Source organism: Vibrio ostreicida (assembly GCF_013074385.2).
Lineage (GTDB): Bacteria > Pseudomonadota > Gammaproteobacteria > Enterobacterales > Vibrionaceae > Vibrio > Vibrio ostreicida.
In genome coordinates, this window is the sequence record NZ_JABEYA020000001.1 from 1 (window position 1) to 57,671 (window position 57,671).

46 protein-coding genes and 1 pseudogene (1 of these 47 running past the window's edge) are annotated in these 57,671 nt (G+C 44.7%); 30 read left to right on the forward strand and 17 right to left on the reverse strand.

Features of this window, described 5'->3' with window-relative positions:
• Positions 1–125: 125 nt before the first annotated feature.
• Entirely contained in the window at positions 126–680 is a 555-nt protein-coding gene (locus HLM86_RS00005) for a gamma-glutamylcyclotransferase family protein (RefSeq protein ID WP_076585902.1), read from the reverse strand.
• A 122-nt stretch (positions 681–802) separates the two neighbouring features.
• Positions 803–2,698, reverse strand: coding sequence for a fructose-specific PTS transporter subunit EIIC (locus tag HLM86_RS00010; RefSeq protein ID WP_170882225.1), 1,896 nt, complete (start codon positions 2,696–2,698; stop codon positions 803–805).
• Positions 2,699–3,045: 347 nt separating this feature from the next.
• Here HLM86_RS00010 and HLM86_RS00015 point away from each other — a divergent pair, with 347 nt between their 5' ends.
• The gene (locus tag HLM86_RS00015) at positions 3,046–3,888 is read left to right on the forward strand and encodes a helix-turn-helix transcriptional regulator (protein WP_170882224.1); all 843 of its coding nucleotides are present in this window, start codon (positions 3,046–3,048) and stop codon (positions 3,886–3,888) included.
• Here HLM86_RS00015 and HLM86_RS00020 read toward each other — a convergent pair.
• The gene (locus HLM86_RS00020) at positions 3,885–4,661 is read right to left on the reverse strand and encodes a PTS sugar transporter subunit IIA (RefSeq protein ID WP_170882223.1); all 777 of its coding nucleotides are present in this window, start codon (positions 4,659–4,661) and stop codon (positions 3,885–3,887) included. The genes HLM86_RS00015 and HLM86_RS00020 overlap by 4 nt on opposite strands.
• Positions 4,658–4,960: a PTS fructose transporter subunit IIB gene (locus tag HLM86_RS00025; RefSeq protein ID WP_170882222.1), complete on the reverse strand. Its 303-nt coding sequence runs from the start codon at positions 4,958–4,960 to the stop codon at positions 4,658–4,660. The genes HLM86_RS00020 and HLM86_RS00025 overlap by 4 nt, the downstream gene beginning before the upstream one ends.
• Before the next feature lie 227 nt (positions 4,961–5,187).
• Here HLM86_RS00025 and HLM86_RS00030 point away from each other — a divergent pair.
• Positions 5,188–6,373: pseudogene (locus tag HLM86_RS00030) on the forward strand (NnrS family protein).
• A 100-nt stretch (positions 6,374–6,473) separates the two neighbouring features.
• Here the strand turns inward: HLM86_RS00030 and dapD are convergent.
• Positions 6,474–7,505, reverse strand: coding sequence for a 2,3,4,5-tetrahydropyridine-2,6-dicarboxylate N-succinyltransferase (gene dapD, locus HLM86_RS00035; RefSeq protein ID WP_076585894.1), 1,032 nt, complete (start codon positions 7,503–7,505; stop codon positions 6,474–6,476).
• Between the two features lie 333 nt (positions 7,506–7,838).
• Positions 7,839–8,447: a peroxiredoxin gene (locus HLM86_RS00040; protein WP_004747907.1), complete on the reverse strand. Its 609-nt coding sequence runs from the start codon at positions 8,445–8,447 to the stop codon at positions 7,839–7,841.
• A gap of 197 nt (positions 8,448–8,644) precedes the next feature.
• Here HLM86_RS00040 and HLM86_RS00045 point away from each other — a divergent pair, with 197 nt between their 5' ends.
• The 11 genes from HLM86_RS00045 to HLM86_RS00095 all read left to right on the forward strand — a co-directional run bounded on the left by HLM86_RS00045 (position 8,645) and on the right by HLM86_RS00095 (position 21,425).
• Positions 8,645–9,550, forward strand: a complete 906-nt coding sequence (locus HLM86_RS00045) for a hydrogen peroxide-inducible genes activator (RefSeq protein WP_170882221.1) — start codon at positions 8,645–8,647, stop codon at positions 9,548–9,550.
• A gap of 560 nt (positions 9,551–10,110) precedes the next feature.
• A complete protein-coding gene (aceB, locus tag HLM86_RS00050; protein WP_170882220.1) occupies positions 10,111–11,754 on the forward strand; it encodes a malate synthase A in 1,644 nt (547 codons plus the stop codon).
• A gap of 127 nt (positions 11,755–11,881) precedes the next feature.
• Complete coding sequence (gene aceA / locus HLM86_RS00055; protein WP_170882219.1) at positions 11,882–13,195, forward strand: isocitrate lyase; 1,314 nt, start codon at positions 11,882–11,884, stop codon at positions 13,193–13,195.
• Positions 13,196–13,991: 796 nt separating this feature from the next.
• Complete coding sequence (locus tag HLM86_RS00060) at positions 13,992–15,074, forward strand: phosphoribosyltransferase domain-containing protein (protein ID WP_076585886.1); 1,083 nt, start codon at positions 13,992–13,994, stop codon at positions 15,072–15,074.
• The gene (locus tag HLM86_RS00065) at positions 15,071–15,820 is read left to right on the forward strand and encodes an HAD family hydrolase (protein ID WP_076585884.1); all 750 of its coding nucleotides are present in this window, start codon (positions 15,071–15,073) and stop codon (positions 15,818–15,820) included. The genes HLM86_RS00060 and HLM86_RS00065 overlap by 4 nt, the downstream gene beginning before the upstream one ends.
• Positions 15,821–15,826: 6 nt before the next feature.
• Complete coding sequence (locus tag HLM86_RS00070) at positions 15,827–16,927, forward strand: cysteine protease StiP family protein (RefSeq protein WP_170882218.1); 1,101 nt, start codon at positions 15,827–15,829, stop codon at positions 16,925–16,927.
• Entirely contained in the window at positions 16,924–17,808 is an 885-nt protein-coding gene (locus HLM86_RS00075; protein ID WP_076585881.1) for an HpcH/HpaI aldolase/citrate lyase family protein, read from the forward strand. The genes HLM86_RS00070 and HLM86_RS00075 overlap by 4 nt, the downstream gene beginning before the upstream one ends.
• 118 nt (positions 17,809–17,926) lie before the next feature.
• Complete coding sequence (locus tag HLM86_RS00080) at positions 17,927–19,072, forward strand: hypothetical protein (RefSeq protein ID WP_170882216.1); 1,146 nt, start codon at positions 17,927–17,929, stop codon at positions 19,070–19,072.
• Between the two features lie 39 nt (positions 19,073–19,111).
• The gene (locus tag HLM86_RS00085) at positions 19,112–20,272 is read left to right on the forward strand and encodes a toxic anion resistance protein (RefSeq protein WP_170882215.1); all 1,161 of its coding nucleotides are present in this window, start codon (positions 19,112–19,114) and stop codon (positions 20,270–20,272) included.
• Positions 20,272–20,838, forward strand: coding sequence for a TerD family protein (locus HLM86_RS00090; RefSeq protein ID WP_076585875.1), 567 nt, complete (start codon positions 20,272–20,274; stop codon positions 20,836–20,838). Before HLM86_RS00085 ends, HLM86_RS00090 begins: the two co-directional genes overlap by 1 nt.
• Before the next feature lie 11 nt (positions 20,839–20,849).
• The gene (locus HLM86_RS00095; protein WP_076585873.1) at positions 20,850–21,425 is read left to right on the forward strand and encodes a TerD family protein; all 576 of its coding nucleotides are present in this window, start codon (positions 20,850–20,852) and stop codon (positions 21,423–21,425) included.
• A gap of 78 nt (positions 21,426–21,503) precedes the next feature.
• Here HLM86_RS00095 and HLM86_RS00100 read toward each other — a convergent pair whose 3' ends face one another.
• The gene (locus HLM86_RS00100) at positions 21,504–21,947 is read right to left on the reverse strand and encodes a CBS domain-containing protein (protein WP_170882214.1); all 444 of its coding nucleotides are present in this window, start codon (positions 21,945–21,947) and stop codon (positions 21,504–21,506) included.
• A 293-nt stretch (positions 21,948–22,240) separates the two neighbouring features.
• Here HLM86_RS00100 and queA point away from each other — a divergent pair, with 293 nt between their 5' ends.
• The 5 genes from queA to secF all read left to right on the forward strand — a co-directional run bounded on the left by queA (position 22,241) and on the right by secF (position 27,908).
• Positions 22,241–23,293, forward strand: a complete 1,053-nt coding sequence (gene queA, locus HLM86_RS00105) for a tRNA preQ1(34) S-adenosylmethionine ribosyltransferase-isomerase QueA (protein ID WP_076586001.1) — start codon at positions 22,241–22,243, stop codon at positions 23,291–23,293.
• Between the two features lie 147 nt (positions 23,294–23,440).
• Complete coding sequence (tgt, locus tag HLM86_RS00110) at positions 23,441–24,574, forward strand: tRNA guanosine(34) transglycosylase Tgt (RefSeq protein ID WP_076585869.1); 1,134 nt, start codon at positions 23,441–23,443, stop codon at positions 24,572–24,574.
• Between the two features lie 167 nt (positions 24,575–24,741).
• Complete coding sequence (gene yajC, locus HLM86_RS00115) at positions 24,742–25,068, forward strand: preprotein translocase subunit YajC (protein WP_076585867.1); 327 nt, start codon at positions 24,742–24,744, stop codon at positions 25,066–25,068.
• Positions 25,069–25,089: 21 nt separating this feature from the next.
• Positions 25,090–26,946: a protein translocase subunit SecD gene (secD, locus tag HLM86_RS00120; protein WP_076585865.1), complete on the forward strand. Its 1,857-nt coding sequence runs from the start codon at positions 25,090–25,092 to the stop codon at positions 26,944–26,946.
• Positions 26,947–26,960: 14 nt separating this feature from the next.
• Positions 26,961–27,908, forward strand: a complete 948-nt coding sequence (gene secF, locus HLM86_RS00125) for a protein translocase subunit SecF (protein ID WP_076585863.1) — start codon at positions 26,961–26,963, stop codon at positions 27,906–27,908.
• Positions 27,909–27,984: 76 nt separating this feature from the next.
• Here the strand turns inward: secF and HLM86_RS00130 are convergent, their stop codons facing one another.
• Positions 27,985–28,923: an ABC transporter substrate-binding protein gene (locus HLM86_RS00130; protein WP_076585861.1), complete on the reverse strand. Its 939-nt coding sequence runs from the start codon at positions 28,921–28,923 to the stop codon at positions 27,985–27,987.
• Positions 28,924–29,216: 293 nt separating this feature from the next.
• On the opposite strand from HLM86_RS00130, the gene mepA reads away from it, so the two are divergent.
• Positions 29,217–30,077 (forward strand): penicillin-insensitive murein endopeptidase, encoded by an 861-nt coding sequence (mepA, locus tag HLM86_RS00135; RefSeq protein ID WP_170882245.1) that lies wholly within the window; start codon positions 29,217–29,219, stop codon positions 30,075–30,077.
• Between the two features lie 58 nt (positions 30,078–30,135).
• Here the strand turns inward: mepA and HLM86_RS00140 are convergent, their stop codons facing one another.
• From HLM86_RS00140 to rdgC, 3 genes are all read right to left on the reverse strand, one after another.
• On the reverse strand, positions 30,136–30,390 hold the full coding sequence (locus HLM86_RS00140) for a YfhL family 4Fe-4S dicluster ferredoxin (protein WP_076585857.1): 255 nt from the start codon (positions 30,388–30,390) through the stop codon (positions 30,136–30,138).
• Positions 30,391–30,410: 20 nt separating this feature from the next.
• Positions 30,411–31,811, reverse strand: coding sequence for a prephenate-dependent tRNA uridine(34) hydroxylase TrhP (gene trhP / locus HLM86_RS00145; RefSeq protein ID WP_076585855.1), 1,401 nt, complete (start codon positions 31,809–31,811; stop codon positions 30,411–30,413).
• Positions 31,812–32,031: 220 nt separating this feature from the next.
• Positions 32,032–32,946 (reverse strand): recombination-associated protein RdgC, encoded by a 915-nt coding sequence (rdgC, locus tag HLM86_RS00150; RefSeq protein WP_076585853.1) that lies wholly within the window; start codon positions 32,944–32,946, stop codon positions 32,032–32,034.
• A gap of 227 nt (positions 32,947–33,173) precedes the next feature.
• Between rdgC and phoB the strand changes: the two genes are divergently transcribed.
• From phoB to HLM86_RS00165, 3 genes are read left to right on the forward strand one after another with little or no spacing between them, the layout of a single operon-like run.
• A complete protein-coding gene (gene phoB / locus HLM86_RS00155; RefSeq protein WP_076585851.1) occupies positions 33,174–33,863 on the forward strand; it encodes a phosphate regulon transcriptional regulator PhoB in 690 nt (229 codons plus the stop codon).
• Positions 33,864–33,887: 24 nt separating this feature from the next.
• Entirely contained in the window at positions 33,888–35,186 is a 1,299-nt protein-coding gene (phoR, locus tag HLM86_RS00160; RefSeq protein WP_076585849.1) for a phosphate regulon sensor histidine kinase PhoR, read from the forward strand.
• Entirely contained in the window at positions 35,183–36,139 is a 957-nt protein-coding gene (locus HLM86_RS00165; RefSeq protein WP_217702052.1) for a PstS family phosphate ABC transporter substrate-binding protein, read from the forward strand. Before phoR ends, HLM86_RS00165 begins: the two co-directional genes overlap by 4 nt.
• A gap of 72 nt (positions 36,140–36,211) precedes the next feature.
• Here HLM86_RS00165 and ppx read toward each other — a convergent pair whose 3' ends face one another.
• A complete protein-coding gene (gene ppx / locus HLM86_RS00170; protein ID WP_076585846.1) occupies positions 36,212–37,711 on the reverse strand; it encodes an exopolyphosphatase in 1,500 nt (499 codons plus the stop codon).
• The gene (gene ppk1 / locus HLM86_RS00175) at positions 37,686–39,797 is read right to left on the reverse strand and encodes a polyphosphate kinase 1 (RefSeq protein WP_076585844.1); all 2,112 of its coding nucleotides are present in this window, start codon (positions 39,795–39,797) and stop codon (positions 37,686–37,688) included. The genes ppx and ppk1 overlap by 26 nt, the downstream gene beginning before the upstream one ends.
• A 195-nt stretch (positions 39,798–39,992) precedes the next feature.
• Here ppk1 and HLM86_RS00180 point away from each other — a divergent pair, with 195 nt between their 5' ends.
• Genes HLM86_RS00180 through phoU form a run of 4 tightly spaced genes read left to right on the forward strand, consistent with a single transcriptional unit; the run spans position 39,993 to position 45,412 of the window.
• A complete protein-coding gene (locus tag HLM86_RS00180; RefSeq protein ID WP_170882213.1) occupies positions 39,993–42,182 on the forward strand; it encodes an ABC transporter permease subunit in 2,190 nt (729 codons plus the stop codon).
• 26 nt (positions 42,183–42,208) lie between these two features.
• Complete coding sequence (gene pstA / locus HLM86_RS00185; protein ID WP_076585840.1) at positions 42,209–43,870, forward strand: phosphate ABC transporter permease PstA; 1,662 nt, start codon at positions 42,209–42,211, stop codon at positions 43,868–43,870.
• Positions 43,871–43,873: 3 nt separating this feature from the next.
• Positions 43,874–44,692 carry a phosphate ABC transporter ATP-binding protein PstB gene (gene pstB, locus HLM86_RS00190; RefSeq protein WP_076585838.1) on the forward strand — a complete coding sequence of 273 codons (819 nt, stop codon included), beginning with the start codon at positions 43,874–43,876 and terminating at the stop codon, positions 44,690–44,692.
• A 21-nt stretch (positions 44,693–44,713) separates the two neighbouring features.
• Positions 44,714–45,412, forward strand: a complete 699-nt coding sequence (phoU, locus tag HLM86_RS00195) for a phosphate signaling complex protein PhoU (RefSeq protein ID WP_076585836.1) — start codon at positions 44,714–44,716, stop codon at positions 45,410–45,412.
• A gap of 46 nt (positions 45,413–45,458) precedes the next feature.
• Here phoU and ppk2 read toward each other — a convergent pair whose 3' ends face one another.
• The 4 genes from ppk2 to HLM86_RS00215 all read right to left on the reverse strand — a co-directional run bounded on the left by ppk2 (position 45,459) and on the right by HLM86_RS00215 (position 48,595).
• A complete protein-coding gene (ppk2, locus tag HLM86_RS00200; protein WP_076585834.1) occupies positions 45,459–46,241 on the reverse strand; it encodes a polyphosphate kinase 2 in 783 nt (260 codons plus the stop codon).
• Between the two features lie 57 nt (positions 46,242–46,298).
• A complete protein-coding gene (locus HLM86_RS00205; protein ID WP_076585832.1) occupies positions 46,299–47,045 on the reverse strand; it encodes a copper homeostasis protein CutC in 747 nt (248 codons plus the stop codon).
• A 156-nt stretch (positions 47,046–47,201) separates the two neighbouring features.
• Complete coding sequence (locus HLM86_RS00210; RefSeq protein ID WP_076585830.1) at positions 47,202–47,507, reverse strand: YebG family protein; 306 nt, start codon at positions 47,505–47,507, stop codon at positions 47,202–47,204.
• Between the two features lie 191 nt (positions 47,508–47,698).
• Positions 47,699–48,595: a LysR substrate-binding domain-containing protein gene (locus HLM86_RS00215; RefSeq protein ID WP_076585828.1), complete on the reverse strand. Its 897-nt coding sequence runs from the start codon at positions 48,593–48,595 to the stop codon at positions 47,699–47,701.
• 103 nt (positions 48,596–48,698) lie between these two features.
• On the opposite strand from HLM86_RS00215, the gene HLM86_RS00220 reads away from it, so the two are divergent.
• The 4 genes from HLM86_RS00220 to recD form a co-directional block, all read left to right on the forward strand.
• On the forward strand, positions 48,699–49,667 hold the full coding sequence (locus tag HLM86_RS00220; protein WP_170882212.1) for a TDT family transporter: 969 nt from the start codon (positions 48,699–48,701) through the stop codon (positions 49,665–49,667).
• A gap of 94 nt (positions 49,668–49,761) precedes the next feature.
• On the forward strand, positions 49,762–53,226 hold the full coding sequence (gene recC, locus HLM86_RS00225; protein WP_076585826.1) for an exodeoxyribonuclease V subunit gamma: 3,465 nt from the start codon (positions 49,762–49,764) through the stop codon (positions 53,224–53,226).
• A gap of 125 nt (positions 53,227–53,351) precedes the next feature.
• Positions 53,352–56,972, forward strand: coding sequence for an exodeoxyribonuclease V subunit beta (gene recB / locus HLM86_RS00230; RefSeq protein WP_170882211.1), 3,621 nt, complete (start codon positions 53,352–53,354; stop codon positions 56,970–56,972).
• Between the two features lie 2 nt (positions 56,973–56,974).
• A protein-coding gene (gene recD, locus HLM86_RS00235; RefSeq protein ID WP_170882244.1) for an exodeoxyribonuclease V subunit alpha crosses the window boundary here: on the forward strand, positions 56,975–57,671 show its 5' end (the start). Its footprint extends 1,406 nt past the window's final position; the window shows 697 of its 2,103 coding nt (coding positions 1–697); it begins with the start codon at positions 56,975–56,977; the stop codon falls past the right edge of the window.

A 57,671-nucleotide genomic window follows, 5' to 3' on the forward strand; every position in this document is an offset into this window, starting at 1 on the left:
ATGAGCGAGAGCTTAATCCTAGAACCAAGACGGCAAAGATCCTTCCCTAGAGTCGTAAAGAAAAAGCCAAGTAGATACCCTAGAAAGAACAATGCCGCTCATCTTAAGTGAACGGCATTAGCGCATTACGCTCCCTTTATTAGTTTATCAATCACCGGATAGTGATGTGCTTCTACACCAGCAAGGTTGCCATACTTAGGTGCATGTCGATCGTCTTCTCGTGGGAAGTGCCAGCCGATGGTGTGCTCAATAAATTGTTTGGCAAACGGTTCGGAAATTTCCAGACACCCTACTAATACAGTATCGACATAGGTTTGCATGATAGGGCTCAGGTGACATGGCGGCTCTGGGTTGTCTTTGATATACACCCAAATCTGATCATTGGCACGAAACGGGTTATCGCAATCAAGCTGTGAATGAGGCACTTCCACTCTATGGTAGCCTCGCTCGCGAACATCAAACTCACTTAGCTCATTTTCGCTGATTTCGAGTAGAACTCCATTGACTAAGCCCTCGCCTTTATTCACAACCAGCGGCGAGAGGATATAACTGTCGTCCACTTTCCCCCAGTAGCGTTTGAAGCCATTAATTATGGCAGGCAAAGCTTGCACAGTTTTTCCTGTCAGTTGTCTCGATGCGGAGTTCATTAAACTGCCGTAGCCAAAGATGTAAATTGCCATGTATTTTCCCTCTGTGTTCAACAAACAACCTAAAGGTTTTTACCACAAAAGAAAAGACCCCGTAAAAACGGGGTCTGAATAGCGCGCAAAATAGGGGGAGCGCGCTTAAGGTGCTTAAATGATTAAGCGGTTGCTAGCTGCGCTTTCGCTTTACGCATCTTCTTAAGTGAAATACAGGTTAGGGCGGTCACGACTGTACCTGCCGCCATACAAAGCAGTGCCATCAGTGGTAGGTTCATTGCGCCAAGCAAGGCGACAACCGGACCACCGTGCGCGACGCTGTTGGTGACACCAAATGAGAAGGCCATTACCGCCGCCACCATAGAGCCAAGCACGTTAGCAGGAATCACAGACATGGGATCTTGCGCGGCAAATGGTATTGCGCCTTCTGAGATACCGACCAAGCCCATAGCACCAGCCGCTTTACCCGCTTCGAGTTCTGATTCTTCAAATAGATTGAATTTACGACCAAGGAAAGTGGCGAGACCCATACCAAGAGGTGCTACAGGAATTGCACACGCCATAGCGCCCATAAATTGCGTCTGACCACTGGCTATCATGCCGACAGAGAACAAGAACGCGACTTTGTTAAACGGCCCGCCCATATCAAAACCAGCCATGCCACCTAAGACAATACCCAACAGAATCACACTGCCAGTACTCATGCTGACTAACATCGCATTTAGGCTATCCATCAAGCTTGCAATGGGTGCACCAATGACGAAGATAAACAGGCTAGAGATAAACAAAGAGCCGAGGATTGGTGCAATCATAATAGGCACCAATGGCTGAATAAATTTATGGTAGTTGATGCTCGTCAGCCATTTGACAAAATAGCCCACCAGCAGGCCAGCAACGATGGCGCCGATAAAACCTGTGCCAGCTTCCGCACCATAGAAAGAACCATTGTTCGCAATCCAGCCACCGATTAATCCTGGTGCGAGACCAGGACGATCAGCAATCGCATAGGCGATGTAGCCTGCCAAGATAGGGATCATCAAGGTAAACGACACCACACCGACATCCAGTACTTTTTGCCACATGCTGCCTTCAGGAATCGCCATTCCTGCAGGCGTTGGCTCGCCACCAATGGCCAGCGCGAGCGCGATCAATAGGCCACCTGTGACCACAAATGGAATCATGTGTGAAACGCCGTTCATCAGGTAGCGGTATAAGTCGCTACGTGCATTTGAAGAGGCTGTCTTAGTGGTTTGGCTTTCATCGCCTGCTGTATAGAGTGGCGCTTGTAGCGCTTTTTCTATCAAGCCTTTAGCATCGCTGATAGGGGCTTTGACGCCGGTCGTGATGACCTTTTTTCCCGCGAAGCGATTCATATCAACCTGTTTATCACAGGCGACAATGATCGCGTCAGCTTGGGCTATCTCTTCTGAACTTGGCGCGTTTTTGACCCCGATAGATCCATTGGTTTCGACCTTGATTTGATAGCCAAGTTCAGCGGCGCCTTTTTCTAAGGCTTCGGCGGCTAGGTAAGTGTGCGCCACGCCTGCTGGACAGCCGGTAACACCGATTAAAAAGCCTTGATCGGCTTCTGGGTTATCGTGCGGGCTTTGTGGCTTAGCAAGCAGTAACTCTAATGCCTCTTCGGCGGAACTGGCCTGCATAAAACGCTCGATAAACCCTGCTTCGATCAGTTTGGAAGAGAGTTCAGCCAGCACTTCGATATGATGGTCTGCACCACCATCAGGAGAGGCAATCATAAAAAATAGTTTACTCGGCCGACCGTTTTCTGCGCCGTATTCTATCCCTTGGCGACTAATACCAATCGCGACAGCAGGTTGGGAGACAGCGGCACTTTTGGCATGAGGCAGCGCAACGCCGTCTTCAAAACCCGTGTTGCCAATCTCTTCTCGAGCTTGAATGTCGCTGAGGAACTGTGTTTTGTCACTGATGCGATGATTGTCGTTTAACAATTCGATCAGCTCTTCGAACACTTCTTGTTTGGTTGTTGCTTGGAGATCTAAGCAAATCAACGCTGGATTGATTAAGTCTGTGATCATCTTGTCTACCCCATTTGGCTCCGTTCGGTGCGGAACTTGTTTTTATCTGAGAGTCATTGTGGGAGACTTGGTTAAAATTTTTTAGTGCACCAGAAATACATTTACTGGATTTTTGTAACCATAAAATTAGAGTGTGACTAAACTCAATTATTGATGCCAATGTGATCCTTTATGTTTTTTATATTAATAACATTATTTATCATGCTCTTATGTTCATTTTTTGTCTCAACTGCCTTTGGTGGATAAAGAGAAAATTATATAAACTAGAGTAAAGTAACTTATTGTGTGGGCATGTTTTTATTGATGTTCCTCACGAAAATACCTCTAAAATTATTCGAGATGTTGTTATGAGCCATGTATTTCATGAATTATTGGATAGCGTTATTCATGAGCGAGAGCATTTTAATCGTATCTGGTTTGCGTCAGATAAGTTAACCCCACCTGCTTTTAGCTATCAGGTAAACTTTCCTCGTCTCGAACTTGTGCTAAGTGGTGAATACCTCAATCAGATGGAATCGTCTCAGGAGAGTCATGTTGAGATTACGGCACTGAGCGGTGATGTCTTGTATATACCACCAAATTGCTGGAACAAACCCAACTGGGAAAATGAATGCTCGGTACTGAGTCTGTTGTTTGGACGAAGGCAACTGGGGTTTAGCTTAGTGAGCAAGCGGGCAGGAGAGAGGGGGTTTTATGATATCCAGAAATACTCGGTAAAAACTCGAACTGGTCACGCGGTTGATCATATCTTGCAGGCACTGAACGCGTTAGCTCAGGAACCTCAAAAAACTCCGATGGATGAACATTTGCTGGTGGCTCTGCTCAGCTATTGCCAGTCAATACTGCAAAAGCCTGATCGCAGTTCGAAAAGCCACAGTGAAGATCTTTACCAAGGCATTTGTATTTATATTCAAGAGAATTTTCATCGTGCGATTACCCGAACGTCGATTGCTTCGCGGTTTAACATTTCCCCCAATCATTTGTCGCGTTTGTTCCGTCAACAAGGGCACATGACGCTTGCTGATTACATTACTTGGGTCCGAATCGACCGTGCTAAATTTATGCTGAAACGTTATGACTTTCGCCTACAGGAAGTGGCGAACCGTTGTGGTTACGCAGATGCCAACTATTTCTTTCGGGTGTTTAAAAACAAAGTGGGAATGACACCGAGCCAATATCGGGCGAGTTAGGCTTGTGCAAGTTTGTGGGTAAGAAGAGCTTTTAGTGCTTGTGGCTCGCGACTGGTATACAGCAATTGGCAAAAATCTGGATCCAGTAGTGAGCGGGTCAAGCGTGTGAAGGCCAGTAAGACATCACGTGAAGCGTTATTTGGTAAAGCGATAGCGATGATCATGCTGACACCTCCCAAAGTCGCTGAGCCCCAGTCTAACTCTTCACTCAGTGACACAATGCTGACACTTGGGATGTCGATCGCCTCACTCATGATGTGAGGAAGGGCGATGCCATGCCCAATCGCGGTGGAAGAGGTTTGCTCTCGCTGAGCAAACTGCTCACATATCAAAGCAGGGTTTGAGCTGGTAATGCACTTTGTAACGAGATCCAAAGCCTTTGACTTACTCTCAACATTACTGTGGTAGTACAAGTAGCTTAGTGGAAAGTCGAGATGAAAGGTGGGCAGATTGCCGAGCCGTGCAATGTTGGTTAATTCGTTACTTTTATGCGCAGTATTGACCAGACTAAACTGATCGCTGATGAAATCGGTAAATACCATGCAGGCCAGTTCTGCATCCGAACCTTCAATGTGTATTTGGCATAAGTCGAATTCCTGACTGCCCAACGACATGATCTGCAAAGGGTGCTCGATATTGGCTCTTTCCCACTTGGTGACGTTAAGTAAGACGACCACCGAGCGAAACATCCCGCTCAAGGCTTTGAGGCGATGGATTTTCCAACTGGCAAATCCATCCTCAGGAAGAACGAACGTAATGCGACGTTCAATCACAGTGATTGGCACCTGTCGAGCACGGCGTCAACATTGGTCAGGACTTCTTCGATGGTGACAACATGGATCTTACAACCAGTGAAGCGTGCACGTTGTTCTACTTCTATATCTGAAGCAATCAAAACCAGATCTGCGCGCATGATATCTTGAGCGGACAATTGATTTTCGATGCCCATTGCTCCTTGAGTTTCGACCTTGACCTGCAAGCCTTTTTTGGGCGCAGCTTTACTCAATACATCGGCAGCCATGTAAGTATGAGCAATACCGGTGGGGCAGGCGGTTACAGCAACAATTTTCATCTAACACCTCACTATATCCAGATGGTGTATTGTCAACTTCTGACGACTTGGGTCAATGATCCAAACCTCCTAAATCTGAATTATTATTACTTTTATGTGTCTTTATGACCTGATTTTTCAGGGTCATAAAGACATGCCTTCTTCTTAACATATTGAATTTCATTTGGTTTTACATTGGAATGAATATTGCTCTTAGATCATCAGATTCAATATTCGGAGTGACGATTGTGCTCAATATTACTGACAAAAAAGTAGAAGAAGCCATTGCGCCGATTTTACGTTTGGGATTTCGGCCTTTCTTTTTGCTTGGGGCAATTTACGCTGTCATTGCTGTTGCCTTGTGGGTATGGATGTTTCACACCGGCCAGCCTACGGCACTAAGAGTGCCAACTTTGTGGTGGCATGTGCATGAGATGTTGTTTGGTTTCTCGATGGCGATTGTGGTGGGGTTTGCCTTGACCGCCGTCCAAAACTGGACAGGAATCAATGGCACCAAGCACCATCGATTGGCGGTACTGGTTGGCTTGTGGTTGTTTGCGCGCGTGCTGTTCTGGACCCCTGTACCTTTGTGGTTGATTTCAACGATCGAGGCTCTGTTTATCGCTTTCGCTTCGTATGAAGTTGGCCGTCGAGTGATCAAAACCAAAGGGTGGAAAAATCTATTTTTTGTGCCTTTGTTTGTTTTGGCGATGGTGGCGAACTTCGCCAGCTATGCGACCATCAAGGGGATGCCGCCGTTTCCTTCTTCGGCGGTCTGGCAGGCAATGTTATGGTGGTTTACGATTTTACTGTCGGTGATGGGCGGGCGAGTGATCCCCTTCTTTAACCGCGCGGCGCTTTAATTTTGATAAGCCACAGCCGATGGCTTGGTTAGAGTGGACGGCAAACCTACCGCTGGTCAGTTTATTTATTCTGAGCTTTTTCCCGGTCACTTTCGCTCAGCTCGGGCCTTCTCTGATGGCCATTTCCGGTTTAGCACATTTGGTTCGTGTGCTGAGATGGCAGCCGTGGCGCACCGTCAAAGAGCCGTTAGTGTGGGCACTGCACTTAGCTTACTGGTGTATTCCGGTCAGCCTATTACTGAGAGGGTTACTCGATAACCCATTTGCAGGCCACAATATGTTGCACCTGTTTACGATTGGAGCGCTCGGTGGCTTGATACTGGCGATGATCGCTCGTGTCACCATGGGGCATACTGGGCGAGCAATTTATCAGGGGCCAAACATGGTGTTAGCGTTCGCTATGCTGATGGCCGCTGCGTTAGTTCGTAGTGTTGGTGTGGTTCTGTGGCCAGCCCAAATGATGTTGATGATCGATATCAGTGGGCTACTGTGGGTACTGGCGTTTACTCTGTATGTGATTAAGTTCGGCCCTATGTTGCTAAAAGCGAGAGTTGACGGTCACCCTGGTTGAGTAGGTAACGGCTGCATTCGCGTGCTGATCGATTCACTTAGCAGAAAAATAAAAAGGGCTGATGCTTACACATCAACCCTTTTTTTGTTCGGCTACCCGCTTAGTTATTGCTGTGTAGCTCGGAGTTCAGTTCTACGGCGGTTTTGTTTGCTAGACATTCAATCTGACCAGTTACTGAGTTGCGACGGAACAGTAAGTCAGACACGCCAGCTAGATCGCGTGCTTTCACCATTTCAACTTCTGTGCCTTCTGAGTCCAGCATACGAACTTTAGCGCCAGCTGTTACGTATAGACCGGACTCAACCGTACAACGATCACCCAGTGGGAAACCAAGGCCAGCGTTAGCGCCTAACAGTGAACTTTCACCGATAGACACAACGACAGAACCACCACCTGAAAGTGTCCCCATGATTGACGCACCGCCGCCGATATCAGAGCCGTTACCAACCACAACGCCAGCAGAGATACGGCCTTCGACCATGCTCACACCGGTTGTGCCTGCGTTGAAGTTGATGAAGCCTTCATGCATAACGGTTGTGCCTTCACCCACATGAGCGCCAAGGCGGACGCGTGAAGTATCAGCGATACGAACACCAGCAGGTACCACGTAATCGACCATTTTAGGGAACTTGTCGACACAATCGACAGAAAGGTGACGGCCCGCTAGACGCGCTTCAATTTGGCGCTCAGCCAACTCTGGCAGGTCGATTGGGCCTTCGTTGGTCCACGCAATGTTATGCAGTAGACCAAAGATGCCATCGAGAACCGTGCCGTGAGGCAATACTAGGCGGTTAGAGATAAGTTGAAGTTTTAGGAAGCCTTCAGCAACAGAAGCTGGTTTTTCATCTGCCTCAAGAATAACCAGTACCAGCGGCTGTGAAGACTCGGCTGCTTTCGCTGCGAACGATGCGTTGGCCGCGTCCCCATTCGCTTCGAATGCGACAGCAAGTTCTGCGCTTTGGGTGGCAGAGATTTTGATGGCTTGGTTGCCTTGCTCGTAACCCGCTACTTTTGCGACTGCATCTACCAGTGCATCCGACGGGTTAAGAACTGGGTTTGGGAAAAATGCTTCAATGATTTTTCCATCACGGTTTTTGGTTGCCGTACCGAAGGCTAGAGAAAAGTAAGCCATGTTGAATCTCCGTTTAGTCGTCGTCAGTTAGGAAGAGTGAAGTCTTCCTCTAAATCAGTTGAGTTCATCATAAAGAGAGCCTTTTCGACTTTAAAGAGCAGAGACAGAGAAAGTCTTTAGGTCGATACGTTTTGTCTCTTTAGCGATATATTGTCTTTTTATCTCTATAGGGAAGTCAATGTCATTCTAAAGGGTAGTCGAGCGTGAAAGCCAAATAAAAAGAACCCGAAACTGGGTTTCGGGCTCTTTAAATAAGACGTTACTTTAAATGCATTGGTTGAGCTTTATATTGTCCAACCAAGACACCCGTTGAGCTTGGGTGTGAAAGCAAAATTACTTGCTTAGGTCTTCTGCGTGCTCAGATAGGAACGCTGCAACACCTTTTGGAGATGCGTCCATACCTGCTTTACCTTCTTCCCACTGTGCAGGACATACTTCACCGTTCTTCTGGTGGAAGTTTAAAGCGTCAACCATACGCAGCATTTCGTCGATGTTACGGCCTAGTGGTAGGTCGTTAACAACTTGGTGACGTACAAGGCCTTCTTCGTCGATTAGGAAAGAACCACGGAAAGCAACGCCAGCTTCTGGGTGCTCAACGTCGTATGCTTTACAGATTTCGTGCTTAACATCAGCGACGAGTGGGTACTTCACTTGACCGATACCGCCATCTTCGATAGCCGTGTTACGCCATGCGTTGTGAGAGAACTGAGAATCGATAGAAACACCGATGACTTCAACACCTTTAGCTTGGAAATCAGCGAGACGGTTGTCGAAAGCGATGAGCTCAGATGGGCAAACGAACGTGAAGTCTAGTGGGTAGAAGAAAACGACGGCTTTTTTACCTTTAGTGAATTCTGCAAAGTTGAAGTTATCAACGATTTCACCGTTACCTAGAACAGCTGCAGCAGTAAAATCTGGGGCTTGACGACCTACTAGTACCATTTTTTTGCTCCTAAAATATATGGTTAGTTCCAAACCTAGCTAAGTGTTTTTGGTTTGGTCCGTGTTTGTACGCGACAAACTATAGTACAGATTGTAGTATTGAAAAAAGCGAAATAAATAGATTGAGTTAATCGAAAAAAGCGATGAGATTAAACGATAGCCAAAGTCATCAATAGAACCCAGCAACAGGCAGAATTATGAACAAATGGCCTAGCCTCAAACAACTGCATTACTTGACTACACTGCATGAAACACGTCATTTCAGTGAAGCTGCGGAAAAATGTTATGTCAGTCAATCCACCTTAAGTAAAGGAATACAAAATCTCGAAGAATTGATCGGGTGTCCGCTCTATGAGAAAAAAGATAAGAAAAGCCCATTGGTTTTTACTCAGGTAGGTGAGTTAGTCGTAAAGCAAGGACGTGAGTTGTTGGCCAAAGGGCAGGATTTAGTTGAGCTCGGGCGTTTATGTCAGGGAGACGAAATGGAAGGTCAACTTCGGTTGGGCTGTATTCCAACTATTGCCCCTTTTCTATTGTCAAATTTAGTGCAAAAGGTCAACCAGCGTTTTCCTCAACTCAATCTTCTTTTGAGGGAAGATACGACCACCAATTTGCTTGCGGCGTTACGTCATGGTGAGCTTGACGTCCTTATTCTTGCTCTGCCCATTAATATCGATGGTATGGAAAGCCAAATTGTGGGTCATGATCCTTTTAGAATGATCATTAGCCGCCACCAAGCTGATACTATCCGTACTCCCATCAAGTATGACGACTTACCCGATGAGTCTGTCTTCCTGCTTGAAAAAGAGCACTGTCTAACGGAACACGCGGTGTCAGCTTGCCAGCTGACTGAAAAAAACAAGATCAACCCATTCTCTGCAACGAGTTTGCACACGCTGGTTCAAATGGTTGCAAATGGATTGGGGACGACATTTATTCCTCAGATGGCCATCGATCATGGCTTGATTGAAAATCAGAACCTTATCGTTATTGATGCGCCAGGAAAACAGGCATATCGACATATAGGTTTGGTCTGGCGCCCGAGTTCTTCTCGAGTCGATACTATTAATCAGTTGGCAAAACTGGTTACTGAGTTGCTTTAATGATGCCTCTTTGAGGAATTAGCCCGTAAAAAGCACTATAAATTAAACTTTTGGTGGAATATTACTCTGCCTGTTAAGTTTGACTTGTAAAATTTCACACTGATTTTTTGATGAAGCTTTCAAAAAATAGTGAAATTACACACTGTGTATTTTACACGCGACAAGCGCGTTTGTGTTTGATCTACCCATGTCTGACTGCGCCAAATCATAGTCACAAAGGACTTTCTACTTGTCTTTATCCCGAACCATTATGTTTAAAGTGCTCTGCTCACCTAAAAAATAATGTAATTAAATTACGTAATAAATAATACATTAGTGCCTTAAATCAGGTGTTTAAAGGCAACGGAATAATACTTTGAATTTCTATTTTGTTTGCTTTGGTACTTTTTACCCAAGTCTTGTTGGTGTAAATTTATAAAGAGTGTTACGAGATATCTACCTAGATTTATGAGCGGGTTTTGTTGCATTTTTATAATACTCGTTGCTTTTCATAGTTTGATTTTTTTGTTGTTTTATAGTTACAAATGTAACTTTTGTTCCGGCAGTGAAAGGAAAACATAATGCTTGCTAATACATTCGAAAAAGACAGGACAGCGGTTGAACCTGATTCAATCTATCAAGAGGGACTGCTTGAGATAACAGGCCCTTTATTACCCGATCAGCAAGCCATTTTCCCCGCACAAGCCCAAACCTTTTTATCTTATCTATGCGCTAAATTTGCGAAGAAGGTTGATGGTTTACTCTGTGATAGAGAAGGTCAGCAAGCGAAAGTTGATGAAGGTCAATTACCTGACTTTCTCGAAGAGACACGAGATATCAGAGAGGGGAGCTGGAAAATTCTGGGTATCCCTCTAGATTTGCAAGACCGCCGCGTAGAAATTACAGGTCCAACTGACCGTAAAATGGTGATTAATGCGCTGAATGCGAACGTGAAAGTGTTTATGGCGGATTTTGAAGACTCGATGTCCCCCGCATGGGATAAGGTGTTAGATGGTCAAATCAACCTGCGTGACGCGGTGGATGGCAACATCAATTACACCAACCCAGTTAGTGGTAAGCAATATAAGTTGAAAGATGATCCCGCGGTTCTTATCTGCCGAGTGCGTGGCTTACACCTAAAAGAAAAACACGTGACATTTAACGGTGAGAGTATTCCTGGGGCTTTATTCGACTTCGCTCTCTATTTCTACAACAACTACAAAGCTCTGATGAAAAAAGGCAGTGGCCCTTACTTCTACCTACCAAAACTGCAATCGCATAAAGAAGCGCAGTGGTGGAGTCAAGTATTCCATTTTACCGAAGACTATTTTGGTTTACACACTGGAACAATCAAAGCAACGGTATTGATTGAAACCTTATCAGCAGTATTTGAAATGGATGAGATTCTGTTTTCTTTGAAAGAGCACATTGTTGGCCTTAACTGCGGGCGTTGGGATTACATCTTTAGCTACATCAAAACTCTCAAAAACCATCCGGATAGGGTGCTACCAGATCGTCAGGCCGTGACTATGGATAAGCCTTTCTTAAATGCGTATTCGCGTTTGCTTATCCGAACCTGTCACCGCCGAGGCGCGTTTGCGATGGGTGGAATGGCGGCTTTCATTCCAGTAAAAGATCTGGGGGAGAATCAAAAGGTTCTCGACAAAATTCAGAATGATAAATCACTGGAAGCAAATAACGGCCATGACGGGACGTGGGTTGCTCACCCTGGTTTGGCGGATACGGCGATGGAAGTGTTCGGTAGTGTATTGGGTGAGAGAATCAACCAACTTGAGATTTTGCGCGCTGAAGATACGCCTATTACCGCCAAGGATCTGCTGGAACCTTGCCCTGGGGAAAGAACAGAGCAGGGCATGCGCCACAATATTCGAGTGGGGCTCCAATACATTGAAGCATGGATCTCAGGCAATGGTTGTGTGCCGATTTATGGCCTGATGGAAGACGCCGCGACGGCAGAGATCTCCCGAGCTTCTATCTGGCAATGGATTCAGCATGGTAAAGCACTGGACAACGGTCAAGTTGTGACCAAGGCCTTGTTCGAGCAATACCTCAATGAGGAAATTGAGGTCGTCAAAACGGAAGTCGGTGATGAGTGCTACCAAGCAGGCCGCTTTGAAGAAGCAGCTGAACTGATGGCTAGGCTGACGACCAGTGATGAGTTGAGCAACTTTTTAACTATTCCAGGCTACGACTATCTGGATTAATGAATCAATAACAACACCAGTAACGTGAACATTCTGAGGCGGATATGGATGTACCGCTTTGAAATGAGAAATAACTGCGCTCGTATTGGTATCTAATCGATGCGCTCATCAAAAGAAGGACAAACCGATGACTGATTTAACTCGCCGCCAACAAATTGAAGCTCTAGAAAAAGACTGGGCAACAAACCCACGCTGGAGAAATGTAAAGCGTCCTTACACTGCTGAAGAGGTGGTTGAACTGCGCGGCTCTATGGTGCCCGTTAATACGATTGCACAGCGTGGTGCTGACAAACTGTGGTCTTTGGTCAACGGTAACGCTAAGAAAGGTTACGTTAACTGTCTCGGTGCATTGACGGGGGGACAGGCGGTACAGCAAGCGAAAGCAGGCATTGAAGCGGTCTATCTTTCTGGATGGCAGGTCGCTGCAGACAACAACACGGCGTCGACTATGTACCCAGATCAATCACTTTATCCGGTGGATTCAGTGCCTTCTGTAGTCAAGCGGATCAATAATTCATTTCGTCGTGCCGATCAAATTCAGTGGTCTAGTGGTCAATCCCCTCAAGATGAAACGGGCATTGATTACTTTCTGCCTATTGTTGCGGATGCAGAGGCAGGTTTTGGTGGCGTTCTCAATGCTTACGAGTTGATGAAATCGATGATTGAGGCTGGCGCGTCAGGGGTTCATTTTGAAGATCAACTCGCTTCGGTTAAAAAGTGTGGTCATATGGGGGGCAAAGTGTTGGTGCCCACTCAAGAAGCAGTACAGAAGCTGGTGGCAGCAAGATTGGCTGCGGATGTTGCCGATACGACGACTTTGGTGATTGCTCGCACAGATGCCAATGCTGCGGACCTCTTAACTTCTGACTGTGACCCTTATGACAAAGATTTTGTTCTGGGGGAGCGTACTCAGGAAGGCTTCTATCGCGTTCGGGCTGGAATAGATCAAGCGATTGCGAGAGGTCTGGCTTATGCGCCTTATGCTGACCTTATTTGGTGTGAAACCGCGACTCCTTGTCTTGAAGAGGCTCGTAAGTTCGCTGAAGCGATTCACGCGGAATACCCAGACCAGCTACTCGCGTACAACTGTTCTCCTTCATTCAACTGGGAGAAGAACTTGGATGCAGAAACCATTGCTAAATTCCAGCAAGAGCTGTCCGACATGGGCTACAAATACCAGTTCATTACACTAGCGGGCATTCACAATATGTGGTTCAACATGTTCGAACTTGCGCACGACTATGCACAAGGTGAAGGTATGCGCCACTACGTTGAAAAAGTACAGCGCCCAGAGTTCCAAGCCGCAGAGAAAGGCTACACCTTCGTAGCACACCAGCAAGAAGTGGGTACTGGCTACTTCGACAAGATGACCAACACCATTCAAGGGGGGAATTCATCTGTCACGGCTCTGACGGGTTCAACGGAAGAGGACCAGTTCTAGGCAGGATAGGTTGTATGAATAGGGTGTTTGAACAACCAACACCTAGATTAATGCATTGACATAGCTGGGGAATAGAGTGGGTGATGAACGTCAGCCTCTCTATTTCAATTATCCACTTAATTGCGATTTCGTTAGAAAATAGGCCACCACCCCACATCCGTTATTTCACCCCTTTACGTCATAACACCATTCTTCCAGACCTAAATACTGATTGTTAATAACCGCTAGACATGTGAAATTGCATTTCACTCCTTGGTGAGAAATAAAAATGTTACCTGCTTTCCAACGTTGACTTTAAATTCAATTCTAGACTTATACGGTTATGAAGTTTTACCTTTCTCTTTAGGTAAAACGTAGGTGTTTTAGAGGCCTTCACTAGTTATTTTAACTAAATGAGTGGTAGTTTTAACTGTATTGCATTAATCGAATACCGTTAACCTATTGACCTCGCTAAGATTGCACAGCAGAGTCAAAAATCATCACATCGAGCGATGTTTAGAGTTTAAAGAAATGCAAATATATCAATAGGAGCGGCACATAGTTTAGTTTCCTATTGAGCATAAATGATTGGCAAAAGCCATTTCTAGAACTTAGAAAAGTCTCTTACATGAAGATCTTTATGATGAATGACCTGCTGAAGTAACAAGATTTGGCGATGAAAACCACCCTGATTCTGTATTTTACAGAATGGCTCATTTAAAGGACTAATGTATTTATAAACAGCCATTCAGCGGTAATGACTTCTTCTGTCTGTCAGTCATCGTAGACCTGTTAAATTAAATTGTAGTGAATAGCGATGAAATTCAAAATAAGAAATGGGACGTTGGATATATCAGTGAAGCAGCAAACCGTTTCATTAGAAGATCTACTATCGTTTGCCTCAAGAGAAAATCCGAAAAGAGGTTTTCTCTTTGTGTCGAAAGTGCTTGGTAAGCACTTACCTGTTAAGCCGAAAGCAATGAGAGCAAGTTACGACATGCTCATAGAATCACTTCGCCAAGATTGCTCAACATTTGTTGTTGGTATGGCTGAAACAGCAACAGGTCTGGGAGCGGGCGTAGCGGATAGCTTGGCCATTAAACAATCAGCGTCCGTGTTTTACCAGCACACGACAAGAAGTGATACCCCAGATCCGATATGGTTTACGTTAGATGAAGCGCATAGCCATGCGGTCGATCATATTTTCTATCAGCCGCAGGCTGAATTACTTGCCCAGATTACCTCTTGTCAGCGCTTGGTACTTGTCGACGATGAAATTTCTACAGGCCGGACTCTCAAACTGCTTGGTGATAGATTAATCGCTAAACTTCCCCATCTAAAAGAAGTCGTGATTATCTCACTCGTTAACTGGCTCGATGAAACGAGTAAACATCAATTTGATCATTGGTCAATCCCAGTGAAATTTGTGTCACTTCTCGAAGGTAGCTTTGAATTTGATGCGGAGTCTGGCCTAGACCTTAAGTTGCCAGACAATGTAGATAAAGGCTTATCGAAAAATAACGCCAGAAATGATTTAGGTCGTTTTGCAATTGAAATGCCCTTTCGAGGTCACATACCTAGACTTGATATTTCCAAACCTATTGCGGTTGTCGGTGATGGAGAGCATTTGTATCTGCCCTTTCTAATGGCAGAGCTTGCAGAACAGCAAGGCGGAGATGTTGTGTTTCAGTCAACATCACGTTCCCCCATTATGTTAGGGGATGCGATTGAAACTAAACGCGCTTTTCAAATAGATGAACGCAGTATTGAACATTACATTTACAACTTTGATGATCAAGATCGGGCTGCCGTGCATTTAATAGAGGATGAATCGAAAAGAGAAATCCATCAGTTTGCCAAGTTATATCCACTGAAAAATTTACTGGTAGCACCTTCATGAAAACGACATTGTTTACAGATATTGACGACTGTTTGATCGCTACGGAAAAAAAACACCCTCAGGGCACAGCACTTGATGTGGCAGCACTGGATATTGACGGTAATCCGCGTTCATTTGTATCACCAAAGCAGAAGGCGCTATTAAATATTTTTTCCAAATCAAACAGCAATATTATTCCTGTAACAGGCCGAAGTCTCGACACACTAAACCGGGTAAACATCACGGCCTTGTTCAACTCTTGGAAAGTCGTCTCACATGGTGCATTGATCATTGATGTCGATGGAAATATTGATAGTGGATGGATGAAACATCAGCGTGATGAATTTTCCTTGCCTTGTTGGTCGGTATTATTGAATGACTTAAATCATCGTATTAATCAACTCATTGAAAGTGCCGGTCTGGCAGCGGCGAGTTATGTCGTCTCTGAAGGCGATGTAGACTGCTATATCTGTATAAAATGTCAGGAAAATACTGACTATAACTCAGTGTTCGATCAGGCTTGCGACCTTCTGACAAGTGTTGATATGCAGCTTAAAATACATATTAACGGTCGTAATATGGCACTGCTGCCTCCTTATACGAGTAAAGCTAGAGCGGTTGAGTACTTAATTAAATCACACTCTCTAGATAAAAATACGCTGATGGTAAGTTTGGGGGATAGTTTGTCAGACTTGCCTTTCATGAAGAAAGCGGATTTTGCTTTGATGCCGACCAATAGTCAGATATCTAACAATGTGTCATGGTAATCAAGAATGAATCAGTTAAAAGAAACCATTGTTGGTAGTTATGACAAAAATGATTGTGAGTTTTTACTGGACGTCATTGAGCCCACATACTACGAAATTGAAGACAAGGAAAAGTTGATTCAATCTGGGGAGCTCCATTACTCTGATATGATCAGTAGAGAAAGTAGACCAACAGCTCAATACAGTGAACTGTTCTTTACTTTTACAGATAAATACAAACGAAAACTAGCGGAACATATCCTAACTCTGGCTAAAATTATTGATAAAAATAGGTCGGGAGAAATAGTTCTCGTATCTTTGGCTAGAGCGGGTACGCCAATTGGGGTCCTACTTAAAAAAGCACTTGAATTAACGCTCAACCGAGAGGCTCGCCATTACAGTATTAGTATTGTCCGAGATCGTGGTATTGATACCAACGCGTTAGATTACCTAATAAAAAACCAAAGCATCGCATCACATTCGATCGTATTTATCGATGGGTGGACGGCCAAGGGGGTAATAAATCGCGAGTTAAAATTATCTATTGATCGCTATAACTTAAAGAATAATACCGCGGTTCCTCGCGATCTTTATGTTATTTCGGACTGCGGTGGCTGCGCGGATTTTTGTGCGACTGATGAAGATTATCCTATTCCTTCATCCATGCTGAATTCTACAGTTTCTGGGTTGATTTCACGAAGTGTTTGGCAATCAAAACAAAGCGGCAGGTTTCATGGTTGTGTGATCAATAATCATTTGGCTGATGATGATCATTCCAACTGGTTTATTGATCAGGTTGTCCGTGAGTTCAATAGAGAATCAGAGCATGAAAATACTTTACTAGAAAGCCAAAATGTACGCCAAGAAAAAATGCAATGCTTTGTCGAAAAAATGAAGAAAGCGCATTCTATATCAGACATCAACTATATGAAGCCAGGCATTGCAGAATCAACAAGAGTGATGCTTCGACGAGTGCCTTCACTATTAATATTGCGTTCTTTAGATAGCTCTAAAGTACAACATTTGATTCTATTAGCAAAGGAGAAAAATGTTACAATTTTTGAAGACGAAACACTTTTATTTGAAGCATGCACAATCATAAAAACCATGAATAAAGGTGCTGAATGATGCAAGAAAACATCTACTTTTCACTCGGAGCAACGTTATATACACCTTGTACTCACGACAAACTCAGTCAAATTATGTCAGAAGGACTAGGTTCGAAGAGTATGGTTTTTTGTACCGAAGACGCGGTATCTGATGACCAACTTAATTTTAGTTTAGAGAACCTTAGAAGTGCGTTAGTAGCGTTGGAACATAACTCAAAATTTAAGCGGTTTATTCGGCCAAGAAATGCAAAAATACTAAAGCAAATGTTAGACTTTGATGGAATTGAAAAGATTGATGGCTTTGTCTTGCCAAAATATGATCTAAGTACATTAAATGAGTACCATGATGTATTAATATCTTCTTCGCATCCGTTTAAAGTCATGCCGACATTGGAATCTCCTGAAGTAATGTGTCCGAAAAATTTGATATTGATTCGAGACCATCTCAATTCGATTAAAGACCGTGTTATATGCTTAAGGATCGGTGGCAATGATTTGTTTAATATTTTGGGAATTAAACGCATGCCGAGGCAGACTATATACGACACACCTTTGCGAATTATTATAGAACAACTGATTATCACGTTTAGGCCTTATGGGTATGAACTGTCCGCGCCTGTATTTGACTTTTTGGAAGACAGAGTGACTCTGGAAAAAGAGCTACGTATGGACTTGAATTTTGGTTTCTTCGGTAAGACGGCCATACACCCAGATCAAGTTACTGTGATTGAAAGTTTTTTTCATGATTACTCGAGCGGTTACATAAAACAAGCTGAATCAATCCTAGCTAAAAGCTCTCCTGCGATTTATAAAATGAGCGGGCAAATGATGGAAACAGCGTGTCACATAAATTGGGCAAAAAGGACAAAGCGCTTAGCTAACTCTTTTGACTACTACTGATATAATATTTAAACCTTTATGGTTGGAATTTGGTGATAATTAGAAATTTTAATCATTATTTTGTAAATAATAAACAATCGAATGGAACACATTGATTGTTAGTGAAGAAGAATATTTTATGATAAAGACTTTTCATCACAAAGTGGCCAGTAAATCGGATACAAATCAGAATCTTGAAGATGAGTCCCCTTCGTCACTCCAATCTTCTTCTGAGGCCCCAAAGGTAAAGCAGTTTTTTGGTGTTGCCTCTTCAAGCAGCCAAAAAAATAATCCCCCTGTTATTGAAGAGCCCTTGGAAAGTACAACGACATCAGAAGAAGTGCTCTCTTACCAAAATATAGAGAGAAAACCATCCGTCTTATTTAGTAATAAAATTAAATCGATTCAAAGCGATGTCGTCGACGTTGATGACTCTCTGATGAAAATAGCGGAATCAGTTTGCGAGAAAGAGTTTAATGGATTCGTTCTCTCTAAAGGTGAATACTTAATGATCAATAACATTAAGTCTTCAATCAATTTCGATGACCCTTCTTGCCAAATTGAGTTTGGTAGCCAGCTTTCTAAGCGATTTCAAGATGTCCAAGGGTTTTTATCCGATTACGCAAAAATTGGTAAAGTTGATCGAATTCTTCAATTAGGCACAGCTATTATCGATTTAGCAAAAAGCATTGATATAGATATATTTAATCCAAATAAAATATCGACAAAAATATCTAGCTTTCTGGGAAGTAAAAAGCAAAAAATACGAAAGGTTAAGTTTGAATTCGATAGCGCCAGTGACCGGATAGATCTCAGAATCAATAAGATATTTGATAACTTAAGTGAAACACACAACACTTTAGATGAGTTTCGTAAATGGTCCAAAGAGTTAACTAGCCTACAGCGCGAGGTGAGGCTAAGTGTTATTGCCTTGATGTTGACCATCCAAAGCCCCTCTGGAATAGACAACCAAGGTAGTAGTGATTTACCTGAAGTATTTAGGGATGGAAATAAAGAATCATTACAGCGCTGGGAAAGGAAGTTGAATAACCTTAGGGCTCTCGGGCAATCTATAGAGTTAACCTTTCCACAAATGGACTTATACACAAGTAACTTAGTGACTAGTTTCGAAAGACTTGAAGAGATAAAAGTGAATATTATTCAAGTATGGAAACAACAGTTTTTGAGCATTATTGCTGAAGATGAATCTAATGATTCTACTATGTACTACGAGCTCAATGATATTCAAGAAACCCTAATTCGAAATATAGAGGAACTTCAATAAATGACTTTTAAACCAGCGAGCTTTAGCCCGAGTAGGCCGATGTCAAATACAGTGGTTGAAACTGCACCGGTAAATGGTGAGCTATTACCTCAGCTCGATCTAACTCACCTAGATACACAACTGAATGTCGCTATTGACATGTATAAGAAAGAGTTAGTCGAAGCTGCATTGGACCCGCAAGAAGTTTATTCACAGATTTATACACAACTAAAAGATAGCGATGTATTTTCTGCCCATGGAATATCAACACTCGGCCAGTCATCTGCAGAGAGAATCGGAGAGTATTCCGATTCGATGTTGAAACATGTTCGTACCAAAGATCTTGAGGAGATGGGTGATAATCTAAATGCCGTTATTGGAATGGCGAAAGGTGTGGATATCTCCAGCCTCGTTGGAAAGGAAAGTTTTTTTGGTAAGATTGTCCAAAAGTTTCGTAATACCAAAGAGGCCATTCTTTCGCAATTTAATTCTGTAAGTACTCAATTGGATCGTGTTGTAAAAGAAGTCGATTCCCAACAAAATCGTTTGCAAGAAAGATCGGTACAACTTGATGTTGTATTTAATCAGAACATCCTTCAATACAAATCGCTCTCTCAATCAATAGTGTACGGCGAAGCGAGAAGGTTGTTGGTTAAAGATAAAATAGATGAACTTTCATCTGACCCTGAAATTCAGAGTTCTCCTCTTAAAACTCAAATGGTAAGCGATTTACAATCAAACCATGATCGTATTCAAAAACGCACGCATGATTTGAAAAGTTTGCAGCTATTGGCGTTACAAACAGCCCCAATGATTCGTATGGTTCAAACCAATAATATTACTTTGATTGAAAAGTTTAATAATATAAAGACACTGACCATTCCATCTTGGAAAAAGCAATTTACGCTGGCTATTTCCATGCTTGAACAGAAAAAATCGCTGGAGCTGTCTTCAAAAATTGATGATGCCACCAACGACTTAATTCGAAAGAATGCGGATCTCTTAAGACAAAACACCTTGCAGACAGCGCAAGCGAATCAGCGCTCGGCTATCGATATTGAAACACTAGAGCATGTTCAACAGACACTCATCTCGACACTTGAAGATGTGGTGGCTATTGAGCAAGAAGGGGCACGCAACCGTCAGGTCGCCGATGAGAAAATGGTTAACATGAGACAACAGCTTTCAAGCATGCTGAAAAATAAAAAAGGAAATGAATAATGGCGATTAATTTAGAGAAAGGTAACTCCATTAACCTGAATAAAGTGGAACCGGAACTGACCAAATTGAAATTGGGCCTAGGTTGGGATCTATTAGCCACTGAACCCCCGATTGATATTGATTGCAGTATTTTTATTTGTAGTAATGATGCTCAACAGCAACCTAAGCTTATCTCAGATAATCACTTTGTTTTTTATAATAATCTAAAGTGCCCTCAGAACGCAGTCACCCATGAGGGTGATAATCGAACGGGTGAGGGTGACGGCGATGACGAAGTCATTCATATCGACCTACCGAATATTGATCCAAATGCGACTGAGTTATCAATTTTTGTCACTATCCATAATGACAACCGTGGTTTTTCAAAGGTAACGACGAGTTACATTCGCCTCTATAATGAACTCACTGGCAACCTAATCGCGGAATACTATTTGGGTCAAGAGTTTGCCAATGAGAGTGCGGTTCAATTCGGTTCTTTGGTCAGAAACGGCAGTGAATGGTCATTCCATGCTGTGGGCGCTGGTTATCAACTGGCTTTAGGTGACATTGTTGCGGGCTATCAATAAGGGATTGAACAATGGCGATTAAATTATCCAAAAACTCTTCTATCTCTTTGACGAAAGAAGTTGAACAACTGTCTAAAGTCACGGTTGGGGTTGGGTGGGATATGGCAAAACCCACAGGATTTTTATCATCTTTATTTGGAGCAACTTCGATCGATCTGGATGCTTCGTGTGTTTTACTTGATGAGAAGCTTCGAGAGGTTGATACCGTTTGGTTTGGTCAACTTAAGTCAAAGTGTGGTGCTATAAAACATAGCGGCGATAACCGTACCGGTGATGGGGATGGGGATGATGAACAAATTAGCATCTCGTTGCCGAAACTTCCCAAGTCGGTGCACCATCTTGCGATTACGGTCAACAGTTATGCAGGCCAATCTTTCGAGAAAGTGGACAATGCATTTTGCCGTGTAATGGACCGTTCTTCTAAAGAAATATGTCGTTTTACTTTGTCAGAACAAGGTCGCCATACCGGAGTGTTTATCGGTTTACTGAGCGTTAAGCAAGGTGAGTGGATATTCAGTTCTAAGGGCATACCGATGTCAGGTCGAACGGTCGATGAGCTTAAGACACAAGTCATGGCCCATATCTAGGCTAGGCTGAGTGGTTAAGTGCCTAACAACCAGCGTTCGTTGACTCTAGAACGCTGGTCATCTTACCCATCAATGTCACTATAACTCCAATTCTTGCGGTTCATTTTCTAGCTGTAACTTGAGGAGATTGATGGCGATGGCCACAAAATCGCTGTCTGTGATGATTCCGACGAGTTGTCCCTTCTCAACGACCGGAAGACAACCGACTTTATATTTCTGCATATAGATCGCACTCTCTTTTAAACCTGACTGTGGCGAGACGGTCATAACGCCTGTTTTCATGATTTGATAGAGCGGTGTATGAAGGGTAAAAGATTGAGTTTCTGTATTTGAGTTTAAAAAGGATTCTTGCGCAGCAAGTACGTCACGCTGCGAGACGACTCCAAGTAACTGATGGTTATCATCAACAATTGGTATATGTCGAATATCGAGCGCTTCCATCGTGTGCTTTGCATCGGCAAGTTGATGGGAGCGCAACAAGGTATGTGGGGTGCGTGTCATCATATCTTCAACTTTAATCATAGCGTCCTCCTAGGCTCTGCGTTCATCTTCTAAATATAGCTATTTTCCATCGGTGAGTTTGAGAGCGGTATAGATTTTATTCTTAACGATGGGCAAAAAATTAAGAATGATTGACGATCAATTATTAGAGGTGGCCGCTCCAGTTATCGCAGCATGTATTTGGTGACAGATTGTAATAATTGATCGCTCAAGTCTTGCTATTGCGCTTAGGCGGCCTATACTATCCGGCTGCTAAAAAGCGTTGTTTGCAAGACAATCAGCTTGGCCATTACTCACGAAAAAAGATCCGAATCATGCAAGTATCCGATTTTCACTTTGACTTACCTGATGAACTCATTGCTCGCTACCCCCAGCCGACACGTACTGCAAGCCGACTCCTGAAGTTGGACGGCAATTCTGGTGCCATTAAGGATGGCTCATTTATTGATGTGCTTGATTTGGTTCAGCCGGGCGATCTCGTTGTGTTCAATAATACCCGAGTTATTCCCGCGCGGTTGTTTGGTCGAAAAGAGTCCGGCGGTAAACTAGAAGTATTAGTTGAACGCATGCTGGATGACAAAAGTATTCTGGCTCACGTACGCTGTTCTAAATCACCCAAACCAGGCTCAACAGTCATCATCGGTGAAAACGAACAATATCGTGCTGAAATGGTGGCGCGTCACGATGCATTATTTGAACTCAAGTTTGATTCAGATAAAACGGTTTTAGCGATTCTGGAAGACATTGGTCACATGCCTTTACCTCCCTATATAGACCGTCCAGATGAAGAGTCAGATAAAGAGCGCTATCAAACGGTATACAACCAGAAACCTGGAGCCGTAGCAGCACCCACTGCGGGTCTGCATTTTGATGACCCGTTGATCGAATCAATTAAAGCAAAAGGTGTTGAACTCGCTTATGTCACACTTCATGTTGGGGCTGGTACATTTCAACCCGTAAAAGTTGATAATATTAATGATCATCATATGCATGCAGAGTATGTCGAAGTCCCTTTAGAGGTGGTTGATGCCATTAAGGAAACAAAAGAACGTGGTGGTCGTGTTATCGCGGTCGGAACGACTTCCGTACGCTCGTTGGAAAGCGCCGCGCAGCAAGCAATAAAAAATGGAACGGAGCTAGCTCCATTTTTTGGTGACACAGAGATTTTCATTTATCCGGGTTACCAATATCAGTTAGTGGATTGTTTGATTACTAATTTCCACCTCCCTGAATCGACGCTGATTATGCTAGTGAGTGCGTTTGCAGGGTATGAGCACACGATGGCCGCTTACCAGCATGCCGTGGCCAATCAGTACCGTTTCTTCTCCTATGGTGACTCTATGTTCATCGACAAGAAAACGGCATAATAAACAAGATAGTAGTTACGAGTGCTAGCATGACGCTAGGGGACCAAGCTAGAGCTTGGTTTCTTGCAAGGAAAGGCAACCACTCCACATAGAGCTATTCAGCTCGTCACGTATCGTCAGACTGTTTCTCTGACAATTGGAGGCTTCGTGAAGTTAACATTTAGTTTAAAAAATAAAGATGGCGTTGCTCGTCGTGGTCAACTGACCTTTGAACGTGGTACGGTAGAAACGCCGGCGTTTATGCCTGTAGGGACTTACGGCACAGTCAAAGGCATGACACCAGAAGAAGTGAGAGGGACAGGTGCTGAGATTCTCCTTGGTAACACGTTCCACTTATGGCTTCGCCCTGGACAGGAGATCATGAAGTTACATGGTGATCTGCATGACTTTATGAATTGGCAAGGGCCAATTCTAACCGATTCAGGTGGCTTTCAGGTCTTTAGCTTAGGTGACATTCGTAAAATCACTGAAGAAGGTGTGCATTTTCGCAGTCCGGTAAATGGTGACAAAATTTTCATGGATGCCGAAAAATCGATGGAGATTCAAAACGATCTGGGTTCCGATGTGGTTATGATCTTTGATGAATGTACTCCTTATCCTGCCACGCATGCTGAAGCGAAGAAATCGATGGAAATGTCGTTGCGTTGGGCCCAGCGTTCTCGTGACCATTTCGACAAGCTGGATAACCCGAATAGCCTATTTGGTATTGTTCAGGGCGGTGTTTTTGAAGACCTTCGTGATAGTTCAGTCAAAGGCCTGACCGACATAGGTTTTGATGGCTATGCGGTGGGTGGGCTCGCGGTTGGGGAGCCCAAAGAAGATATGCACCGTATTCTGGAGCATACGTGCCCGCAACTACCCGAAGACAAACCCCGTTACTTGATGGGTGTTGGCAAACCGGAAGATTTAGTGGAAGGTGTACGTCGAGGCATCGATATGTTTGACTGTGTCATGCCAACGCGTAACGCTCGTAATGGGCACCTGTTTGTTACCGATGGCGTGATTAAGATCCGGAATGCGAAACATAAAACCGACACCACAGCATTGGATCCTGAGTGTGACTGCTACACTTGCGAAAATTATTCCAAGTCATACCTGCATCATTTAGACCGTTGTAACGAAATTCTGGGTGCGCGCCTAAATACGATCCATAACCTGCGTCATTACCAGCGTTTGATGGAGAGTATTCGTCAGGCTATTGAAGAAGAGCGCTTTGATGAGTTTGTTGAAGAGTTCTACGCTCGCCTGAATCGTGATGTACCACCGTTGAATCAGCAGTAAAGATTACATTACAAAGTCTTTGGCTTTCTAGCCAAAGGCAATATTGAAAAATCTGGCAAACGCTACTTTTTTGAGAGAATGATCTCTAATCGTTAGTCTCTCTCTTGAAACGTAATGGCGATGGCCCAACTTGACACATTAATAGAAAAGAATAGAGGATTGTTTTAATGATTATTTCTCGAGCTTATGCCGCAGAAGGTGCACCAGCTGGTGGTGGTTATGAAATGCTGATCATGCTAGGCATGTTTGCTGTAATTTTTTACTTTATGATCTATCGACCGCAAGCAAAGCGGGTAAAAGAGCATAAGAGCCTAATGTCGTCAATGGCAAAGGGAGATGAAGTGCTGACCAGTGGTGGCTTAGTTGGAAAAATCACCAAGATAGCAGATGAAAGTGACTACATTTCTATCGAGCTTAACGCTAATAATGAAATCGTCATCAAGAAAGACTTTATTACGGCAGTGTTACCTAAAGGTACGCTGAAATCTCTCTAATACAGCAGAAGGATCCTCGCTGTGCTTAACCGCTATCCGTTATGGAAGTATTTGATGGTGGTGTTGACCATCGCTATCGCTGCTTTGTACGCACTTCCTAATCTTTACGGTGAAGATCCGGCCATTCAAATTACAGGGGCGCGTGGCGCCCCTGTTGATCTGTCAACGCTGGATTCTGTCACTCAAGTTCTTGAGGCAAAGAGCTTACCCCATCAATCTATTGCTCTCGAGAATGGATCGATTCTTGTTCGTTTTAACGATACAGACACGCAAATAAGTGCGCGTGATGTGATCAATGAAGCGCTCGGTAAAGACGCAATTGTTGCGCTTAATCTCGCCCCTGCGACCCCAAACTGGCTTGAATCGATTGGTGCCGCGCCAATGAAGTTGGGTCTTGATCTGCGTGGTGGCGTTCACTTCCTAATGGAAGTGGATATGGACGCGGCAATGGAAAAACTTGTCAGTCAACAGGAAGAAGCATTCCGCAGTGAGCTACGCGAAGAAAAAATTCGCTATCGAGCGATTCGTCCACTTGATGATAACAAGGTCGAAGTCCTGCTTCGTAACGCTGAACAATTAGCGGATGCGAAACGCTTGCTACAACAAAATCACCCAGATATGACGTTCTTCGACTCGGAGCAAGGAGATCGTTTTGAGCTGACGGCGATGTTTACTGAGCAGCGTCTTGCTGAAATTCGCAATTATGCCGTCGAGCAAAACATCACGATTCTACGTAACCGTGTCAATGAATTGGGCGTGGCAGAGCCATTGGTGCAACGTCAAGGTGCCAGTCGCATTGTTGTCGAGCTTCCAGGGGTTCAGGATACGGCTCGTGCCAAAGAAATTCTAGGCGCGACGGCGACATTGGAATTTCGTGAAGTCAACGCTAGAGCTGATCTTGCTGCCGCAGCAAGCGGTCGAGCTCCAGCGGGCAGTGAAATCAAAACGGATCGCAACGGCCGTCCTGTTGTGCTTAAAAAGCGCATCATTCTCGGTGGTTCAAGTATTACAGATGCCAGTTCAAGTGCCGATGAATATGGCCGCCCTCAAGTCAACATCTCGCTTGACAGCGAAGGTGGCAATAAGATGTCTGCCTTTTCAAAAAATAACATTGGTCAGTTAATGGCGACTGTTTTTGCTGAGTACAAAGACAGTGGTCGACGTACGTCAGAAGGGAAAGTCATTCTGACGAAGCACGAAGAAGTGATCAATCAGGCGACGATTCAGTCAGCGTTGGGCCGCAATTTCCGGATCACAGGTATTGATTCTGCTGCTGAAGCACACAATCTGGCGCTTCTTTTAAGAGCGGGAGCTTTGATTGCACCGATATCCATTGTTGAAGAGCGTACTATTGGCCCATCTATGGGTCAGCAGAATATCGACATGGGTGTGATGGCATGTATTTGGGGTATGGTTGCCGTGATGTTGTTTACATTGCTCTACTACCGTAAATTTGGCTTCATCGCGAACATGGCATTGATGGTGAACCTTGTGCTCATTATAGGGGTGATGTCGATGATTCCGGGGGCGACTATGACGTTGCCGGGTATCGCCGGTATTGTTCTCACTGTCGGTATGGCGGTTGATGCCAATGTCTTGATCTTTGAGCGGATTCGTGAGGAGCTGCGTGATGGGCGTAACCCTCAGCAGGCGATCCATCAAGGGTACGCTAATGCATTTAGTACGATCGCAGATGCGAACATTACCACGCTGATCACTGCGATTATATTGTTCGCCGTTGGAACTGGAGCGATCAAAGGCTTTGCTGTGACCCTATCGATCGGCATCCTGACTTCAATGTTTACTGCCATTATAGGAACACGATGTGTCGTGAACCTGTTGTACGGTGGTAAACGCGTTAATAAATTGTCGATCTAAGGCTAGGAATAACTATGTTTCAGATTCTAAAAGCAAATAAAATGATCGACTTTATGCGTTGGTCCAAATTTGCCTTCATTCTGTCCATCGTTCTGATCGGATTATCGATCTTTACGTTGTCGACTAAATGGTTAAATTGGGGGTTGGATTTTACCGGAGGCACATTAATTGAGGTGGGCTTTGAGCAGCCTGCAAACCTTGAAGAAATTCGGGCCTCGCTTGATGCAAAAGGGTTTGGTGACGCAACCGTTCAAAACTTCGGTAGTGCTCGCGATGTCATGGTGCGCCTGCGTCCTCGAGAAGGTATCGCCAACGAGACATTGGGTAACCAGATTCTCGCGGCAATCCAAACTGGGACGGGTGACAACGTCGAAATGCGTCGGATCGAGTTTGTTGGTCCAAACGTTGGTGATGAACTGACAGAAGCGGGTGGTCTGGCGATCATAGCATCGCTGTTGTGCATCTTACTCTATGTTTCCATGCGTTTTGAATGGCGTTTGGCCGCAGGTGCCGTTTTAGCCCTTGTTCATGATGTCATCATTACCCTAGGCGTTTTTTCGCTGATGCAAATTGAAGTGGATCTGACGATTGTTGCAGCATTGCTGACCGTTGTCGGTTACTCACTCAATGATACGATCGTGGTGTTTGACCGTATCCGTGAGAACTTCCGAAAAATGCGTAAAGGGGAGCCAGCTGAGATCATGAACAGTTCGGTGACTCAGACGTTGAGCCGGACATTAATTACGTCTGGGACCACCTTGTTCGTTGTTATTGCACTTTTTGCTCAGGGCGGCGCCATGATTCATGGTTTTGCAACAGCATTGTTGTTGGGCATAACCGTAGGTACTTACTCTTCGATCTATGTGGCTTCAGCACTGGCTCTTAAGCTAGGTATTACCAAAGAACATTTGATGCCTCCTCAAATTGAGAAAGAGGGAGCAGAACTGGATGAAATGCCTTAAATAGACGTTCTTAAATAAAAACCGTTGAATATTCAACGGTTTTTTCTTTTACGAGGTAGGGTGACGGGCATCATTATCATTCATAGTCCATGGTTAACGCTCTGGAAATATTGGGGTCTGCCATGTTTGATTTAGTGACAAAGAGCACCCCTGTGGCGATTTGGCTTGGGTACGCCTGCCCTAAAGAAGCCCGATAGAGGGTGTAAACACCTTTGTAGCCCATTTCAAAAGGTTGTTGAACCATCAGACCATAAAGCGTCCCCTTGTCCAAAGCATCGACGAGTGATGGGTTGGAGTCAAAGCCAATATGAATTATTCCGTCAGAGTGCGTCATCGTTTCTAGCGCCATTATGACCCCTAATGTTGTTGACTCATTAGGAGTAAAAATGCCATTGATACTAGAAAGATTATTTTTTAGTGCAATTTCTGCATTGCGACGGGCATCACCAACCCTAGTGCCAAGATATGCATCTTGCACTATGCTCAAACCAGAAGCGGTTGCTCCGTCAATAAAGCCTTTCTCCCTTGCATCCGTCGATATAACGCCCTTTTTCATGCGTAACAGCGCAACATTGCCCCTATGATTCATTTTTTTTGCCATTTCTTTTCCTGCGATAACACCGGATTGATAATTGTCAGTAGCAATGACGCTGATGACATCGGCCGATCCTGTATCGCGGTCAAAGTAGACGGTTGGGATACCCATCGCTTTTAACTTAGCCACATCCTCGGCTCTTTTTTGGGTATTGGGGGCGAGCATAAGTCCGATACACGCTTCATTCATCACTTGATCTATAATCAGTCTTTGCGCGTCAATTTGTGATTCATCGTGAGGCCCTCGAAAATAAATTTTGAGGTCTAACTCCTGTCCTGCTTTTTCGCTGCCTGCTTTGACCGATTTCCAAAAATCATGGACTGAGCCTGCAGGCACAACACCAATGCAGTCTTGGGCAGCAATTACCAGTGGGAAACACATCGCGTAGATGGCGACCGAAAAATAGAGTGTCTTTTTCATCAAAGGGGCGCTCCTAACGCAAGAGTTGAAGACAAACAATCGTTGCACAGGTGTTACAGCGTTTGATCGTCGCTAGGCATCCCTGCGCGTTGGGTGAGTAAGATACAAAAGACATAAGAATATTATCCATATCTGAACGAAATCCGGTTAGGGTGTCATAAGAGAAATGAATCCATTTCATTCCTCTAAGTTTAGGATAGGGCAGGTTGCAGCAATGAGAAAATAATCTTTGCTTAGTGTCATGGAGAAATATACTTGCGCTAGGTCGGTGGTATTTTCGAGGAGGAGATGTGATGAAAAACAAGGCGATAAGATGGAGAGTGAAAACGGCTCTGCTAACCGTGTTGTTGGCTCCATTGTCTCTGGGGGCGAGCCCTTGGGAGCAAATTTCATCGCCTTCGAATCATCAACCGCAGGCCGTCGGCAGTTATGCCAATGGTTGTTTAATGGGCGCGGCGACCTTGCCCTTGCAAGGCAGTGGCTATCAGGTTCTTCGCAGTCAGAATCGCCGTTATTTTGGTCATCCTAAAGCTGTAGACTTTATTGAGAGACTTGCCCAGCGTGCCCAACAATCTCTCGAGACGAATCTTTTGGTTGGTGATATTTCTTTACCTCAGGGGGGACGATTTTCTTCTGGGCATTCGAGTCACCAAACAGGGCTGGATATTGATATTTGGTTTAAATTGGCCGATGAGAGGTTATCGGCTGATCAAATCAGTCACCCAGAGCCTTTGAGTGTGGTGAACTTGAAACGCTATCGATTAATTAAACATCATTGGCAAGAGAGGCACTTTGAACTGATTAAAATGGCGGCGAGTGACCGTCAAGTGGCTCGGATCTTTGTTCATCCAGTGGTTAAAGACACCTTGTGTCGTCAAGAAGGGGCGGCTAATCGTGATTGGTTAAGAAAAGTTCGTCCTTGGTGGGGGCATCACTACCATATGCATGTCAGGCTCAAGTGCCCGGAGGGGAGTCCCGAATGTCTTCCCCAGAAGGGACCTCCCGAGGGGGATGGCTGTGGGAGTGAATTGTCGAGTTGGAAACCACAACCTAAACCAGCCATACCCCAAAAAGCCCAAAAGCCGGCCCAAAAGAAAGCCGTGAAGGTCATGCCTCTTTTGTGTAAGCCATTGGTTTATTTGGATGGAAACTGATGCTATGTGACGAGTACTAGTCTTTGTGTTGAAAAGATTTTATGTTTTTTGATCCGTTTTATACCAACCCCTGAATCACAACAAATTTTTCCAATAATTCCGCGTCAGATTCAACATGGTTTGGGTCAGTGATAATACATTTAGTAATGGGACAAACCGACTGGCAAGTCGGTTGGTCATAATGACCTTTGCACTCGGTGCAAAGGTCAGGATCAATTTCAAAGATACGATCACCCAGTGTAATTGCTCCGTTTGGGCACTCTGGTTCGCACATATCGCAGTTGATGCATTTATCGGTTATCAGCAGCGCCATTTATGGTTCCAAAGTAAAGATCATTGACCGGTTGAATTACGGGTATCTTGACCTGTGTTTAGGTTACGCATTAATAAACCATATTCCAAATTGACATCTTGTGGAATGGGAACAAACACGAAATGGCCGCTTCCCTTCGCATCATTAATCCGTTCCGCCTTTCGGTTTTCCATCGCTTCTAAAGAAAAGACGATGTTTCCTTTGGGGGTCATTAATTCAAGGTTGTCACCTACCATGAACTTATTTTTGACTTCAACTTCAGCCAGATCACCTCGACGTTTACCGGTAAATTCACCAACAAATTGCTGCTTGTCAGAGAGAGAATAGCCGACGTCATAGTTTTGATAAGAGTCATGGGTATGGCGACGGAGAAAACCTTCGGTATAACCTCGGTGCGCTAAGTTTTCCAGCGTACCCATTAAGTTTTCGTCAAATGGCTTGCCCATTACTGCATCATCAATGGCTTTTCGATATACCTGTGCGGTTCTGGCACAATAGTAGAAAGATTTTGTTCGGCCCTCAATTTTTAATGAGTGAACGCCCATTTGAGTCAATCGCTCTACGTGTTGAACTGCCCGTAAATCTTTTGAGTTCATGATATAAGTACCGTGCTCATCTTCGTAAGCCGCCATCTTCTCTTCAGGGCGGCGACTTTCCGAAAGGAGTACAACGTCATCTGTAGGCTTACCACGACCTATGGTCGTTTCAGGGCGTTCGTTCTGAATGTCAACCGCTGTAGCTTCGTTGGGGTCAAATGCTTCGACAATATCGCCAGATTCGTTCTCTTTGCCTTTTTCTACGTTGTATTCCCAGCGACAGGCATTGGTGCATGTCCCCTGATTAGGGTCCCGCTTGTTAAGGTAGCCAGACAACAGACAGCGTCCAGAGTAAGCCATGCATAGCGCCCCGTGGACGAAAACTTCGAGCTCCGTCTCCGGGCAGTGATATCGGATTTCTTCGATTTCTTCTAAGGAAAGTTCACGAGAGACAATGACACGCTCAACACCATTGGCCCCCCAGAATTTTACGGTTGCCCAATTGACGGCATTGGCTTGTACTGAGAGATGAATCGGCATATCGGGAAAGGCTTCCCGAACCATCATAATCAGGCCAGGATCTGACATAATTAAGGCATCAGGACCCATCTCGACCACGGGAGTAAGATCTCGGATGAAGGTTTTCAGCTTAGAGTTGTGTGGCTGAATATTACAGACAACATAAAGTTTTTTGCCTTGGGCATGGGCCTCATCGATACCTATTTTTAGGTTCTCATGGTTAAATTCGTTGTTACGTACCCGGAGGCTGTATCGTGGCTGGCCTGCGTATACGGCATCTGCGCCGTACGCAAACGCGTAACGCATGTTCTTAAGGCTACCGGCAGGTGACAGTAACTCAGGGACGAAGGCTTTCTCAGTTGTCATGTGTCATTCTCTTAGTCTGATCTCAAGTCAGGCAAATTCCGTTATCAGGAATTTGGGGCAAAAATTTTACGCTAAAATGTGACCAGTGACTACTGAATTAGAGTAAATATCAAAAATCTGGGTTTTACATACATTGGTTACTTTTAGCTTACTGACAGGGATATCGGAGAGACGATGAAATTGATGCGCTCATAGGGAGGCGAACGCATCAATACATTGGTTAGGCGTTCGGGTGGGGTAAACCGCCCAAGCAGTCGTACAAATTGGGTAAAAGAGCGCTAAATTCGCCACACATCAAAGAAAAATCGGCATCGAATCGAGCGGCTTGATCTTCGCGGGGAATGTCTTCATTTTGATCTTTAAGCTCATCTGAGAATTTAAGTCGCTTAAGACTTCCGTCTTCGGCCAAAATGAATTCAATACGTTCTTGCCACCAAAGAGCAAGCTTTGTTACCAATTTGTCGGCATTAATATGGCTTTGAATTTCATCGGCTGTTAACTCTTGTTTCTTACAGCGGATGATGCCCCCTTCTTCTAAAACGGATTTAAGTTCGGCTTCATCCAACATCTGTAGGCCAGCTGGTGTTTCACCGTTTTTAACCCATTCAGTGAGGGTGGTTTCCACCGCTTTTTCTGGAATAGCAGGCACCACGGGTAGGCTGCCTATGGTTTTTCGCAACAGGGCAAGCACATCCTCGGCTTTTTTATAGCTACTGGCATCGACCAAAATAAAGCCTTCTTTAGGCAAGATCAGGACGAAGGTTAGATTGCTTCGGCTAAAGGCCCGAGGTAGTAGATCCAGAACAATGTCATCTTTGAGGCTGTCTTTCTCTTTCTTTTTTAAAGGACGGCCTTCTTGTTCTTCCATCATATCAATTTTTGCATTCAATGATTCTTTAATGACGGAAGCAGGGAGCATCTTCTCTTCTTTCTTTGCGCAGATAAGAATCCGGTTTTCAGATACATGGGTCATCATGTCACCATGTTTCCCCATCGCAGTCACCCAGCCAAATTTTTGTTTGTCCTGACTGCCACAAGGAGTAAAGCGAAATTCTCCGAGCTGCTTTTCTAGCTCGTCTGCTTTGAACTCAATATCCCGATTAAAACGATAAACCAGACAGTTTTTAAACCACATACCCTTTCTCTATACCTGAAGTTTGGTTGCCAATCATAAAGGCTTTTATCCTGATTGTCTTATTGCAAAAGCTTAATCATGGGATGAACGTTATATTAAAATTTGTTTTCAAAGGTCACAAAAGTGTCATAATTGCTAGTAATAATGCTCATATTCAAGTGGCTAAGAGACTCATTTGAGAGTGTCGGCACGCGTTTAAATCTAACTTAAACAAAGGTTATTCAATTATGTCTAGAAGGATTCTGGTTGTTGAAGACGAAGCGCCTATTCGTGAAATGCTTTGCTTTGTTCTTGAGCAAAAAGGTTATCAGGCTGTCGAAGCTGAAGATTATGATAGTGCGGTAACCAAGCTTGCTGAACCCTTTCCGGATCTCGTCTTACTTGATTGGATGCTACCCGGCGGCAGCGGCATCAATTTTATCAAACACATGAAACGCGAGGAGCTTACACGAAACATTCCTGTCGTGATGCTCACCGCGCGAGGTGAAGAAGAAGATAAAGTTCGCGGTCTTGAAGTTGGTGCGGATGATTACATCACCAAGCCTTTTTCTCCTAAAGAGCTAGTGGCACGTCTCAAGGCCGTTATTCGCCGAGTTACCCCAACGGCTTTAGAAGATGTCATTGATGTGCAAGGGCTGAGATTAGACCCCGTCTCTCACCGTGTGACCGCGAATGATAACCCGCTAGATATGGGCCCCACTGAATTTAAGATGTTGCACTTTTTTATGACACATCAAGAAAGGGTTTATAGCCGAGAGCAGTTACTGAATAACGTTTGGGGTACAAATGTGTATGTCGAAGACCGAACCGTTGATGTGCATATTCGTCGTTTACGCAAAGCGCTTGAGATCGCCGGTCATGACAAATTGATTCAAACAGTACGAGGCGCTGGCTATCGTTTCTCAACCAAAGCGTAGTTATAACCTAATTCGGAGAGGTACGTGGTAGAACGATTAACATGGAGAAAGCTAGCTTGGGAGCTGGCTTTTTTTTACACCCCTTGGCTGATTGTCGGATGGATCTTTGGAAATATGTCGTGGTTGCTGTTGATCGCCACGGTATTGCAGCTTGGATGGCACCTGCACAATCAAATGCGCTTGTCTGCTTGGTTATGGGATGAGAAACGTCTCACGCCGCCCTCAGGAAGCGGTCATTGGGAATCACTGTTTAATGGTCTGTACCGTTTGCAGCAACGCCAGCGCAAAAAGCGAAAAGAACTCACTAATCTTATTCGACGCTTTCGCAATGGGGCCGAATCTTTGCCTGATGCAGTTGTTGTGTTTCGCAGTGAAGGGAATATTGTTTGGTGTAATAAGCTTGCTCAGCATTTGTTGGGTTTTCGCTGGCCTGATGATTCTGGGCAACCCATCTCCAATTTGATCCGAACACCTGATTTTATTAAATACCTCAAAAAACAGGATTTTTCTGAACCGCTGGAGATGCGGTCGCCCCTGAATGTGGAGCGTATGCTTGAACTTCGAATCGTTCCTTACACCGAAGGTGAGCATCTCATGGTGGTACGTGACGTCTCTCAACTCAAACAACTTGAGGGCATGAGACGCAACTTTTTTGCCAACGTTTCCCATGAGCTCCGTACGCCGATGACGGTACTTCAGGGTTATCTTGAAATGACGGAAGATCCAGATATGGTCGTGGGCCCAATGTGGTCAAAAGCCCATGGAGTGATGACGGAACAGCTTAACCGGATGAACAGCTTAGTTAATCAACTTCTGACCTTATCTAAGATAGAGGCGGCCCCAATGCACGAGCTTGAAGAGATCGTGAATGTTCCGGCGATGTTGGATGTACTCGAAAAAGAAGCCATCAGCTTAAGCGGAGAGCTCGGCCATAAACTCAGCTTTGATATTGACGCTGGTCTGAAAGTATTGGGCGACGAAGATCAACTGCGCAGTGCAATTTCTAATCTTGTCTACAATGCGGTCAAATATACGCCCGCTGGTGCCGATATTCGAGTGCGTTGGTATCATGTTTCGCAAGGAGCTTGCCTCGAAGTCGAAGATGGTGGAGAGGGTATTGAGCCTCAGCACCTGCATCGTTTAACCGAGCGTTTTTACCGCGTCGATAAGGCGCGTTCTCGGGATACAGGTGGAAGTGGCTTGGGATTAGCGATCGTTAAACACGCACTGACCCATCATGATTCCCATCTAAATATTCATTCAGAACTTGGGGTGGGCAGTAAATTCTCATTTGTGCTTCCTGCAAGGCTGGTTGTCCATTGATAAAGTTAGTGCTTACTATTGTATTGAGGTTTGTTTTTCTTAGCTTTTGTGTGAATGCTTCGGCAACGGAACTCGCTTACTATCATAAGCTATCAGGTGTTAGCGGTAGCATGACGAGTGTTGGCTCTGATACGCTATCAGGCATCACAACTTTGTGGGTAGAGGCTTTTAAGCAGCTTTACCCCAGTGTTAATGGACAGGTTCAGGCCTCTGGATCTTCAACTGCACCGCCTGCTCTTACCGAGGGCACCGCTCAATTTGGGCCAATGAGTCGCCCAATGCGTAATCGAGAGCGGGAAGCGTTTACACGAGAGCACGGTTATCCACCAACCGAGCTTAGAATTGCGATTGATGCGATAGGGGTATTTGTGCATCGTGATAACCCCGTTGTGGGGCTCAATTTTTCTCAGCTTGATAGCCTTTATTCGGTGACCTTACGTTGTGGCTCAGCTCGATCTATATCGACTTGGAAAGAGCTTGGAGTCGACTATCACTGGGCAAAGCGTCGTGTGCAGCTATTTGGTCGAAACTCTGTCTCTGGCACTTACGGTGATTTTAAAAGTAACGCCCTTTGTGGCGGTGACTTTAAAAGTCACGTTAATGAGCAACCGGGGTCGGCATCAGTGGTCCAGTCGGTGGCTTCTGCGGTTAATACTATTGGGTATTCTGGTGTGGGGTATCAAGTCTCTGGTGTTAAATTGTTGCCCATTGCAGAGTTCGGGAAGGATTATGTCCCAGCCACGCAGGAAAATATTCTGACAGGTAAGTACCCTCTATCGAGGTATCTCTATTTATACGTCAATAAACATCCCCAAATGCCACTGACGATGTTAGAAAAAGAGTTCATACGGTTTATTTATTCTCAACAGGGGCAGGCCTTGGTTGAACAAGAGGGCTATGTGCCCATTTCGCATGAGATAGCGATTAAAGAATTGGCTAAAGTGGGGCTTTAATCCCTTTAAACTGGGAATGTTGACGTTGTATTCTGCTATTACGTTCAGCGAACTTCCCTGTCCATAACGTATTCAAAAATGTAGTGTCCAACCCGCACTGTGCCAATATTCTTGCTCTGTTAGTAGGTCGGCATGAAGCAGTTTATTGTGCTGTAACCACTCTTTATCATCGGGGGAGAGCGTCCATTCGTCATCCACTATCGATAGGGTCAATAATGGCAGAGGCTCGTCGTTTCGCTGACCGTGCAGTAAGATAGCCAGTCGTAAAATGCGGATGAGGCCCACAATGTGTTTTTTGCGGAATAAGGTAAACTCTTCCATTTCTTTGAGTTTGAGGGCTTTTCTTTGAAAGCGCACCAGCATAGCAAGCACGGTTTGCTGTTCACGGTTAAATCCAGGCATATAGGTGTAGCGTAGAATATATGCTGAGTGACGATGAAAAGCCTGCAAACTAATACTGAGCCCGACTTCATGCAACAGAGCGCTCCATTGAAGAAGATCGAATAGCTCAGAGCTTTTTTTAATCCCTAAGTGCTGATGAGTTTGTTGGAGAAAGGCGGTCGCCTGAATTTTTATTTTTTCAGCATGGTCTAAATTAACCTGATGCTTGTTGGCAAGATTTTCCGTTGTGCGCATCCGAATATCAGCACGTTTGAAGCTGTCTTCCATCTCAAATAATAGGCCTTCTCGCAGCGCGCCCTCTGAAAAATGCAACTGTGATATTTTTAAGTCTTTGAAAATGGCCGCAAGTATAGCGACACCAGCTGCGAAAACAGGTTGCCGTTCTGAGGTTAAGCCGTCGAGCTGTATTTCCTCAATGGAAGACCATTCGCATAGCTTATCGATGAGCTTGTCGAGTCGACTTGCATTGATGATTCCGTCTTCAAAACCCATCCCTATCAGTACATCGCGGATCGCTTTAATGGTGCCTGAAGAACCAAAGGCGACATCCCACCCTTTTTTTCGATAGCGGTAGGCTATCGACTCCAATCTTTGTTCTGCTGCAAGCATGGCTTTTGCGAAGTTTTTATTCGACAACTTACCCTTAACAAAGTACTGCTGAGTATAACTGACACAGCCCATTTGTTTGCTGTTGATCAATTCTGGGTCAAAGCGCTTGCCAATCACCATTTCAGTGCTGCCACCCCCAATGTCTATAACAAGCCTAGAGTATGATTCAGGTTGCGTATGAGCGACACCCATATAAATCAGGCGAGCTTCTTCAACTCCGGGAATAATTTCAATCGGGAAAGGTAAAATCTCTTTGGCTCGGTGGAGGAATATGTGAGCATTATTGGCTTGACGTAATGTGTGTGTGGCGGCGATACGAACATTATGTAAGTCGAAGCCCTGTAATCGCTCTGCGAACATGGCAAGGCATTCCAGCCCTCTTTCGATGGATGCATTGTCGAGGTTTTTCTGGGCATCCAAACCAGCAGCAAGACGAACTCGCTGCTTGTGTCGGCTGACCAATTGCAAATCTTGGTCTACAACACGAGCGACGACCATATGGAAGCTGTTGGAACCGAGATCAATCGCGGCAATGTCACGAATTTCTGGTGATTGGGTCATAATTAATGGCTTGTTCTTTTAATTTTTTTGTATTTTTCTCTACATTTTTAAGATAGTCATAAATGGCCAGTTGTGAGCGAACCTTTTTACGATTTCCACGGGGAACATAAGTATTACTCATCTCTTTGTCAATCCAACGGGCTTTGACAGTATCGGTAAAGTGGATGTTGATAATGTCAATAATTCTCCTCTTGAGACGTTCGTCACGCACTGGCACTGTGACTTCAATGCGGTAATCTATATTGCGTGTCATCCAGTCAGCCGAAGAAATGTAGACTTGGGGATCGCCGTCATTATGGGTAATTAATACTCTGGGGTGCTCAAGAAAACGATCGACGATACTGATTATTTTTATATGACTACTGACTCCCTGAACGCCAGGCACCAAAGAGCACATCCCACGAATAATCATTCTGATCTCAACCCCAGATGCGCTCGCCCCATACAGTTTGTTGATCAAACCTTTATCCACCAGATTATTGACTTTAAGGGTAATAGCGGCTTTTTTGCCTATTTTGGCGTTGGCTATCTCATTGTCTATTAAGCGATATAGCTGTTTACGAGAGTTTCTAGGAGCAACGATTAAGTGATCAAATTTCACTGGACGATAAGGGTTTTCGATATAAACGAAGACATTACGCACCTCATTGGTGATTTCTGGATCAGCCGTTAACAAAGAAAAATCGGTGTAGATTCGAGCTGTTTTCTCATGGAAGTTTCCGGTGCCAACGTGTGCGTAACGGATGATCTCTCCTGCTTCTCTACGGCTAATGAGCAGCAATTTTGAATGTATTTTCAACCCTGAGGCGCCAAATACCACTTGAACACCCGCTTCGGTAAGTACTTTGGACCATTCTATGTTGGCTTCTTCGTCGAATCGGGCCTGAAGTTCCACAACGACGGTGACTTGTTTGCCGTTGTGTACGGCATCGATCAATGAATTCATCAATCGTGAGTCTTTCGCCACCCTATAAATATTGATTTTTATACTGAGAACTTTTGGATCAAATGAGGCTTGGCGAACGAGTTCAGAAATATGCTCGAAGCTGTGGTAGGGGTAGTACAGCAAGATATCTTGATTTTTGATTGCGTCAAACTTATTGGCGTAGCCATCGAAATCGGCACACTTCATTGGCGGAAGTGGTTTATTCTCAAGGTAGTCTCGGCCAACATTTGGAAAGCCAATAAAGTCTTTGAAGTTATGGTATCGCCCGCCAGGTATCAAGCTATCATAGTTAGAAATCTGCAACTTATGACAAAGAAAATCGAGCATTCCCTGAGGCATTTCCCGTTCATAAACAAATCGGACGGGCATCGCTGTCAAGCGCTGGCTGACGCCTTCTGACATTTGTTCCAGTAAACTGTGCTCAACTTCATGACTGAGGTCATATTCGGCATCACGGGTCATTTTCATCGCAAAACCTTGCAAATCGTCATAGTCAAAGAAACCGCGGAATAATTCATTGAGGCAATAGCGAATGATGTTGTCGAGTAAGATGATCGTCTTACGTCGTTTCCCTTTTTGCTCAGGGACCATCACAAAACGAGGTAGGTGGTCGGTCGGAATTTCTATCAAAGCATATTGCTTATGGTCTTCTTTACGCAATTCGACCGCGATGTAGGCGTACTCATCTTTCAAGAACTGAAGCACATCAATGTCATCCCGCATTAATAGTGGCGTAATATGAGGTAAAACCTGAGTGCTAAAGTACTTTTTGACCCACTTTTGCTGAGATTCATTGAGCTGAGTTTCGTTAACCAGAAAGATACGACGGCGTGCCATATCTCGAATCAGCTCGGCGTAAAGCTCGTCGAAGCGCTCATTCAGACGCATCGCCTTGGTTTGCATCTTGGTGAGGAGGTGTTTTGAGTTGTCGTTGATGCCACGTTCTTGATTGATCAAGATTCTGCGTTTGACGTCAGAAAAGCGAACTTTGTAAAATTCATCCAGATTGTTGGAGAAAATCCCCAAAAATCGAATTCGTTCAATCAAGGGAACCGTTTTGTCAGCCGCTTCTTGAAGCACTCTCTCATTGAAAGACAACCAACTTAATTCCTTTTCAATATACAGCTTTTCTGTACTCATCACCGGACCTTTACTGACGTTGTTAACCAAAATTAGACTGAAAAAATGGAGGTAAAATAGAAGTTAAGGGGTTTTAATGACATTTTTATGTCCCCTTCTTATTGCATTATTTTCAGTTGTTTATTGCGATCTGTAATATAATTGTCACCTAAACGACATATTATACTTGTGGACAAATCTAGGTAAGTGGGTGTGATGGCTAAAGCCGAATTTTCATTGCGAGAACGTGATCGAAAGCGACTAATTAAAGACCGTTTAATACGACTTGCAGTTTCGACTGGTGGAGTGGGTGTCTTGGCCGCCTTAGTCTTGATTTTCGTTTACCTAGCCATGATGGTTTTACCTCTATTCTCTGACGCAACACTCACACCTAATGTTGCTCAGCAGTCGATCACAACTAAGAAACCGATTGCTTTAGGCATTGATGACTTTGGCCAATATGCTTATGTTATTTCGCAAAAAGGTCAGGTCGAATTTTGGCCACTGTCAGAGGGCAAATCACCATCCAGTCAGTCAGTGGGTATTGTGGAGGCGCCTGCATTGTTTACGGCCGGAAGCCCTGCACAGGGTTGGTATGGATTTGCCTCCAAAATGGGTGAAGTTAAGCTGTTTCGGCCACAAATGAACAGCGTTGTACAACATGATTTACGAGTGTTTTCGCCTAGCATCGATGTTTATCCTGATGGGTTGAATTTAAGCCTACCAAGTCAGACTTTACTGAAATCTTTCGTGTTCTCAGTGTCACAAGGTGTCACGCTAGTCGGTTACTACGAAGACCAAAAAGTTCGTGTTCGTTGGCAAGATGGAAGGGGTATTGAGTATCGCTTTGACTTCCCCCAGTCTTTTCCCAACCTTGATCAGCTTATTCTTGCCCCCAATGGTGAAACACTTTACTTACGCTCGGGATCACAGCTGGTGATTGCGATACGTGAGCGCAATCATTTTTTAGTTCGAGAAGTGGTCGATCTGAGTCAAGGGCAGAATCAACACGCAGTGACGGATGTGAAATTATTGTCAGGTGCCCTATCAGTATTAGTCAGCCATCAAGATGGAATGGTGACGCAATGGTTTGATGTTTTAACCGATGAAAGGCGTTACTTGACTCACATCCGGAGTTTTGGACTGGCTTCTCAATTGGAATTTTTGCTACCAGATACATATCGCAAGGGCTTTTATAGTTTTTTTACCAATGGCACGGTACAAAATCATTATACGACCAGCGAAAAGTTGGTGATATTCAGCCGGACCTATGAAAAAGCACCTGAGTTGGCAGCGATGTCGAGTAATGAACGCTACTTGCTGACTTTATCGGGTAACCAACTCAGTGTCGCGTCGGTTGACAATCCTTTTCCTGAGATATCCTTATCATCGCTCTGGCAGAAAGTCTGGTATGAAAGTTATCCTGCCCCTGACTATGTTTGGCAAACGACCTCAGCCAATGATGAATCTGAAGTGAAATTCAGCCTGATACCGATCGCATTTGGTACGCTTAAGGCTGCAGCATTTGCCATGATGTTTGCTATTCCAATTGCTGTTTTAGGTGCTATTTATACCTCGTATTTTATGACGCCCTCTCTGCGCAGGGTGGTTAAGCCCTCTATTGAGTTGATGGAAGCCTTTCCGACCGTGATTATTGGTTTCCTCGCTGGATTGTGGTTGGCGCCGATTGTTGAGCGCAACCTCGCTTCGGTGGCCGCGCTTGTGCTGCTCTTTCCTGTGTCGATCATCATGATAGGGATGATTTGGAACAAATTGCCTCGACTATGGATCAATCAGTTGCCCAATGGTTGGCATGCCGTCATTTTAATGCCAGCGCTGGCACTGATAACGTTTCTTGTTCTTGGACAAAGTGCCGCCTTAGAGCAGGGGTTGTTTGAGGGGGATGTACGCGCTTTTCTTGCGGAGCATGGTATTGGTTTCGATCAACGGAATGCTCTCGTTGTCGGCTTTGCTATGGGGTTTGCTGTGATCCCGACGATTTTTACGATTGCAGAAGATGCGATCTTTTCGGTGCCCAAACATTTGTCAGACGGCTCGCTTGCGTTAGGGGCCACGCCTTGGCAAACCTTGATTTATGTGGTGTTACTGACAGCCAGTCCCGGCGTTTTTTCCGCCATCATGATGGGGTTGGGGCGTGCAGTTGGAGAAACGATGATTGTGCTGATGGCCACAGGAAATACGCCAATTATGGACTGGAATATATTAGAGGGTATGCGAACCCTCTCTGCTACCATCGCGGTAGAGATGCCGGAATCGGAGGTTGGAAGCGCTCACTATCGAGTGTTGTTTTTGGCGGCTTTGATTCTGTTAGTGTTTACGTTTGCAGTAAATTCTTTAGCGGAGTGGGTGCGCCAGAGACTAAGAGAAAAATATCGTGCGCTTTAATCATGTGGAATTAGGAAACAATCGTAGTGTATACGTGGTTTAAATCAGGTTCGCCTTGGGTATGGTTAACAGGTGGTGCGGTTAGTATCAGCTTGTTGTCAGTACTGGGTTTGCTACTACTGATTGGCTGGAAAGGACTTTCTTATTTCTGGCCAGCACCATTGTATCAGTGGGAGACTCAACAAGGTGATCGCCTTATTGGTCAGTTGTATGCCGAAGAGCTAATTCCAACGAAGCATTTAAAAGAACGAGATGTTGAATTACCCAAGGCCCTAAATCAAAAGGATTCGGTGCAACGACTGACGATCAAAATAGCCAATCGAGATATTTACCCAACAGATTTTATTTCGATACTTGACAGCGATTTACTGAAACGGACACAGCCGCTAGGCTGGGCAGTCATCGAGCGTACTCGCGGCGGTGATTTCTATGGAAAACCCCAAGGGTACTATTTTTCCCAATTGGGGAAACACGACATGCTCTCTGATGAAACTCTGGAAGAGCGAGTTAAGAGAGCAATCGTGTTTGCGGACGACCAAAGAGAAAAAATTGATCATTTGATAGAAAAACAAATTAGAGTGATCAGCTCGCAAGCGGATAGATTAAACCTAGAGCATAAAAAACGATCATTAAATGGTACGCTTGAACACAGTTTTGTTCAGCGTTATCAGACACAGTCACAAATATTGTCTCAACAGCTCAGGGAGATGGAAGCCAAGTTAGATTCACTTCGCTTGGCGCTAGAGCAGCAGGGACTTCGCGTTATTGACATGCAAGGCAATCAATATTCGATCCCTTTGAGTGACATGCTAGATGTCTGGTACCCCAATCAAATGTCGTTGCATGAAAAACTAGGACAATGGGCTTCTCAAGCCTGGAAGTTCTTAGTTGACGAACCTCGCGAATCTAACTCGGAAGGTGGCGTTTTCCCTGCTATGTTTGGCACGGTTTTACTTGTGATTATTATGTCTATCATTGTGATGCCCTTAGGGGTAATGGCGGCTGTTTATCTTCATGAATATGCGAGCAACAATACCTTTACACGCCTTATCCGCGTGGCTGTGATTAACTTGGCAGGTGTTCCATCCATCGTTTATGGTGTGTTTGGTTTAGGCTTTTTTGTTTATACACTCGGCGGGTCCATAGATTCACTGTTCTATACTGAAAAATTGCCCGCTCCGACGTTTGGCACACCAGGTTTGTTGTGGTCGGCATTGACGTTAGCGGTACTTACCCTACCTGTTGTTATTGTCGCGACAGAGGAGGGATTGACCCGAATTCCCAGCGCAGTACGCCACGGTTCGCTTGCTTTAGGCGCGACACAATTTGAGACCATGTGGCGAATTGTGTTACCCATGGCAAGTCCAGCCATCATCACTGGTCTTATTCTTGCGGTTGCGCGTGCTGCTGGTGAAGTGGCGCCATTAATGTTGGTGGGGGCCGTAAAACTGGCTTCTAGTTTACCTGTCGATAGTCAGTTTCCATTTTTGCATCTAGACAGAAAATTTATGCATTTAGGTTTTTATATCTATGACGTGGGGTTTCAGACGACCAACATAGAAAGTGCTCGGCCTTTGGTTTACGCCACTTCGTTTTTGTTGGTGACTGTCATTGTTGGACTTAACTTGATGGCCATCTGTATTCGCAATAATTTGCGAGAAAAATATCGAACTCTGGGGCAGGATTAAAAGATGTTTTCAGTTAATCAGACATTGGGCTATCCAGCCCCGTTAGATGTCAATAATCTCAGCGATGAACAAACCGCTATTGCGATAGAGCAATTGAATCTGTATTACAAGCATACGCAGGCGTTGAGCGATATTTCGATGCGGATCCCGAAAGGGCAGGTGACGGCATTTATTGGCCCCTCGGGCTGCGGAAAATCGACGCTTCTTCGCTGTATCAATCGTATGAATGATTTGGTCGAAGGGTGTCGTGTTGAGGGCAAGGTCAGGCTGCATACTAAGAATATTTATCACCCTAACGTTGATGTGGCGACACTGCGTCGGCGAGTCGGTATGGTTTTTCAGCGCCCAAATCCCTTTCCCAAGTCGATCTATGAAAACGTGGTGTACGGGTTACGTTTGCAAGGTATTCGTAACAGCCGTATGCTCGACGATTCGGTAGAGCGCTCGCTTCGGGCGGCGGCTTTGTGGGAAGAAGTCAAAGATCGTCTGCATGAAAATGCGTTCGGCTTGTCAGGAGGGCAACAGCAAAGGTTGGTCATCGCGCGCGCAATAGCGATTGAACCTGAAGTTCTTTTGTTAGATGAGCCGACATCAGCATTAGACCCGATATCCACTTTAACCATTGAAGAACTGATCAATGATCTAAAAACGAAATATACTGTAGTTATTGTCACACATAACATGCAGCAGGCGGCACGGGTGAGCGATCATACGGCTTTCATCCATATGGGGAGATTGATAGAATACTCTGATACAGACGCTATCTTCACTTCTCCACGCAAAAAGCAAACCGAAGACTACATTACAGGTCGATATGGTTAATCACGGAGTCAAAAAGAATTCATGAATTTTGGTCGCCATATTTCAGGGCAGTTTAATGTCGAATTAGAGTCAATTCGAACTCATGTGTTGACGATGGGAGGCTTGGTCGAGCAACAATTGTCTTTTGCAATGCAGGCGTTACACAAGGAAGACATCGAACTGGCGCGCAAAGTTGTTCGCGACGATCATAAAGTCAATACGATGGAGGTGTCCATCGATGAAGCTTGTACCCGTATTATTGCTAAACGACAACCGACGGCAAAAGATTTGCGTCTCATCATGGCGATCATTAAAACGATTACTGATTTGGAACGCATCGGCGATGTTGCGACTAAGATGGCCTATGTAGCGATTGAAAGTCCTTCTTCTGATGAACATCTGTTTCAAGTCTCTCTTGAGCCTTTATGCCGACAGGCAATAGATATGTTGCATCAGGTCTTGGATGCTTTTGCGCGTATGGATGTCGACTCTGCAGCTAAAGTTCACAAGTTGGATGATAAAATTGATGCTGAGTATGAAGCTGTGATTCGCCAGCTAATGACTTACATGATAGAAGACCCGAAAAATATCCCGCATATATTGCAAGTTATGTGGTCGGCGCGAGCCATTGAACGCGTTGGAGACCGCTGCCAAAATATTTGTGAGTACATTATCTATTTCGTAAAAGGTAAGGATGTACGACACCTCGGGGAACAAAGCATTGATGATGCGCTACGTTAAAAAAGCGCATCAATGATGTTCTACATTGAGGTTTGTAGGCAACGACTCAGTATTTTTGGGGAACAAACGTTTGTTCGTTTAAAGGAGCGCGAGTGTACCCTTCCTTGTTGAGGTGTGGCAAGTCGATATCAGGATAGGTGATGTCTTGGTATTCAATTTGATTAAGTAAATGATCAATACAATTGAGTCGAGCTCGTTTTTTGTCGTCGGACGGAACCACCCACCAAGGACATTGTTTGGTGTCTGTGTATGCAAACATTTTGTCTTTTGCTGCTGAGTATTCAGCCCAGCGGTGGCGAGATTCCAGATCGATAGGACTAAACTTCCAGCGCTTGATTGGCGTCTGGATGCGCTCAAGGAAACGTTTCTCTTGCTCCTCATCGGAGACAGAAAACCAATATTTTAGTAAGATAATTCCAGAACGTTGCAACATGCACTCAAATTCGGGACAAGATCGTAGAAATTCATCGTACTGACCTTGAGAGCAAAACCCCATGACTTTTTCAACTCCAGCTCTGTTGTACCAACTGCGATCAAACAATACGATTTCCCCCGCAGCAGGAAGGTGAGCCACATAGCGTTGAAAATACCATTGTGTTTTTTCTTTTTCTGTTGGGGCAGGTAATGCGGAAATACGGCAGATACGAGGATTGAGTTTTTCAGTAATGCGTTTGATTACACCACCTTTACCCGCAGCATCCCTTCCTTCAAAGATAACGACAACTTTGAGCCCTTCTTGTTTGACCCACTCCTGCAACTTTACCAGTTCTATCTGTAAACGTTTCAGTTCTTTTTCATAGAACTTCTTACTTAACTTTTCTGCGTCCATAATATGCTCCTTTAACAATAGGTTAGCATCAGTTTGCTTAGTAAGAGAGTGTTTCCGTTAAGAACTGAGAGCTTTTACGACCTTTGCAATATTGTCGGAACTGGTGATAGGTATAACAAAATCATCGAGCGCTTGGTCGCCCATTTTACTGAGTGAATGGATGGTTTTCATTTTGCTGGGGCGGGATGATTTCCCAGATAGATGGACTTCTTTTATTCCTGTTGTTTGGACGATGTTTTTGGCATTTTCTGCGGTAAGGCCCGCTCCAGCCATTACAGTAAAGCGCCCTTTGGCCAGTTCCACCATATGTTGCAGTACCTTAACTCCATCATCAACATTGCGGCGAGTTCCCGATGTTAGAATACGTTCGCAACCCAGTTTGGCAACGTCTTCTATTGCTTTGGTATAATCAGAACATTGATCAATGGCACGATGGAAAGTCACACCAAGATGGTGCGCCGTTGCTTTCTTGACAAGTTTGGCCGCTAGGTGGGTGTCGATATTTCCTTGTTCAGTTAACACGCCAATGACGACGCCCTGCAAGCCTGCTAATGCGGCGGCTTCTATATCAATAAGCATGCACTCAATCTCTTTCGGGTTGTATAAAAAATCGCCTTGACGGGGGCGTATCATCGCATAAATAGGGACAGAAGAGAGAGCGGCGGCTTGTTTCATAAAGCCAAAACTGGGGGTGAGTCCCCCCAATGTCAATGAGGAACATAATTCAATTCGATCAGCACCTCCTGTGAGAGCAAAATGAAGCGATTCCAAATTATCGATACAGACTTCAACAACATATTTCATAGAGGTTCGTTAATGAGACTAAAGAAGAGGAAGATCATACTCGATCAACATTGAGAGTATAGTAAGTTGTGCATAGTTATCAAAGCGTCCCTCTAAACAAAAACCCCAGCGATTGCCGAGGTTTGCAAGAGGTTTACAGCGAGCTAAGCATGGGGGTTAAGCGGCGTCTCCTTGCTCTGATACATCCGCTGACTCTTCTACCGCTTCGATTTTGGGCTTTTTAGGCGTGGGTTTGCGTTTTGCCCCTAGTGCATAAAGCACTTCTTCTTTGTTTTGTGCCAAAAACATCGCTAAGTCTTCTTGCTTGCTTTCGTTTTCAAGTAATTCACTTTTACCCAGCAGCTCAAAAAGTTCATCAGCCATATCAAGCATTTTGTCATAGGCATCAGCTTCCCCTTTAGAGGTAAAAGTCATTTTTTCTTCTCCGTTACGTTCTACCACGTACTTGACTATTACAGCCATGGTTGGTCCTCTAACTCAAAAATTAATTGGATTCATTACTGTCTTTTTATACAGGACTTTTTTAAAAAAGTCCAGATTGTCGGACAACAAAGGCATGTGACACTGGGTGTCTCATGACACGCCAGCGTAACGGTTATTTTGTGGTGACTGACAGCATCAGGTATTCATCATACCGTTTAGATAAGTGGGGTTCATACCTTGGGTGTCCAATGTTGACAGAATTGAATAAAAGACTTGAGCAATGGGTTTTGGTATTTCTCCTTATGAACTAATAACCAGAAGCGTCTTCTCATATCCAGAGGCAAGGTCAAAGGGATCACTCGGCCGTCACGAATGGCGGGCTCGGCAGAAAGGCGAGATAGACAGCCTAGCCCCAGACCGGCAGCGACACTGTTGATTAGCGCTTCGGTTGTATTGAGCTGAAATGCTTCTTGCCAATGCTCAAGGCGAGGCGCAACAACTCTCAAAAAAAACTCTCTTGATCCTGAGCCGGGCTCGCGCAGTATCCATTCGCTCTTTTCCAGCTCGCCAATTGAGACCGAAGGTAAATCAACAAAGTTAGAACAAGGGGAACAAATGATGCACATTTCATCTTCGCTAAATGGGTGAGAAAGGAGCTGTGGGTGCATGGTTTTCCCCTCAATGAGCGCAATATCCAACTCATAATCAACCAGTTTTTCACAGATGAGGGCCGAGTTAGAAATAAACAGAGTTTGTGATTTATGGCCTGTGGTATGACGGAAATCTCGCAGTAAATAGGGGCCAACTTGATTCCCTATTGTGTCACTTGCTCCTATTTTTAATAGACCACTCAAGGTTTTATCACCGTTAAACAAGAGTTCGATATCTTGAACTCTATGAAGCAATTCATCTGAAAGTGGGAGTAATTTTCGCCCTTCTTGGTTAAGGATGAGCCGATTATTGACTCGATCAAACAGCGAGTGCCCAATCTGTTTTTCTAACTCTGCTAACGCCATACTGACGGCCGCTTTTGAAAGGAAGAGCGCCTCTGATGCGGCGGTCAGCGTATCATGCTGCGTGATAGTAATAAAAACCTTCAGTTGTTTGAGAGAGATATTGGCGGCCATAAATTAATGTTAAGTTATTTTGAACGAATGTTATAAATAATTAGATATATTGGAACAATAAGCAAGCGTAATATTGAGGGGTAGACAAACTGGGGGTGTAATGATGATTAAGGCAACAAAAACAAAAGTGATGGGCGCGCCGACACCCATGGCGGGGTTAGCACTAGGAATTGCTAGCTTGGGTTGGTGTTGGGAAAATTTCGTGCCCATGCAAGGCTATGGTCAGGTAGCGGGAGCGATGATTGCTGGTGTGCTTCTGATGGTATTGGCGGTGAAGTTTTTATGTCATCGTCACCTGCTCAAGCAAGATCTAGCCCACCCTGTCGTGGGCAGTGTGGTGCCGACCTTTGCCATGGCGACCATGGTTGTATCCAAAGCCCTAGGTGAACTCTCTCCCATCGCAGGTGATAGCCTATGGTTGGCGGCAGTGGTTTTGCACATTGTTTTTCTTGTCAGTTTTATTTACCACCGAGCTCAGGCTTTTGAGTTGCATCATATGGTACCAAGTTGGTTTGTTCCGCCCGTCGGAATAATTGTGGCAGACGTGTCTTTCTCAGGTAATCCTTATTTGAGTCTGATCGCAAACGGAGTTCTTATTTTCGGTATGTTGGCTTACGCCGTGATGTTACCCGTGATGATCTATCGATTTATCTTTACCCATCAAATCCCAGATGCGGCCAAACCGACATTGGCAATTATGGCTGCGCCTGCAAGCCTGTCATTGGCCGGATATTTAACGGTGTCCACACAACCTTCACCTGTTATCATTAGCCTTTTATTTGGTGTTGGTCTACTGATGACCGCCATCATTTATTTAGCATTTTTTAGGTTATTGAGGCTCCCGTTTAGTCCGGGTTATGCTGCCTTTACATTTCCTATGGCGATTGGAGCGACGGCCTTATTCAAGCTTGCGGACTGGATGGATAACCTTGGTATAAATGCGTATTACGTTAACCAAATTGAGGGTTTGGCCAGTTTTGAACTGATCGTTGCAACACTGGTTATTGGGTATGTAGCATGGCGTTATTTCATTTTTTATCAGCCTCATAAGGTGATAATGCGTAATGGATAGCCTTTTGATGAGCTTAGCCCCTGATAATACTCAGTGAAGTGCTCTACTTATGCTAATCTCACGTCAGTTATGGCAACAATAGTGTGGGGATATTTTGTTTACTGTCTACCATTCCAATCAAGTGGACGTGCTTAAGTCTTTGCTCGTTGAATTGATCCGGTTACATCCGTTGGAAAACCCGTTTGAACAGGAACAAATACTGGTTCAAAGTCCCGGTATGTCTCAATGGCTAAAAATGGAATTAGCCAAAGAGTTTGGTGTGGCAGCAAATTTGGAATTTCCTCTCCCAGCGACGTTTATCTGGAATATGTTTACCCAAGTATTGGCGGAGGTACCGCAGCGCAGTGCCTTTAACAAGGAAGCCATGACTTGGAAATTTATGTTCATCTTACCGGGGTTGCTCGGTCAGACAGAATTTGAGCCATTGAAACGGTATTTGGTGGACGATGAAGACCAAAGCAAATTGTATCAATTGGCGGAAAAAATCGCCGATATCTTTGATGGTTACTTAGTCTATCGGCCAGAATGGATTGCCCAATGGGAAGCGGGCTTAGAAGTCAAAGAACTTGAGGGCGATCATCCGTGGCAACCCATTTTGTGGCGAGAATTGTATAAACATACCGTCGCCTTGGGTCAATCGCCCTATCACAGAGCCAACCTTTATCAACACTTTATTGAAACGCTCGAAAGTCACTCAACTCAATGTGAACAATTCCCCAAGCGTTTGTTTGTGTTTGGTATTACCTCTTTGCCCCCGCGTTACATGGACGCGTTAAAAGCGATAGGCGAACATATTGATGTGCATTTGATGTTTACTAACCCCTGTCGTTATTACTGGGGTGATGTCCGCGACCGAAAATTTCTTGCACGACTGGCCGCCAAACACCGCCAACGCTTAATTTGGAAAAAGGACCATTCTGAGTCAGTTGGCGACTCTCATCAACTTAAAGGTAACCTTGAGCAGAATACCAATGATGAGACGCACACAGAATTTGTGGGGAACAGTTTACTGGCCTCGATGGGAAAATTGGGTCGAGACAATATGTTGCTCTTGTCTCAATTAGAATCTCATGAGATAGAGGCTTTTGTTGACATCAATCGAACCTCGTTGTTGAAACATTTGCAAGCCGACATCCTCAATCTTGAGCAGCATCAAAAGGATACGGTGCTGGATCACAGTCATCATAAGCCAACCATTTCAACAGATGACAGCTCATTGACCTTACATGCTTGCCACAGCCCAATGCGTGAAGTGGAAGTGCTACACGATCAATTGTTGGCGATGTTTGAACAAGAACCCAGTTTGAAGCCACGAGATATTATTGTGATGGTGGCCGATATTAACGCCTACAGCCCCGCGATTCAGGCGGTGTTTGGTAATGCACCAGGTGAACGATTTATTCCGTATTCGATTTCTGATCGCACCGCTGATCTAGAGAGTCCTATTCTCCATGCCTTTATGCAAATTCTTGGTTTGCCTAAGACTCGTTGTCTTGCATCAGAGCTATTGGAATTACTGGAGATCCCCGCCATCTTATCGCGTTTTGAGTTAGATGAGGACGAATTCATTTTGGCGAAACAATGGGTCGAGGAATCGGGTATTCGTTGGGGACTCAATACGAACACAGGTCACGAATTTGATTTGCCTAAGACAGCTCAAAATACTTGGCAATTTGGTATTCAAAGAATGTTGCTTGGTTATGCGATGCCAGATGCCATCGGACCTCTTCAAACGGAAGACGGTTTGTTGTCGCCATACAATGAAGTTCAAGGCATGGGCGCTGAGTTGGCCGGTAAACTGGCTCACTTTATCGACACCGTTAGCCATTACCGCGATCAGTTTTCACGTTCTCAATCGATTGATCATTGGCGTGAGGCGCTGACGTTATCACTGGATGATTTCTTTAAGGTTGATTTAGAAGGTGAAGCGGCACTGAAGTCAATTAGGGAGACATTGTCGACGCTGAAGCAACAATTGAATGACGCAGATTACACACAGGAATTAACGCCGACTATCGTTTATCAGTATTTTGATACCAAGTTATCGGGCACTCGAGTCAGCCAGCGCTTTCTTGCAGGACAAGTGAACTTTTGTACCTTGATGCCAATGCGCTCTATTCCGTTTCGAAGTGTTTGTCTGCTAGGCATGAATGAAGGTGTCTATCCAAGATCAATGCCCCCAGAAAGTTTTGATTTGATGAATACTCGAACCAAGCCAGGTGATCGTTCGCGTCGTGACGACGACCGTTACCTGTTTCTTGAGGCGTTATTGTCGGCGCAGCATACCTTATATATTAGTTATGTCGGACGTTCAATCTTGGACAATACAACACGGGTGCCGTCGGTATTGGTATCGGAACTGATGGAGTATTGTCAGCAGAATTATTGTTTACAGGGTGATCAAGATAATCCGGTTGATGATTCGGGGCGACGGTTGCTAGCGAGTATTCGCTTTCACCACGCCATGGTTCCCTTTAGTCCAAGTTCTTTTGGCGAACGCCATACAAGTTATGCCAAAGAGTGGTTGCCAGCTGCAAACCGACAAGGTCAATTGAGTGGGCAGTTTAACCGACCACTAACGGACTTTCTGAACGAGGCAACGTTTCCACTTGATCTTGACTTAATCGAACTGCAACGATTCTGGCGTCTTCCCGTCGAGTATTTCTTTAATCGTCGCCTAAAAGTGCGTTTTGAGCCACCATTGTCGGTGATGCAGGACAATGAACCTTTTGTTTTAAATGGTCTGGAAAGTTATCAAATGAGGGACCAGCTACTGGAAACCTTACTTGAACATAAGTTAAACGGGGGAAAGGGTTCGCAGGTGGCCATTGAAAGGTTTATCTCGGATTTAAGGGCGCAAGGAAAATTGCCTGTAGGCGCGATGGGAGAGATTGAGTTTGAAATAAATCGAGTGCAAACCGAAGAGTTGGTTGAGCAGTTATCGTTGTTATGTGGCAACGCTGAAGATGATGTTGAAATCAAACTGACCTTTGATGTATTAGGTCAAGGGAGACCAGTGCAACTGACTGGTTGGTTAACTCACAATTACCATTCTGGATTGGTGCGTTTTCGCAGTGGAAAAGTCCGTTCACAGGACTATCTCTCTGCTTGGATTGATCACCTCTCTATCGCGGCAATGGGGTATGTGAAACCCACCCATGTTGTTGGTTATGACCGTAAACAAGGCGTCGTGCATTTGAGCTTCCCTGCGATGAATGACGCTAAGTTGGCGCATTCTTCACTCTCTGAGTTGGTTGGTTTTTTTTATCATGGGATGACCTCACCTTTACCTTACTTCCCTAACACTGCCTTAGCGTGTGTTGAAGCGGGGTTCAGCCGAGGGGGATGGGTTGATGATGAACAAAAATCGTTCAAAAAAATGGCCGATACCTTTAATGATGGCTACGTCTTTAAAGGAGAAGGGGCAAACTCTTATATCTCGCGTATCTGGCCAGTATGGACAGAATCACTTGCCACTGATGTCAGAGCCTTGTCCGTACTGGTAATGCAGCCCCCGAGATTGTTAATACGGGATGCGGTTGAGAAAAAGAGCGATTAGAGATCCGATGTGTCTGACGGCAAGAGAGCAGAGTGCTTATATGGGGCCAACATGAATAAGAGATATCGTTACAATGACAGGATCACTGAACGGTCCGAACGACAGGCATCAGAGGCGACAAGTTTATGACATCCGTTTCTACGGTGACATTGCTTAATACTATGACGTTCCCACTCCATGGGGCGCGTTTGATAGAGGCATCGGCTGGGACAGGAAAAACGTTTACTATCGCGGGTCTGTACCTAAGGTTATTACTCGGCCATGGAGATGATGGCAGCCAGCACCGACAACCTTTGACGGTAGACCAAATTTTGGTAGTGACCTTTACGGAAGCGGCGACCGCGGAATTAAGAGATCGAATTCGGGCACGTATTCATGATGCGCGCTTAGCCTTTAATCGTCAGAAAAGCGATGATCCTGTTATTGCGCCTTTGCTTGAACAAATCTCTGATCACCAACAGGCGTCAGCGATTTTATTGCAGGCCGAGCGGCAAATGGATGAAGCGGCCGTCTATACAATTCACGGCTTTTGCCAACGGATGCTGACCCAAAATGCGTTTGAATCAGGTAGTCGTTTTAATAATGAATTTATCACGGATGAAAGCCACCTTAAAGCTCAGATAGTAGAGGATTATTGGAGACGGAACTTTTACCCGCTGTCTGTTGAACTGGCGGGAGAAGTACGTCGGATCTGGAGCTCACCGACCGCTTTATTCAATGAGATAAGCGCTTATTTGTCCGGCCCGCCTTTAGAATTAACGGTGGCTGCAATGCACGGAGAGTTAAGGGATCTGCACGCGAAAAATCTCACATTAATAGATGCCTTAAAAGCGACGTGGCGGGAAGGACAAACGGAGTATTTTGACCTGATTAGTGACTCTGATATTAATAAGCGTAGTTACACGAAAAAGTCTTTACCTGAGTGGTTAGGAGCCGTCACTGCGTGGGCCGAAACAGAGACGACTGAATACGACTATCCGGATAAACTGGAAAAATTTGCTCAAAATGTGTTGGTCGATAAAACACCAAAAGGACAGCCTCCCCTGCACCCGACGTTTACAGCGATAGAAGACTTTATTACCCAACCTATTAGTTTGAAGGCTCCGTTGTTGGCGCACGCGATTGATCAGTGCCGACAAATGCTAGAAAAAGAAAAATATCAAAAACAGTGGTTGTCGTTTGATGATTTGCTGACACAGCTTGGTACTGCGATAGACAAGGATGACAATGGTCAACTGACGGCTCGGATACGCAACCTGTATCCAGTGGCGATGATCGATGAATTTCAGGATACAGATCCTACCCAGTACCGAATTTTTAGTCGTATCTATTTACCTGATACTGATTGTGGGCTGTTTATGATAGGGGATCCTAAACAGGCGATTTATGGCTTTCGAGGGGCCGATATTTTTACCTATATTAAGGCTCGAAATCAGGTCTCATCGCATTTCACGCTAGGAACTAACTGGCGTTCAAGTGCCGATATGGTGGCGGCTGTGAATCAGATTTTTACCGCGACAACACGTCCGTTTATTTACGAGAAAGATATTCCATTTGTGCCCGTTAATCCTAGTCCCAACGCAGAGCAATATTTTTGGACACTCGCAGGTAAAAGGCAACCTGCTCTGACTTACTGGTTACAAGATACAGAAGAAAAACCCCTTGCCAAAGGGGATTATCTTCAGGCAATGGCGCAGGCCTGTGCCGATCAAATCCATAATGTGTTGTCACTCGCGCAAAACAAGGAAGCTTTTTTTCATAAAAAGGATCAGGCCAAGCCGGTTCTAGCGGGTGACATTGCGGTGCTGGTTCGGACAGGCAGTGAAGGTCGAATGATCAAACAGGCCTTAGCAGCACAAGGCATAGCCAGCGTGTATTTGTCGAATCGGGATAGCGTCTTTATTTCCTCTGTTGCTCAGGACTTGCAACGGTTGTTACAGGCAGTACTGATACCTGAAAATGATCGAGCCTTGCGGGCCAGTTTGGCCTCTGAGTTATTTGCACTGGATACCCTTACACTCGACAAACTTAACAACGATGAGAATGATTGGGAAAACGTCATTGCTGAATTCAAGGAATATCGATGTTTATGGTCAACCCGCGGCGTATTACCCATGTTACGCAGTGTCATGAGTAAGCGCCATATTGCCGAACGTTTGTTGGAGGAAGACAATGGGGAACGAACGCTCACCGACTTGATGCATCTTGGAGAATTACTTCAACAAGCCAGTCAAGAACTGGACAGTGACCATGGTTTGTTACGTTGGTTGTCCCAGAGGATCAGTGATGCGGATAGCGGATTGGGTGCCAGCGATGAACAAATTCAACGCCTTGAATCGGAAAGAAATCTCGTTCAGATTGTGACAATACATAAGTCTAAAGGTCTTGAGTATGATCTGGTTTTTCTACCGTTTGTGTTCAGTTATCGTCAGGCCAATGAAGCCAAATATTACGACAGCGAGCGTGAGCAAACCATCCTCGATATTACCGCTCAAAAGAACGCTCTGATACAGGCTGATAAAGAGCGTTTAGCGGAAGATTTACGTTTGATTTACGTGGCGCTTACCCGCTCAGTGTTTGGTTGTTTTGTGGGGATTGCTCCTATTAGAGATGGTCGTTCAACTAAGGAGCCTACAGGCGTTCACCATAGCGCGTTTGGGTATCTGCTTCAGGACGGCCAACCAGGCAGTATCGCCGCGCTCTCTCTGGCGGTGGAAAAACAGGCTCAGGCGATGGCTTGTGTTTCACTAACAGGGTTACCCGAACCCTGTGCTAAGGTTTTTACCCCTGAGACGGAAGAACCTCAAGTGCTTAAAGCAAAGGTTCTTACTCGTGAAATTGACAGAAATTGGCGTTTGACCAGTTATTCTGGGCTAGTCAAACAGGGGGGGAGTCACTCTGCTGATATTGTATCCAGCGATATCCTCTCGATGGATATGGATTCGTCGAACGAGCAACAAGAGCCCGTTTTACCCGTCTCAGAGAAAAGCATTTTTACTTTTCCTAAAGGCCCTCGGGCCGGCACCTTTCTCCACACACTGTTCGAAGAATTGGACTTTACCCAACTTGCGACTAGTGAGGGAAATGTTGATATTATTGTTCGTTTAATGGAAGCGGAGTCGTTAGATCCCCAATGGTTGCCTGTTTTACAACAGCTCATTGATACGGTGTTGGCAACGCCTTTGGATGATAAGGCGTTAAAGCTCAACCAAATTCAATCGTCGCAACGTTTGGTCGAAATGGAATTTCTTTTACCGATTAAAGTGTTATCGGCTCCTTCACTCAATCGAGTTATTCAGAGGCATGACATCTTATCGGCGCAAGCGGGGGATTTAGGTTTTCTGCCTGTTCAGGGCATGTTAAAAGGCTTCATTGATCTCGTATTTGAGCATCAGGGCAAATACTATATCCTTGATTGGAAATCTAACTATTTAGGGGATTCGGTCAACGACTATCATAGTGATGCCCTGAAAGCGGCGATGGCTGAACATCGTTATGATCTTCAGTACCAGATCTATGCGCTGGCTCTGCATCGCTTTTTAGGGAGTCGTTTGCCTGACTATGACTATCCGCGCCACTTTGGAGGCGTATATTATTTGTTCTTGCGTGGCATGGATGGAGGAAGCAAACATGGCATTTTTTACTCGTGCCCTAGTCAAGAATTGCTGCAAGATATGGATAACCTAATCGATGGGAATCCGATTGAACCGAAACAGAGTCATTCGGGTCAAATGGAGTTACTTTAGTGATAAAATCTCTTTTCTCTTTTTTAGACGGATTGACCGAACAAGGGGCATTGAGGCAAATTGATAATCAGTTTGCCCGCTTTATCTACTCGCAAAGTCATGATGAAGATGTTGCGTTTATTGCCGCTATTCTCAGTAGTGAATTGGGTAAAGGTCATATATGCCTCCCCCTATTTGATCACTCTGGTCGAGCAACCGATCTGGCGGCAAGGATCGGTCTATTTGGTGAAGCAGCCACTGAACTTAATCTCCAGCTGCATCCAATTCAGTGGGTAAATCGCTTATCGCAGTCATCGGTGGTGGCCGAGCAGGGCCAAGCAAAGCCACTGATTCTTGACAATGGGAGACTGTATCTTCATCGTTACTGGCACTATGAGGTAACCCTAGCTCAGCGTTTGACTCGCCTTGGTGCACCGATAAGTTTAAAGCCGAGTGATAGCCAGCAGTTGACCCAATTATTGGACCATTTATTTGCCAGAAATTATGGTTATCTTTTTTCGGCGCTGAACTTAGCTCAATCCGAGGAAAGATCAACGCCAGTCCTGCGACAGCAACTGGTATGTGATCATCTCGATATTGTGAGCAGCGAGCGTCTCGATTGGTCATCGATAGACCAAAAACTGATGCAAACAACAAGAGTCGAACACTTGTATGAGTTGGACCGATTGGTGCCGTTATCCGTCTGTCTTAATTGGCAGA

What these genes read in the sequence shown, in the direction of transcription:
- HLM86_RS00005 (WP_076585902.1), bottom strand. Translation starts at nt 680, where the DNA reads ATGGCAATTTACATCTTTGGCTACGGCAGTTTAATGAACTCCGCATCG.
- HLM86_RS00010 (WP_170882225.1), bottom strand. Translation starts at nt 2,698, where the DNA reads ATGATCACAGACTTAATCAATCCAGCGTTGATTTGCTTAGATCTCCAA.
- HLM86_RS00015 (WP_170882224.1), top strand. Translation starts at nt 3,046, where the DNA reads ATGAGCCATGTATTTCATGAATTATTGGATAGCGTTATTCATGAGCGA.
- HLM86_RS00025 (WP_170882222.1), bottom strand. Translation starts at nt 4,960, where the DNA reads ATGAAAATTGTTGCTGTAACCGCCTGCCCCACCGGTATTGCTCATACT.
- dapD (WP_076585894.1), bottom strand. Translation starts at nt 7,505, where the DNA reads ATGGCTTACTTTTCTCTAGCCTTCGGTACGGCAACCAAAAACCGTGAT.
- HLM86_RS00040 (WP_004747907.1), bottom strand. Translation starts at nt 8,447, where the DNA reads ATGGTACTAGTAGGTCGTCAAGCCCCAGATTTTACTGCTGCAGCTGTT.
- HLM86_RS00045 (WP_170882221.1), top strand. Translation starts at nt 8,645, where the DNA reads ATGAACAAATGGCCTAGCCTCAAACAACTGCATTACTTGACTACACTG.
- aceB (WP_170882220.1), top strand. Translation starts at nt 10,111, where the DNA reads ATGCTTGCTAATACATTCGAAAAAGACAGGACAGCGGTTGAACCTGAT.
- aceA (WP_170882219.1), top strand. Translation starts at nt 11,882, where the DNA reads ATGACTGATTTAACTCGCCGCCAACAAATTGAAGCTCTAGAAAAAGAC.
- HLM86_RS00060 (WP_076585886.1), top strand. Translation starts at nt 13,992, where the DNA reads ATGAAATTCAAAATAAGAAATGGGACGTTGGATATATCAGTGAAGCAG.
- HLM86_RS00065 (WP_076585884.1), top strand. Translation starts at nt 15,071, where the DNA reads ATGAAAACGACATTGTTTACAGATATTGACGACTGTTTGATCGCTACG.
- HLM86_RS00070 (WP_170882218.1), top strand. Translation starts at nt 15,827, where the DNA reads ATGAATCAGTTAAAAGAAACCATTGTTGGTAGTTATGACAAAAATGAT.
- HLM86_RS00075 (WP_076585881.1), top strand. Translation starts at nt 16,924, where the DNA reads ATGATGCAAGAAAACATCTACTTTTCACTCGGAGCAACGTTATATACA.
- HLM86_RS00080 (WP_170882216.1), top strand. Translation starts at nt 17,927, where the DNA reads ATGATAAAGACTTTTCATCACAAAGTGGCCAGTAAATCGGATACAAAT.
- HLM86_RS00085 (WP_170882215.1), top strand. Translation starts at nt 19,112, where the DNA reads ATGTCAAATACAGTGGTTGAAACTGCACCGGTAAATGGTGAGCTATTA.
- HLM86_RS00090 (WP_076585875.1), top strand. Translation starts at nt 20,272, where the DNA reads ATGGCGATTAATTTAGAGAAAGGTAACTCCATTAACCTGAATAAAGTG.
- HLM86_RS00095 (WP_076585873.1), top strand. Translation starts at nt 20,850, where the DNA reads ATGGCGATTAAATTATCCAAAAACTCTTCTATCTCTTTGACGAAAGAA.
- HLM86_RS00100 (WP_170882214.1), bottom strand. Translation starts at nt 21,947, where the DNA reads ATGATTAAAGTTGAAGATATGATGACACGCACCCCACATACCTTGTTG.
- queA (WP_076586001.1), top strand. Translation starts at nt 22,241, where the DNA reads ATGCAAGTATCCGATTTTCACTTTGACTTACCTGATGAACTCATTGCT.
- yajC (WP_076585867.1), top strand. Translation starts at nt 24,742, where the DNA reads ATGATTATTTCTCGAGCTTATGCCGCAGAAGGTGCACCAGCTGGTGGT.
- secF (WP_076585863.1), top strand. Translation starts at nt 26,961, where the DNA reads ATGTTTCAGATTCTAAAAGCAAATAAAATGATCGACTTTATGCGTTGG.
- HLM86_RS00130 (WP_076585861.1), bottom strand. Translation starts at nt 28,923, where the DNA reads ATGAAAAAGACACTCTATTTTTCGGTCGCCATCTACGCGATGTGTTTC.
- mepA (WP_170882245.1), top strand. Translation starts at nt 29,217, where the DNA reads ATGAAAAACAAGGCGATAAGATGGAGAGTGAAAACGGCTCTGCTAACC.
- HLM86_RS00140 (WP_076585857.1), bottom strand. Translation starts at nt 30,390, where the DNA reads ATGGCGCTGCTGATAACCGATAAATGCATCAACTGCGATATGTGCGAA.
- trhP (WP_076585855.1), bottom strand. Translation starts at nt 31,811, where the DNA reads ATGACAACTGAGAAAGCCTTCGTCCCTGAGTTACTGTCACCTGCCGGT.
- rdgC (WP_076585853.1), bottom strand. Translation starts at nt 32,946, where the DNA reads ATGTGGTTTAAAAACTGTCTGGTTTATCGTTTTAATCGGGATATTGAG.
- phoB (WP_076585851.1), top strand. Translation starts at nt 33,174, where the DNA reads ATGTCTAGAAGGATTCTGGTTGTTGAAGACGAAGCGCCTATTCGTGAA.
- ppx (WP_076585846.1), bottom strand. Translation starts at nt 37,711, where the DNA reads ATGACCCAATCACCAGAAATTCGTGACATTGCCGCGATTGATCTCGGT.
- ppk1 (WP_076585844.1), bottom strand. Translation starts at nt 39,797, where the DNA reads ATGAGTACAGAAAAGCTGTATATTGAAAAGGAATTAAGTTGGTTGTCT.
- HLM86_RS00180 (WP_170882213.1), top strand. Translation starts at nt 39,993, where the DNA reads ATGGCTAAAGCCGAATTTTCATTGCGAGAACGTGATCGAAAGCGACTA.
- pstB (WP_076585838.1), top strand. Translation starts at nt 43,874, where the DNA reads ATGTTTTCAGTTAATCAGACATTGGGCTATCCAGCCCCGTTAGATGTC.
- phoU (WP_076585836.1), top strand. Translation starts at nt 44,714, where the DNA reads ATGAATTTTGGTCGCCATATTTCAGGGCAGTTTAATGTCGAATTAGAG.
- ppk2 (WP_076585834.1), bottom strand. Translation starts at nt 46,241, where the DNA reads ATGGACGCAGAAAAGTTAAGTAAGAAGTTCTATGAAAAAGAACTGAAA.
- HLM86_RS00205 (WP_076585832.1), bottom strand. Translation starts at nt 47,045, where the DNA reads ATGAAATATGTTGTTGAAGTCTGTATCGATAATTTGGAATCGCTTCAT.
- HLM86_RS00210 (WP_076585830.1), bottom strand. Translation starts at nt 47,507, where the DNA reads ATGGCTGTAATAGTCAAGTACGTGGTAGAACGTAACGGAGAAGAAAAA.
- HLM86_RS00215 (WP_076585828.1), bottom strand. Translation starts at nt 48,595, where the DNA reads ATGGCCGCCAATATCTCTCTCAAACAACTGAAGGTTTTTATTACTATC.
- HLM86_RS00220 (WP_170882212.1), top strand. Translation starts at nt 48,699, where the DNA reads ATGATTAAGGCAACAAAAACAAAAGTGATGGGCGCGCCGACACCCATG.
- recB (WP_170882211.1), top strand. Translation starts at nt 53,352, where the DNA reads ATGACATCCGTTTCTACGGTGACATTGCTTAATACTATGACGTTCCCA.